Genomic DNA, 57,671 nt, shown 5'->3' with positions numbered 1-57,671 from the left:
GCCGCCCGGGCCTCCACCCATCTGAAGATCATGCTCTGCGGCGGCGAGGCGTTGCCGGCCGGGCTGCGGGATGACTTCCAGAGCGTGCTGGATGTGCCGTTGCTCAATCTCTACGGTCCCACCGAAGCATCGGTCGATGTCACCGCCTGGCGCTGCACCAGGGACGACGGCAGTGCGGTGCCCATCGGCGCACCGATGCCCAACACCCGGGCGTATGTCCTGGACGAGGCGTTGTGCCCGGTCCCGCCGGGGGTGCGGGGTGAGCTGTATCTGGCGGGTGTGCAGCTGGCGCGGGGCTATGTCAACCGTCCCGGACTGACCGCCGAGCGGTTTGTCGCCTGCCCCCTGGGCGCTCCGGGAGAGCGGATGTACCGCACCGGCGACCTGGCCCGCTGGCGGCCCGACGGCAGCCTGGAGTACCTGGGCCGCACCGACGACCAGATCAAACTACGCGGACTGCGTATCGAACCCGGGGAGATCGCAGCCACCTTCACCGCCCGCCCCGACATCGCCCAGGCGGTGGTGGTGGCCCGCGAGGACCGTCCCGGTGACGCAAGGCTGGTGGGCTATGTCGTGCCGGTGGCGGGCCGTGCCGTCGATGTGACCGATGTGCGCCGGTACGCAGCCCGGACATTGCCGGACTACATGGTGCCCACCGCGGTAATGGTCCTGGACGCACTGCCCCTGTCACCCAACGGGAAACTGGATCGCAGGGCGCTGCCGGTGCCGGAGTATGGCGTGGCTGTGGTGGGCAGGGCGCCTCGCACGATGCTGGAAGAGGTGTTGTGCGCGGTGATCGCGGAGGTCGTCGGTGTGCCGGACATCGGGATCGATGACAACTTCTTCGAGCTCGGACTGCAGTCGCTGATGGTGACGCGGGTGGTGGAGCGTCTGCGGGCGCGGGGGGTTGCTGTCGATGTGCGGGCGTTGTTCGCGACGCCGACGGTGGAGAGTCTGGCGCGGTCGGCGGTGGGCCGCGGTGAGGTGGTGGTGCCTGCCAACGGTATTCCGGCCGGGGCGGAGCGGATCACGCCGCAGATGCTGACGCTGGTGGACCTGGATCAGGCGGAGATCGACGGCATCGTGGCCAGGATTCCGGGCGGCGCGCCGAACATCGCGGATGTCTACCCCCTCGCCCCCTTTCAGGAGGGGCTTCTCCTCCACCACCTCCTCGAACCCCAGACCAGCGATGTGTTCGTCCTACCGGTCGTCCTCATGCTGGAGGACCGGGAGCGTCTGAGGGCGTTCTTGCGTGCGCTGCAGTGTGTGGTGGACCGGCATGACATCCTGCGCACGGCGGTGCTGTGGGAGGGCCTGCCCGAGCCGGTGCAGGTCGTACAGCGCGAGGCCCGCATCCACACCGAACACCTGGACATCGATCCCGGTACCGCCTCCCCGCACGCCGGTGGGGATGTCGCTGGGCTGACCTACGCCCTGCTCCGGGCGGGCGATACGCCACTGATGGTGGGCCGTGCGCCGCTGCTGCGTGTCCTGACCGCCGCGGTGCCCGGTACTCAGCGGCACCTGGCCCTGGTCCAGGTGCACCACCTTATCCATGATCACACCGCATCGGAGGTGTTGTTGGGGGAGGTGCGGGCGTTTTTGGAGGGGTGTGAGGCGGGGCTTGGGGTTCCGTTGCCGTTCCGGGACTTTGTGGCTCAGGCGCGGCTGCGTATCTCGCGTCGGGAGCATGAGGAGTTCTTCGCGGGGCTGCTGGCGGGGGTGGATGAGCCGACCGCGCCGTTCGGGCTGGTGGATGTGCATGGCGATGGGCGTCAGGTGCATGAGGCGGTGCGGGTGGTCGATGCCGGTGTGGCCGGGCGGGTACGGCAGCAGGCGCGGCGGCTGGGGGTGAGTCCGGCGGCGTTGTTCCATCTGGTGTGGGCACGGGTGGTCGCGGTGGCCTCGGGCCGCCAGGATGTCGTCTTCGGCACGGTGCTGTTCGGGCGGATGCAGGCGGGGGCGGGTGCCGACCGGGTACCGGGCCCGTTCATCAACACGCTGCCGGTGCGTGTCCGTCTGGGCGCAGGGGGTGTCGCCGATGCGGTCCAGGGGCTGCAGCGGCAGCTTGCCGACCTGCTCGATCACGAGCACGCGCCGCTGAGCCTGGCCCAGCAGGCCACCGGTCGCCCCACCGGGGCCCCCTTGTTCACCTCACTCCTCAACTACCGCCATAGCCCCTTCCTGGAGGAGGGGACCAGCACCGGGCTGGACGAGCCCACCCGCTGGCTTGACGGAATCGACGTGCTCCTCTCCCGCGAACGGAACAATTACCCTCTGACTCTGTCCGTGGATGACACCGGTGAGGGTTTCGAGCTGACCGTCGCCGCGGCCACCCCGGTGGATCCCGGTGTCGTGGCCGGGTGGGTGCACAACGCGCTGGAGTCGTTGGCGTCCCTGCTGGAGACGGCTGCCGATGCCGGGCCGCAGCAGATCTTGCTGCTTGATGCGGGAGAGCGTGACCGGGTGGTGCATGGTTTCAACGACACCGCCCGGGACGTGGTGCCGGGGGTGGTGCCGGGGGTGCTGCCGGGGTTGTTGCAGGCGCGGGTGGCTGCCGCTCCGCAGGCTGTGGCGGTGGTGTGCGGGGATACCGCTGTGAGTTACGCGGAGCTTGATGGGCGGGTGGGGCGGCTGGCGGGTTATCTGGCCGGTCAGGGGGTGGGGCCGGAGTCGGTGGTGGCAGTGGCGCTGGAGCGGTCGGTGGATCTGGTGGTCGCGCTGCTGGCGGTGCACCGGGCCGGAGGCGCCTACCTTCCGCTGGACCCGGACTACCCGCCGGGCCGGCTGGAGTACATGCTGCGCGACGCCCGCCCGGCCCTGGTGATCACCGTGGAGGGGCTGCGGCCGGTGCTGCCGGACACGCATTCCCTGCCGGTGGTCATCCTCGATGACCCGCACACGGTCGCGGACCTGGCGGGGTGTGAACCGGCCCGCGGGATCCCGGAATCCCTCACGCCCGCTCACCCGGCGTATGTGATGTATACCTCCGGGTCGACCGGACAGCCCAAGGGCGTGGTCATCCCGCATGAGGGTGTGGTGAACCGGTTGGCGTGGATGCAGGAGTGGCATCCGATCGGGCCGGGTGACCGGGTGGTGCAGAAGACGCCATACAGCTTTGACGTGTCGGTGTGGGAATTCTTCTGGCCGCTGGCTCAGGGCGGGACGTTGGTGGTGGCGGCCCCGGGCGGACACCGGGATCCGGGTTATCTGGCCGAGCTGATACGGCGGGAGGGGGTCACGGTGGCCCATTTCGTGCCGTCGGTGCTGCAGGTGTTTCTCCGGGAGCCGGATGCCGCGGCGTGTACGGCGCTGCGGGCGGTGTTCTGCAGCGGTGAGGCGTTGCCGGCCGGGCTGCGGGATGACTTCCAGAGCGTGCTGGATGTCCCCTTGCTCAATCTCTACGGTCCCACCGAGGCGTCGGTCGATGTCACCGCCTGGCGCTGCACCAGGGACGACGGCAGTGCGGTGCCGATCGGTGCACCGGTGTGGAACACCCGGGCGTATGTTCTGGACGAGGCGTTGTGCCCGGTCCCGCCGGGGGTGCGGGGTGAGCTGTATCTGGCGGGTGTGCAGCTGGCGCGGGGCTATGTCAACCGTCCCGGACTGACCGCCGAGCGGTTTGTCGCCTGCCCCCTGGGCGCTCCGGGAGAGCGGATGTACCGCACCGGCGACCTGGCCCGCTGGCGGCCCGACGGCAGCCTGGAGTACCTGGGCCGCACCGACGACCAGATCAAACTACGCGGACTGCGTATCGAACCCGGGGAGATCGCAGCCACCTTCACCGCCCGCCCCGACATCGCCCAGGCGGTGGTGGTGGCCCGCGAGGACCGTCCCGGTGACGCAAGGCTGGTGGGCTATGTCGTGCCGGTGGCGGGCCGTGCCGTCGATGTGACCGATGTGCGCCGGTACGCAGCCCGGACATTGCCGGACTACATGGTGCCCACCGCGGTAATGGTCCTGGACGCACTGCCCCTGTCACCCAACGGGAAACTGGATCGCAGGGCGCTGCCGGTGCCGGAGTATGGCGTGGCTGTGGTGGGCAGGGCGCCTCGCACGATGCTGGAAGAGGTGTTGTGCGCGGTGATCGCGGAGGTCGTCGGTGTGCCGGACATCGGGATCGATGACAACTTCTTCGAGCTCGGACTGCAGTCGCTGATGGTGACGCGGGTGGTGGGCCGGATCCGCGCTTTGCTGGAGATTCGTACGGAGGCGCGCACGGTGTTCGAGAATCCCACCGTGGCGGACCTCGCCACGGCCGTGAGGGCGCCGTCTACGGCGGCGGACGGCCTCCGGCGCAGGCTGCTGCGCATCCGAGCTGGAGGGAGCGGGGTCCCCCTCTTCTGCCTGCCTCCTCAATCGGGGCTGAGCTGGAGCTACTTTCCCCTGGCAAGGCACCTGTCGGCGGACTTCCCCGTGTACGGTCTCCAAGCCCGCGGCCTGGACGACGGCGAGAGTCTGCCCGGATCCCTGCGGGACATGGCCACCGACTACCTGGAACAGATCCGGGCTGTGCAGCCGTCCGGGCCGTACCACCTGCTCGGCTGGTCCTTCGGCGGAACCGTAGCCCACGAAATGGCTGTCCGGCTTCAGGCGCAGGGCGAGAAGGTGGCGGCCCTCATCCTTATGGATGCCTTCCCCTCGGCGCCGCCTGACCCGGTCGACGACGCAGCCGACGCGGGAGCCGCCGCGCTCCGCGCTGAGGAGGCGATACGTCCGCAGGTGCCCGACCTCCTGGCATCGACGGGACAGGACATGGACGCAGTCATCCGGGTGTTCCGGAACAAGAGCCGGATTCTCCGGGACCACACCCCTGAGGTGTACGAAGGCAATCTGCTCTTCCTGGCTGCGGCGAAAAGTGTGACGGACGGCGTCTCTCCGGCCGTGAGCTGGGCTCCGTATCACGTGGGTGAACTGAGGGAGATTCGGCTCCCGTGTCATCACCACGACATGACCAGGCCGGACATCCTGGCCGGAGTCGGAGGTGCGATCTCGGAATTCTTGACAGAGATGGGCAATGCACCCTGCCACGACTGACGGAAGGCTCCGTCCGGTACAGCGGTGCAGGTGCGATGCCATACCGGACGCGTCCGAGCCGACAGGCCACCGAAGCGTCAGGGGGTCTGTTTCGTCAAGCCTTGGTCGTCAGGGTCGACTCCACCCAACGGCCTTGCGGTAGCCGGGCGCCCATCGAACCGCTGACCGGCGCATTCCATGTCCGATCTCGCCGAGTCTGCGGTAGCGGTTCACCCACTTTGAGGCACAGGCCCGGGAGATCCCCATCTCAGCGGCGACGTGAGCAATGGGGCGCGTTCGGCAGCGCTCGACGAGGCGGCGGCGCCCTTCAACGGACAACGGTGCGTTGCGGTGAGTCACGCGGCTCACCGCGCTTGTGGGGAGGCGGGGCCCGTGGTGGCCTCCTTCGGCCGTGATACGTGGGCGACGAGGAAGAGCAGCACGCCACAGGTGGCGACCAGGATCCAGCCCGGGCGGGACGCGTGTGCGAGCCCCGTCGGGCTGGTGGCCGTGGCCAGGCCGCCGGCGAGAGCGATGCCGAGCGCGGAGCCGAGTTGCCGTGCGGTGGAGGTGATCGCCCCGGCCACGCCGGCACGGGCGGGTGGCAGTCCATTGACCGCGGTGTTGGTGATCGGGGCGTTGGCGAAGCCGAACCCGACGCCGATGAGCGAGTATGCGGCCAGAAGCAGGAGCACGCTCGTGTGTGGAGTGAGCCGGACCAGGCAGAGCCCGCCGGCCGTGATGAAACCGCCGGCAAGGAGCAGCGGCAGCGGCGGTCCCTTGCGGCCGACCATGCGGCCGGACCAGGGGGCGCAGACGGTCGCTCCGACGGCCAGGGGCAAGGTCGCCACTCCGGCGGCCAGCGGCGTCCATTCGCGGGTGTGCTGCAGGTAGAGGGTGTTCAGCAGCAGTGTCATGGTCAGAGCGACGAAGACCGCCACCGCGCCCACGACGGCACCGCTGAAGACCGGGCTCCTGAAGATCCGCGGATCCATCAGCGGCTCACGTCGGCGGGACTCGACCCACACGAATCCGGCTGTCGCCACAGCAGCCCCTGCGTATCCCGCCAGCGCCGCAGGCGACGTCCAGCCGATGCGAGGCCCTTCGATCAGGACGCCGACCACGACCGCGAGGACCACGGTCAGCAGGACCTGGCCGGGCAGGTCGAGGCGCCGGGCCCGCGGTGCCCGGGACTCCGGCACGAACACCGCACTGAGCAGCAGAGCGGCCGCGATGACCGGTGCGTTGATCCAGAACAGCGCCCGCCAGCCGAGCCCCGCGAGCAGCGCACCGCCCGTGACGGGACCAGCGGCCATGCTCAGCCCGAACACTGACGCCCAGATGCCGATCGCCTGCGCCCGTTCCTTCGGGTCCGGCATCGCGTTCACCACGATCGCGAGCGCCACGGGGCTGAGCATCGAGGCACCGATGCCCTGCAGGGCGCGGGCCGCGATGAGTACGCCCGCCGACGGGGCGAGCGCGCAGACCAGCGAGGCCGCGCCGAACGCGGCCAGCCCGCACTGGAACACCCGGCGGCGTCCGAAGCGATCCGCCAGTGCGCCGGAGGAGATCAGGAGACTGGCCAGGACGAGGGTGTAGGCGTCCACGATCCATTCGAGACCGCGCGTGTCGACATCCAGGCCGCGCCCGATGGCAGGCAGACCCACATTGACGATGGTGGTGTCCAGGCCCACCAGGAACATGCTCAGGCAGCAGACGGCCAGTACCGTCCAGCGTCTACGTGCACTCAGCATGGGTGGAACAGGGTGTGTCGTCGCGGTCACGGTCTACCTCTGATGTCCGGGAACAGTGCCCGGCAAGGCTCAGCCCACACGACAGCCGCAGCCCATCAATTTTGCGAACACTGCAAAAATGAATCCATGAACACAGGAGCCAGGGATGCGGAGCTGGAACAGATTCTCGATGGCATCGGGCCCCGGCTACGCATGCTGCGCCGGGAACGGGGACTCACGCTCGAGGCACTCGCGGCCACGACCGGGATCTCGGTCAGCACACTGTCCCGAGTGGAATCGGGCAAACGGCGCCCGACTCTGGACCTGCTCATCCCGCTGGCACGGGCCCACCACGTCGCACTCGACCAACTGGTGGCGGCGCCCGCCAGCGGTGACCCTCGGGTGCACCTCCGGCCCCTGCACAAGGAGCGCGGCAGCGTCCTCGTACCCCTGACGCAGTACCCGGGCCGAGTGCAGGTCTTCAAGCAGGTACTGGCCCCCCGCCAGCCGGAACTGGTCACCCACGAGGGCTACGAATGGCTCTATGTCCTCGCCGGTCGGCTACGCCTCATCCTCGGCGCGCAGGACTTCACGCTGCGGCCCGGCGAAGTAGCCGAGTTCGACACCACCGAGCCCCACTGGTTCGGCCCCGCGGACACGAGCACCGTGGAGATCCTGCACCTGTTCGGTCCACGGGGAGACCAAGCCATCGTCCGCGCCAGACCGTCCACAACGGATCCCGCCCCGCCGACCGCCCCAAACCCACCGTCAACAACGTCATGACCCGCAACAACTAGCAGGCGTAGAGGTGGTAGACGTCGTCCCAGTCAGCCGTCCAGTCGCTGTACGGAGCCACTGGGGTCGTATAGATCGGGTTCCAGTTGAAGTCATACATCTTTACCCGCTTGGTGCCCTGCTTGAGGTCGTTGACCCACCAACCTTCTCCCCGCAGGTTGACATCGTGCCATCCGCAACCGTAGTTGTTCGGCACAGGGTCGTTGTTCTGGCCTGCGCAGAAGTAGCCTGCCCAGCACCCTGCGGGGAGCGCGGCGCCAGCTGTCTCGCCGCCGGAGGCAGCGACTGCGTTGGGAAGTGAACTGGCGAGCAAGGGGTCTGATGCACGATCGGGTGACATCTGAACAGGCTTGCCTTGTCGGGCGGGTGGAAAGGATGTCGCTGTGCCCAAGCCTTATCCGGAAGAGTTCCGCCAGGACGTCGTGCGGGTCGCGAGGAACCGCGGCCCGGGTGTGACGGTGGAGCAGGTGGCCACCGACTTCGGGGTCCACCCGATGCCGTTGTGGAAGTGGTTGCGCCGGGCGGATGTCGACGACGGGACCAAGCCCGGGGTGACCAGCCAGGAGAGCGCGGAGCTGCGGGAAGCACGTCGGCGGATCAAGCTGCTGGAGCAGGAGAACGAGGTCCTGCGCCGGGCTGCGGCCTATCTGTCGCAGGAGCATCTGCCGGGAAAAGGATCTACCCGCTCGTGAAAGAGCTGGCCGTGGACGGGGTGCCCGTCACGGTGACGTGCCGGGTGCTCAAGCTCGCCAGACAGCCCTACTACCGCTGGCTGGGCAAGCCGGTTGCCGACGCCGTGCTGGAGGAGGCATATCGGGCGAACGCGCTGTTCGACGCCCACCGCGACGACCCGGAGTTCGGCTACCGGCTCCTGGCCGATGAAGCCCGTGGTGCCGGGGCCGGCATGGCCGAGCGCACCGCGTGGCGGATCTGCCGGGACAACCGCTGGTGGAGTGTCTTCGGGAAGAAGCGTGGCCGGGGCAAGCAGGCCGGTCCGCCGGTGCACGACGATCTCGTGAGCCGCAACTTCACCGCGACCGGCCCGAACCGGCTGTGGCTCGCCGACATCACCGAACACGCCACCGGCCAAGGCAAGCTGTACCTCTGCGCGATCAAGGACGTCTTCAGCAACAGGATCGTGGGCAACTCCATCGATGCGCGGATGAAGTCCCGCCTCGCCGTAGCCGCCCTGGACAACGCCGTGGCCCGGCGTGAACACGTCGCCGGGTGCATCCTGCACAGCGATCGCGGATCGCAGTTCCGGTCCCGGAAGTTCGTCCGAGCCCTCGACCACCACCGGATGGCCGGATCGATAGGGAGAGCCGGGGCGGCCGGCGACAACGCGGCCATGGAGTCCTTCTTCAGCTTGCTGCAGAAGAACGCCCTCGACCGCCGGACCTGGTCCACCCGTGAAGAACTGCGGATCGCGATCGTGTCCTGGATCGAGAGGACCTACCACCGGCGTCGCAGACAAGTCGCACTCGGCCGGTTGACACCCGTCGAATTCGAGACCGTCATGACCACACCGGCCCTCCAGGCCGCGTGACCGAACCTGTCACCCGAACCTGCATCAGACCCCACAGCGCTCGACCGGCTTGGGGTTCGGCCTGGTTTCGGCGGTCCCTTGCTGGTCGCGGCCGCCGGCCCGGTCGTCGACGTGAGCATGTCCAACGCGGTGTCGCTGCTGCTGTGCTCGGTGGTGCTGGCGCGGACCTGGCGCGACACGGACTGGCGAAGCGTGCTGACCCTGGCGCTTCCCGCTGTCGCCGTCATTCCGCTCGGCGCGCTCGTGGTCCGCGCAGCGCCCGAGGGACCACTGCCCATCCTCGTCGGCACCATGGTGGTCCTCGCGGTCAGCGCCGCCGCGCTCGCCGGACAGCGCAGGCTGTTGCGGGGGACAACGGGCGCGATCGCTGCCGGAGCGCTGTCGGGATTCATGAGCGTCACCGCGGGCGTCGGCGGGCCCATGGTGTCGGTGTACGCACTGTCGGAGCAGTGGACGCGCCGCGCGCTCATCCCGACCCGCAGCTTACCTGCTCATGGTGAACGTGGCGTCCCTCGTCTCCAAAGGCCTCCCGTCGGTGTCTGGTTCGGCTGGGCATGCAGCGGCATGGCACTCGTGATCGGCGCGGTGGCGGGGGAGTGGTTGGACAGACGGATCGCACCCGACACGGGACGCAGGCTGATCGTGGTGATCGCCCTGGCCGGTGGTGTCGCCGCCGCGTGGTCCGTGGCGTCCTGGCGCTGGTGTGACGCCAACCCGAACGATGAGTGGCGATATAGCCGACGCGACCGGTCAGGGTGCCATCGCATCCGAGTGTTGTCGTACGGGGGTCCCGCCAGCAGGGCCCCATTTCACACCCGCCCTTGCAGCTGCGGCGGCGCAGCACGACCATGCCCGCCGGCCGGGGATCGATTTGTTCCTCGCAGCTACGAACAACTACCGTCATCGAGGACGGTCACTATGCCCCAACCCACTGTGCAGTGCACTCCCTGCGGACACACCCCTGATGGGGAGCCGGTCGAACGCTGGATTCTGACCTCCGCCAGCGGCGTGCGCGCCAACGTTCTCACCTACGGTGCCATCCTCCACACGCTGGATGTCCTCGACTCCTCAAGCTGCCTGGGGCCCGTCGTCCTTGGTACTGCAACGGCCGTTTACGCGTCGTCCCCGCCAGGTGCAGGCGCCGTCGCGCCACGAGGTCGCCCAGGCGTGCCGGGGCCTCGCTCATGCGCCCGGCACCGGACCTCGGAGCACAGGAAACCCGATACAGTACGGTCTTGGGTATGAGCAGGACGAACAGTACACCCGGCCGCCAGCGCCCCGGTGCCTCCTACGGACCCGCCCGCGACACCGCGCGCGACGCGAGCATCATCGAAGCCGTCCTCGACCTGCTCGCCGAACACGGCTACGCCGACCTGACCATGGCCGCCGTCGCCGCACGCGCCGGCGTCGCCAAGGCCACCGTCTACCGCCGCTGGGCCTCGCGCGAAGACCTGGTCGCCGACGCCCTGGAAACGCTGCTGCTGCAAGGTCAGCCCGACGCCGGAGAGAGCGCGGCCACCTTGCGCGAGGATTTGGTCGCCACCCTGATCGGGACCACCGCCTGTGGAGAACCCCGGGGCCGCCGCTTCGCCACCGTACTCGCGGCCACCGCCCCCGCCCACCCGCAGATCGCCGCAACGCTCCGTGAGCGCTACGTCGCCGCCCAGCGCTCCGGCATCGCGGCCTGCCTGCACCGTGCCCAGGCCCGCGGGGAGCTGTCCCTCGAGCGCGTCGAGCACCTGCTCGCCGCCGACCGTCTGGAGATCGCCTCCGCCATCGCCCTGATGCTGGTTCACGATTCCCTCTTCGGCGCTCCTCTCGACGCCGACGGAGTCGCCCGTCTGGTCGACCAGGTGCTCCTGCCTCTCCTCGCGGGTCCCGGCGCCTGACTCACACCCTGCACCGCGGCGCCCCGGCCTGTGGCCGGGGCGCCGCGCATTTCCCCCTCCCGGTGTGCCGGTCCTCACCCTCACAACTCGATACCCGGAAGACTCGATACTATACAGTCTCTAGTTGTGGGGTCGGAAACCGCGCCTCACACGCACCAGCACCCGAGGAGAATCGCATGACCACCACCGTCACCGTTCTGGTCACCGGCGCGGCAGGCGACCAGGGAGTCGCCGCCACCCGCCACCTGCGCGCCGCCGGCCACGCCGTCCGCGCGGTCGACGCCGTCGCCCCCGACTCCCCCCGCGCCGCCTACCTCACAAGGCTCGGCGTCGAGTACCGGCAGGGCGACCTCGCCGACGACTCCTTCGTCGCCGACGCCGTCTCCGGCGCCGACGTCGTCTTCGCCGTCCCCGTCGGCCCCATCGGCGACGAGATCCTCAAGTTCACCCTCGGTGCCAAGCTCATCGAGGCCGCCGAACGCGCCGACGTGAGCCTGTTCCTCCAGACCAGCGTCGCCGCCCTGGAACGCCACCTGCTGGCCGGCGACTACGGCACCGGCCACACCTACGACGCCTACGCCGTCGCCCGCCTCCACCTGGAAGCCCGCCTGCGCAACTCCTCCCTGAACCGCTGGACCGTCCTGCGGCCGGTGCTGCTCATGGAGAACTTCCTCCCGCCCAAGAGCATCCGGATGTTCCCCTGGCTCACCGAAGGCCGCATCGACTCCACCTACGCACCCGACCAGCCCCAGCAGCTCGTTTCCGTGGTCGATGTCGCCCGCTACGCAGTCGCGGCCATCGCCCAGCCCGACCGCTTCCACCGCCACGTCATCGAACTCAACGGCGACGAGATCACCATGGACGCCATCGCCGACGCCATCGGCAGGGCGACCGGCACCACCGTCACCTACAGCCACCTCCCACTGGAGCAGGCCCTCAAGGACGGCGTCGTCACCGGCGTCGCCCACTCCCAGGAATGGGCCGCCCAGGTCGGCTACGCGGCACCCGCCCCCAGCAGCCTCTACCGACAGTGGGGCATCACCCCCACCTCCTTCGAGGACTGGAGCCGCGCCCACGCGGACACTTTCAACAACCCCCGCTGACCCGGCCAGGTGCCCGCCCGACCAAAGGCGGGCACCTGAACAGTTCCAACCCGGCCCGCCGGTGGGTACCGCTCGACCGCCGCAACGTACAAGGACGGCGGGGCGGACGAGAGGCACCACCCGGGCGTGCGGAAGCCGGGACACGCCCCCGCTCCCGCAAATACGCGGAGCCGGGTGTGGCGATGGATCTGGGTTTGGTGATGTCGAGTGGGCTGACGGTGAGGGCGGCGGGCCGCGGGCGAGGGCCTCCCAGCCGGCGAGCAGATCCGCCTGGACCACGTCCGGGTAGTCGAGCGCTGCCATCTCGGAGATATCCGCCCCGGCGGCGAAGGCGCGTTCCGAACCGGTGATCACGATCGCCCCGATCGCGTGGGTGAGTTCGCGCATGACCGTCAGGCTGAGAGCGTTGAGTGCCTTCGGGCGATTCAGTCGGATAAACCCAACTGTGCCGTCGGGGGTGATGGTTTCGATCGTCTCGTAATGGTTCATATCCTTATGTCCGCTCTCTCGTATTCGCCGTGACCATGGCGGGAGTTGGGGGTGCGGTGCGACGGTGACGCGCCGCGCGTGGCGTGTTCACCTGCTCACCGGGTAAGAGCGATCTTCCCGGCCGTCTTGCCGTGTTCCATTGCCCGGAAAGCCTCCTTCGCGTCTGCCATCGGTGCCTCAAGACCGATCTCCGGGACGATGCCGGCGTTTGTCACGAAGGTGAGGAGGTCGAGGAGTTCCTGGCGGGTGCCCATGGTCGATCCCTCGACTCGAACTTCCCTCGCTGACAGCTGTGGACCCGGCTCATGTCTGGAATGACACAAGTACCGCTGAAGTCGGGAAAGTTAGCGATTCAAGAGTCACGAAGACTCCGCTTGGCTGGTCCGCATGGCCAGCTGCTGCTTCAACCCGCATTGCGTCTTTCGGATTCGATGTCTTCACGGGGACGCCCCTACGTGAATTTGTACGTGCTTGCGGCATTTGGTTCACCCAAAGTGCCTGATCCACAAGACACTCGGCTCTTCGACACGCCGCGAATGGCCCGGCTCCTCCTCCTGGCCGGGGACCTGCATGGTGGTCTCCACCAGGCGCACAGGACGTCAGCTGTGACCGTGGAGGACCGTTCGGATGAGGCCGCGTGCGTAGTCCTCCATGGAGAGGTTCGCGGCTGTTGCCTGCTGCATCAGTAACGCGTGTTCCGGCTCTTCCAGTGGGACGCGCAGAAGGCGGGCCCGGATGAGGCGGAGGGTCTGAGGGGTGTGGAGCTGGCCCAGGTGCTCGGTCAGTAGTCCGGCGAGGAGTTCGGGCACGGGCGGGTGGTGATGGCCCCGGGTGCTCGCTTCATGGTCGTTGACAGCGGGGGCGGAACGGTCGACATCACCGCCTACCAGAACGACCAGGACGGCAAGATGATCGAGATCGGGCGGTCCCTGGGCGACCGCCTCGGCTCGGACTTCCTCAACCGCCGCGTCGAGAGCGAATACCTCCTCGACGCCTTCGGCAAGGACGTCATGGCAGACATCCGCGAGGCGTGCCCCGATGCCCTGCTGCACATGATCGACCAGTGGGAACGCGCCAAGGTCGCGGTGAGGCTCGACCAGGAGGATAACGTCAACCTCCTCATCCCCACCGGGATCGACCGGAGGATGGGGGCAGCGGGCCGACGCCGGCTGGCCCGCCGCCAGAACAAGGTCGATGACGCCATCGTCCTCGCCCCTGCCCAGCTGCACGCGCTCTTCGACACCGTCGTCCCGGGCACTCTCGACCTCGTCGAGGCGCAGCTGAACGAGATGGAATCCGCTCAGAGCGACCCCGACGTCCCCAACCCGACGTCCCCAATGTGATCGTCCTTGCTGGCGGCTTCAGCAACTCGCCGTACTCCCAGCAGGCCATCAAGGAACGCTTCGCGACCCGGGCCACCATCGTTGTGCCGCCGAACCCCGACATCGCTGTCCTGGCCGGTGCCGTCCACTTCTGCTACGACCCTCAGACCCGCGCCCGCCGCAGCCGGTTCACCTACGGCATCGACACCGCCATGCGCTTTGAAGAGGGCATCGACCCTGAATCGTCCCGGGTGAGCACAGCGGACGGGGATAGGTGCGTGGACCGGTTCAACGTCTTCGCCACAGCCGGACAGTCAGTGCCGACGGACGCCGAGGTCTGCCACGTGATCTTGCCCTTGTTCGACGACCAGAAGGAGATCGCGTTCGGCGTCTTCGCCACCCGGAACACCGAGCCCCGATACGTCACCGACGACGGCTGCGATCGATTGGCAGAGGTCACCATCGACCTCGGCCCGGTCATGCGCTTCGACCGGAAAGAGCGCGGAGTACGCACCTTCATGAAGTTCGGCGAGACCGAGATCAAGGTCCGCTCCGAACTGGTGCAAGGAGGCGGCGAAGCCGCCACACAGGTCCGCTTCCACTCCAACTACTTGAGCTGTACCGAGATTTGTGGAGTCCCTGATGCCAGGGTTACGGTCCTGGCGAAGGAGAACCACCAGCACCATGCCAGCACCGTGTAAATACCCCGACGAGCTCCGTGAGCGCGCGGTCCGCGAGGTCCGCTCCACCGGCCGGCCGATCGCCCATGTCGCGAAGGACCTGGGCATCCACAAGGAGGCCCTGCGTGGCGGGGTCCGCCAAGCTGAGGCGGATGCCGGAGAACGCGACGACCGGCTGACCACGGCGGAGCACGAGGAGTTGAGGCAACTTCGCAAAGAAATAGCGGAGTTGAGGCGCGCGAACGAGATCCTCAAAGCAGCGAGTGCGCTTTTTGCCCAGGAGCTCGACCGTCCCCGGACGAAGCCGACCAGGTGATCGACAGTCTGGAAGAGGACGGCTTCGGGGTCGGGCCCGTATGCCGGGTGCTCGGCTGGTCCGAGTCCGCCTACTACGCTCGCAAGAAGCGGCCGAAGTCCGCGCGCCGGCTCCGTGACGAGCAGTTCATGCCACTGATCCAGCAGGTTCACGCCGACTCGGGCGGCACCTATGGGGCCCGGCGCATCACCCGCGCGCTGCGACGCAGGGGCGTCGTCGTAGCCCGCTGCACTGTCGAGCGGCTGATGGGCGAGCTGGGTCTGGAGGGTGTGATCCGTGGGCAGCGGCGGCGGACCACCGTGCCGGAGCCGTCGGCACCCCGCCCCGCCGGACCTGGTCGACCGCAACTTCACCGCCTCGCGCCCGGATCAGCTGTGGGTGGCGGACATGAGGTATGTACGTACCTGGTCGGGCTGGGCGTACGTGGCGTTCGTCCTGGACGTGTACTCGCGGATGATCGTCGGCTGGCAGGTCGCGCACCACATACGGACAGAACTGCCCCTGGACGCCCTGGAAATGGCGTTGTGGAGACGGAGGATCAAGAAGGACTCCGGTCTCATTCATCACAGCGACCGCGGGTCGCAATACGTATCAATTCGGTATACCGATCGACTCGCCGATATCGGGGCTTCGGCCTCGGTCGGCTCGGTCGCGGACAGCTATGACAACGCGATGGCCGAGGCCCTGAACGGCACCTTCAAGGCCGAGCTGATCGAGATGCAGGGCCCTTGGAGGGACGTGGACCAGGTCGAGCGGGCGATCTTCCAGTGGGTCACGTGGTACAACGAGGAACGGCTCCACTCCGCCCTCGGCTATGTACCGCCCGCCGAGTACGAACGCGACTGGTGGCGACAACAGGAAGCCACCCCGCAGTCCGCCTGAAACAAGATCACCGGACTCTACGGAATTCGGGGCAGCTCAAGGTGACCAGCGTGGCGTCGAGGTCCAGAACCAGGCCGGAAAGTTCTCGTCCGCCGGCCCGGGCAGCAGGTATGCCCTCGCCGGTCTCGGCGGCCTGCATCCAGGCGACTTCCCGGGCTGAGGCGCGGGCGGCTCGCAGCGAAGCGAGTGCAGCCTCGTCGGTGTCGGCGAGCAACCGCCAAGCGGTGGGTGTGGAGGCGACCGGGCCGACCACCCCTGCCTGGTCCCGCAGCACGGCCAGATCCGCGATCGCCTCACCACCGTCGGCGAGCATCACCGCCAGGTCGGTGGCGACCCGGCCCGGATCATGCCCGGTCCCACGCGGCCGAAGCGACCTGAGAGCGGCGGAGTACGCGGCGGTCAGCCCGGTGGCCTCGGCGAGATCCGCCAGCAACCGTGCCCCGGCATGCCCCACCACCCCCGAACCATCGGCACTGACATGGACCCTGGGACGCAACCCGATACCCTGCACGTAGAAAGTGCCCTCCGCCTGGACCAACAGAACCCCTCAGCAAGGTTCATCGTCCCAGGTCAGGAAGGCACTTTCGCGTTTCCGCCCCAAAGCCAGCCGTACCCAAGCGAAACGGCGAGGCTAGTTGGGGGTTTAGAGACTTCCCAATGCCGTTGTCAAGCCGCTGCGACAGCCGCAGGTGCCTCTTGGTAGCACGTTCCGTCGCGGATCATGGCCCATAGGACGTTGACTCGTCGGCGGGCGAGGGACAGCAGGGCCTGCTGGTGGTTCTTGCCTTCCTTGCGCTTGCGTTCGTAGTACGTCCGCGAGGCCGGACAGACCCTGAGGCTGGCCAGTGAGGAGAGGTAGAAGGCTCTCAGGAGCCCACGGTGGAAACGGCTGGGTCGACGCATGTTGCCGTTGACGCGGCCGGAGTCGCGTGGAACAGGTGCCAGGCCGGCGAAGGTGGCCAGGCGGTCGGCGGTGCCGAAGGGCGCCAGGTCACCGCCGGTGGCGGCGATGAACTCAGCACCGAGCCGGGGCCCCATGCCGGGCAGGTTGTTGATCACCTCTGCGTGCTGGTGCTGGTGAAACCGGGCCTCGATGAGGGCGTCGACTTCGGCGATCTCCGTGTTGAGGGCAATCACCCCCTTCGCCAGGCGGGCCACGAGGCTCCCGGCCACCTTCTCACCGGGCAGGGCGGTGTGCTGGGCCTGGGCCGCTTCGACCGCTGTCCGGGCCAGTTCGGCGGCGCCTCTGACCTTGCGATTCTTCAACCAGGTCTCGATGCGCTTGGCGCCGGTGCGGCGGATCGCCGCCGGAGCCTGATAGCCGGTCAGCAGCATGACCGGCCCATGGTTGGTCAAGGTCAGGGCGCGTTCGAGTGCGGGGAAGATCTCCAGCAGCTGGGCCCGGAGCCGGTTGATCTGCCGGGTGCGGTCGCAGACCAGATCGGTGCGGCGGGCGATGAGGAGCCGCAAGTCAACGGCCACCTCGTCACCGGGCCGCAGGATGCCGAGGTCGCGGCGCATCCGGGCCTGGTCGGCGATGACGTGTGCGTCCTTCGCGTCGGTCTTGCCCTGGCCCCGGTAGGCGGCGGAGGCGTGGTGCACGGCCAGGCCCGGCAGATAGACCATCGGCTGGCCGTGGTCGAGCAGCAGACCGATGACCAAGGCGGCGCCGCCGCGGTTAATGTCGACTGCCCAGAGCACGTCCTCGGAGAGGGACAGGACAGCGATGATCAGCTCCAGGAGCTGGGATTCGTCGTTGAGGACCCGCCGGGAGAGGAGTCGCTCGCCCTTCTCGTCGATCACCACGCAGTGGTGATGTTCCTTGCCGATGTCTAACCCGGCCCAGATCTCGGGCACGGTCACCTCCGCCAGCTCGTCGTCACGTTCACCCTGCAGACGACCTCGCCGGCACTGTCCTACGAAGCGATGGAGTCGCGTATCCCAATCAGCGGTCGAGTCGTCGCGGGCTCCGGGCGGCCAAGTTTCTGAAGCCATCCGACGGCGACACGCACTGAGCCATACCCGGAGCCCCGGGCCCACCGATCCTACGAATGACCGGCCCGAGCCCGCCCCTGAAACGTAGGACACGCACTGATCGGCTTCACGGGACTGTCCGTGCCCGAGTTCCTGCCGGAGGTGATGCCCGCCGTGGCGATCAGCTGGCGGATCGGCTCACAGTTCTGGGGCCAGGGATACGCGTGACGCGACGGTACGGACACCCAGGCGACGGATGTTGTCTTCCTGTCGCTGACCTGTGCTTTCACGGAACTGCGGCCAGAGCCAAAAACGCGGATCCTCATCATTGGCCGGCGTGGAAGATGTGGATGGTGCTGCGCGGGGTGCAGACCATGCACAGGTGGCAGCCCGCTCAGACCGGGGCGCCCTTCACTCTACATCGGCATGCCTTCGACTCGTAGACCTGCCGGCGGACTGGAACGGGGCATCAGCCGCCGCTCCAGTCCCCGATCCTGCTCAGCCGGCGTTCATGGCATCTGTCAGGCTCTTGGGGCGCATGTCGGTCCAGGTCTTCTCGATGAAGTCGAGGCATGCCTGACGCGCCGCCTCTCCGAAGGCCAGCTCCCACCCGTCCGGCACGTCGACGAAGGTGGGCCAGAGCGAGAACTGACCCTCCTCGTTCTTCAGAACGAGGTAGTTGGCGTCCTGGTCCTCAAAAGGAAGTTCGTCATCATTCATTCCTATCTGTCACTCAACGGTGGACGTGTCAGGGTGGCCGACCCCGGCCGATGGTTACTTCGTCGTGGAGAGCCAACCCGCGATTGCATCCCACAGCAGCGAGAGCATAGGGGGATCGGCCATGTCGTCGTGAGAACAAGGCAGACGCGACTCGCTTATGTGACCTGAAGTGAAGGGCTGCCACATGGCACGACCCCAACCGTCCTCGAGCTCGTCCGACGAAATGAAGAGGACATCACCGTGGAACATGCGAGGATAATGCTTCACATAGATGCGGGTGTTGTTCGCGATGATTCTCGCCCTTACTTCAGCCTCTTCTTCCGAGATCTCGCTGCGGAAGTAGTACGGAAGTCCGGCGAGATCACGAAGAGAAGGTGCCTCGTCGAACACTTCCGTTGCCTCTGCGGATTCCCGGCCGGTCCCGTCCGCGTCGGGACCGTCGAGTGGGGCGGGTGCATAGCCTCCCATGATGACGAGTGCCACGTGCTGGCCGTCTTCCTGCAGCTGCACGGCCATCTCCTGCGCCACGCGGCCTCCCATCGACCATCCCAGCAGACGGTACGGACCGGACGGTTGCACGGTGCGCAATTCTTTGACGTACTCTTCCGCCATTTCCCGGATGGATCCCGGCAACTCACCCGCACCGTCGACGTCCCGTGCCTGAAGGCCGTACAAGGGGATGCCAGGAGGCACGAATCCGGCCAGAGGCGCGAAGCACCAACTCAGCCCGGATCGCGGATGAACACAGAAGAGAGGTGGCTGGCTCCCCTGCGTCCTGATGGGAAGAAGTACACGAAGCGAGTCCTTCGTCTCGGGAAAGCTGAGCCGGTGTGCAAGTCCTGCGACGCTGGGCGTTTCCATCAGCATCTGGAGGGAGACCTCGACACCCATGACCGAACGGATCCGACTCACCAGCTTGACCGCCAGGAGTGAGTGTCCACCGTGCTCGAAGAAGTTGTCCTCTACGCCGATGTGAGGCACGTTCAGTTCCTCGGCGAAAATCCTGCAGAGGATTTCCTCCTGGACCGAGGAGGGTTCCCGGCTCGGCGTGGACCACGTGTAGTCCGGCGCCGAAAGTTGCCGTCGATCCAGTTTTCCGGTCACCGTCAGCGGCAGACTCTCCAGGACCACCCACGCGGACGGCACCATGTACTCCGGCAGCATCGCGCCGAGATGGGCGCGCAGGGCCGCCAAATCGATCCCCGCGGTGTTGCCGCCGTTGGGCACGAGGTAGCCGACCAGGCGCTTGTCCCCGGGGCGGTCCTCACGCACCATCACCGCTGCCTGGGCCACGGACGGATGGGCGCTCAGCGCGGCCTCGACCTCACCCAGCTCGATCCGGAACCCACGGACCTTCACCTGGTCGTCCGAACGGCCCAGATACTCCAGTTGCCCCTCGGCGTTCCAGCGGGCCAGGTCGCCGGTGCGGTACATCCGCTCGCCATGGGCGAAGGGGTTTGCGACGAACCTCTGCGCGGTCAGTCCCGGCCGAGCGTGGTAGCCGCGGGCCAGCTGGGCGCCGGAGACGTACAGCTCGCCCGCGACACCCACCGGCGTCGGCCGCAGAGCCGGGTCCAGGACGTACACCCCGGTGTTCCACACCGGACGGCCGATCGGCGCGGTACCCCCGGGCCATGCCGTCCAGTCCGCCGGCGCGGTGTAGGCGGTGACCACATGTGTCTCGGTCGGTCCGTAGTGGTTGTGCAGCACCGTCCCGGCCGCCCCACACAAGTCACGGACCCGGTGACTGAGCACAAGGGCCTCGCCGGCCTGGGAAACATGACGTAGCCACGGCAGCTCCGTACCCTGCTCCGCCACAGCCTCACCGAGCGCGTCCACCATCATGTTGGGGGCGTACAGCTCGGTGGCCTTCTGCTCCCTCAGCCATACGACGAACTCCTCCGGGTTACGCCTGATCTCTTCGTCCGGGACCACAAGAGTCTTGCCGTCCAAGAGGGCCGAGAGGATTTCCTGGGCCGAGACGTCGAAGCTGATCGCGGTGAACTGAGCGACCCGCGAACCGGCCTCGGCGGGGATGGCCGAAGCGTGCCAGGACAGCAGGTTGACCAGCGCGCCGCAGGACATCACCACACCCTTGGGACGCCCGGTCGAGCCGGAGGTGTACATCAGGTACGCGGGGTGCTGCGGCAGCCGCGGACCGGTCCGCTCCTCGTCGCCGGGGACTTCGGCCGGCAGTGCGCCGAGTTCGGCGACGACCGCAGGGTCGTCCAGCAGCAGCGCGGGTCCGGTAGCTGTGCGCCCGGCGACCTCTGTTGTGGTCAGCGTCAGCGAGGGGACGGCATCGGCCAGCATGAAGGCGATGCGCTCGGCCGGGTACTCCGGATCGATGGGCAGGTAACCGGCGCCCGACTTCAGTACCGCCAGCAGACCGACGATCAGGTCCACCGAGCGGGGCATGGCCAGCCCGACGATGCGCTCGGGACCGATACCACGACGGATCAGCAGCCGGGCGAGCCGGTTCGCACGCTCGTCGAGCTCCGCATACGTCACCTCGGCGCCGTCGCAAACCACCGCGACCGCATCAGGATGCTTAGCGACCCGGGCCTGGAACAGTTCCGGCAGCGCCGCCCCAGGCACCTCCCGGGCGGTGTCATTCCACTCCGCCACAAGCCGGTGCCGCTCCTCCTCCGACAGCACCTCCACACCGCTGACCCGCTGGTGCGGTTCCCTGGTGACGGTGTCCAGGACGCGGACGAACCGTTCGGCCAGTGTCTCCACCGTTTCGGCGTCGAACAGGTCGAGGGCGTAGTCGATGGCGCCGTGCAGGCCGGCCGGGCGGTTGCCACTGCCGGCGCCGGAACCGATGGTGGTGTTGGTGTTGTTGGTGCCGAAGGTTTCACTCAAGGTGAAGAAGAGGTCGAATTTGGCGGCCGGTTGGCCGGCAGGCATGGGTTCGGTGTGGATGCCGGGCAGGTCGAGGACGGCCTGCGCGTTGTTCTGCAAAGCGAGCATGACCTGGAAGAGCGGGTGGCGGGCCATCGACCGGGCCGGCGCCAGGTCCTCCACCAGCCGCTCGAACGGCACGTCCTGATGTGCGAACGCGCCCAGCCCGGTTTCACGAACCTGCTCCAGCAGGCCGACGAACGTCGGATCACCAGACAGGTCGGTGCGCATCACCAAGGTGTTGACGAAGAACCCGACCAAGTCGTCCAGCGCCTCATCGGTGCGCCCGGCGACCGGGGTACCCACCGGAATGTCGCTGCCCGCACCCATCCGGGACAGCAGTACCGCCAGCGCCGCCTGAAGCACCATGAACACCGTCACACCCCGGGCACGGGCCAGCCCCGCCACCCGGGCATGCACCTCGGCCGGCACCCAGAGGTCCACCCGGCCACCACGATGCGAGGCCACCACCGGCCGCGACCGGTCGAACGGCAGCACCAGCTCCTGCGGCACCCCGTCCAAAACCTTGCGCCAGTACCCCAGCTGCTTATTCAGCACACTGCCCGGGTCGGACTCCCCACCGAGCAGCCCACGCTGCCACAGGCTGTAGTCGGCGTACTGCACCGACAACGGATCCCACCCCGGCGTCCGGCCGGTGGACCGCGCCGTATAGGCAGCCGACAGATCACGCGCCAGCGGCCCCATAGACCACCCGTCACCCGCAATGTGATGCACCACCAGCACCAGGACGCACTCATCCGGCGCCACCCGCAGCAGCCACGCCCGCAACGGGATCTCGGCACTCAGATCGAACGTATGACCGGCCAGCCCGGCAACCGCCTCGGCCAGACCCTCCCGACCCACCTCGACCACCGGCAGGTCAAAAGTCGCAGGCGGGGCAAGGATCCGCTGACGCGGCCTGCCCTCATCGGTGGCAAACACCGTCCGCAACACCTCGTGCCGGCCCACCACATCGCCCAGCGCCATCCGCAACGCCTCGACGTCCAGATCACCGGTCAGCCGCAGAGCGAGGGGAATGTTGTAGGTGGCCGACGGGCCCTCCAGCTCACCCAGGAACCACAACCGCTGCTGCGCGAACGACAACGGCACCGCCTCCGGCCGTGCCATCGCCACCAGCGCGGGACGTGCCGCGCCTGAGTCCGTCAGCCGCCGCGCGAGTCCGGCCACGGTCGGCGCCTCGAACAGCGCCCGTATCGCGACCTCCACCCCCAGAGCCGTCCGGATCCTGTTGGTCAGCTGCACCGCGAGCAGTGAGTGGCCGCCCAGCTCGAAGAAGTTGTCGTCCACGCCGACCGTGGGCACACCCAGAACCTCGCCGAACACCGAGCACAGCAGCTCCTCCTGCACCGTCGACGGCCCCCGGCCACCGCCGGCCGCCTGGTAGTCCGGAGCAGGCAGAGCCCTGCGGTCCAGCTTGCCGTTCACCGTCAACGGCAGCGCATCCAGCACCACCAGCGCGGACGGCACCATGTACTCCGGCAGCATCGCGCCGAGGTAGGCGCGCAGGGCAGCGGTATCGAGACCGCCTGCGTGACTGGTGGCAGGCACGACGTACCCGACCAGGAGCTTGTCACCGGGGCGGTCCTCACGCACCACCACCGCCGACCGAGCCACGGACGGATGCCCGCTCAGCGTGGCCTCCACCTCACCCAACTCGATACGGAAACCCCGGACCTTCACCTGGTCATCCGTACGCCCCAGGAAGTCCAGAACACCGTCCGGCCGCCATCTCGCCAGATCACCGGTGCGATACATCCGCTCACCCGGACCACCGAACGGGTTAGCCACGAACCGCTCCGCCGTCAACCCCGGCCGGTGGAGATAGCCGCGGGCCAGGCCCGCGCCGGCGAGGTACAGCTCACCCGCGACACCCACCGGAACCGGCCGCAACGCCGCGTCCAGCACATAAACCCGGGTGTTGGAGATGGGCGTGCCGATGTGCGGGGTGTTGTGCTCGTCGGGGGACAAGGGGTCGGTGATGGTGGCGCAGACGGTGGATTCCGTCGGTCCGTAGGCGTTGACGAGACGACGGCCGTCGGCCCACCGGGTGACCAGGTTCTGACTGAGGGCTTCACCGGCGGTGATGAGGGTGGTGATCGACGGCAGACTGTCCGGTTCCAGGAGAGCCAGTACGGCGGGGGGCAGGGTTGAGTGTGTGACCGACCGCTCCGCGACCAGGCGGACGAGCGCCTGGCCAGGCAGCAGGTCGTGCGGCGCGGCCGAGACGAGGCAGGCCCCGTTGCACAAGGCCATCACCGTCTCCCAGACGGCCGCGTCGAAGCTCGCCGAGGCGAACTGCAGCACCCGGCTGCCTGCTGTGACCCCGAATTCCTCCGCCTGCGCGGCGGTCAGGCTCGGCAGTCCCTGGTGGGTGACGGCCACGCCCTTGGGTTGCCCGGTGGAGCCCGAGGTGTAGATGACATACGCGGGGTGGGCGGGCAGCAGGGTGCTGCGGCGCTCGGTGTCGGTGAGGTCGGTGTGCTGGAGGTCTTCGAGTGCGGCGGTGGTCTGCGGGTCGTCGACGGCCAGGTGCGACAGCTGTCCGCCGGTGAGGCGGGAAGCCAGGTCCGTGCTGGTGAGCACCACGACGGGCTGGGCGTCGGTGAGGACGTAAGTGATCCGCTCGGCGGGATAGTTCGGGTCGACGGGTACATACGCGCCGCCGGCTTTGACGACCGCAAGGAGAGCGACGATCAGGTCGACCGAGCGGTGCATCATCACCGCGACCAGCGACTCGGGGCCCACACCGCGATCGATCAGGAGCCGGGCGAGGCGGTTGGCGCGGGCGTTGAGGTCCGCGTAACTCAGTTCCGCGTCCTCGAAGAGGACGGCGGTCGCGTCGGGGGTGCGGGCGGCCTGGGCCTGGAACAGTTGCGGCAGCGTCGCCGCGGGCACCTCCCGGGCGGTGTCGTTCCACTCGACCAGGGCCCGGTGCCGCTGTGCGGGATCGAGGACGTCCACCGTGTCGATCTGCTGGTGCGGTGCTGTTTCCAGGGCGGTGACGACGCCTTCGGCGGCGGTATGGATCATGGCGCACAGTGATTCACCCGAGACGGGTGCGGCGACCTGGACGGTGAGGGTGAATCCGTCACCGGTGTCGTCGACGTTCAGCCCGAGCGGGTAGTTCGTCCGCTCCTGGTCGTACAGCATCGTGATGCCGTCGAGGCCGTTGTCCGTCCCTGGCGCGGCTCTCCTGGAGTGCCGGTAATTGAACAGGGAGGTGAACAGCGGGGTGTCCGCCTTCATACCGCTGGCCTGCCGGGCCAGTGTCAAAGGGGCGTGTTCGTGGACGAGCAGGTCCGCCAGCTGGTTCTGCACCGACCGGACCGTTTCCATCACCTGCGCGCCGTGAGTCCGCACCCGTACCGGCAGGGTGTTGATGAACAGGCCCAGAACGCGGTCGGCGCCACTTCCCGCGGCCATGCGGCCGAACAGGACGGTACCGAAGACGACGTCGTCCCGGCCCGCGGTTGCCGCCAGAACCCGCGCCCACACCACGTGCAGGATCGTGGCCGGGCTCACGCCCAGCCGGCGTGACTGGTCCCGCAGTCGCTGCGCAAGTTCCGCATCCATCACGCGACGGGACTCCGCCACGCCGGTGCCGTCGCCGCGGACGTCGAGCAGACCGAACGGCGCGGTCGGCTCGGTCACGTCTCCCAGCAGGGTGGAGAAGTATCTCCGGTGTTCCTCCTGCGCCACCCGCAGGCGGGCCTGGGCGACGAAGTTCCGGAACGGCAAAGGCGCGGGCAGGGTGTCCTCGCGGTTCGTGATGAACCAGCGCACCTCCTCCAGCAGCACGTCCAGGGTGGTGTGGTCCGAGATCAGGTGATGGGCCTGGACGAGTGCGAGCCACTGACCGTTCACCGGGTCGGTCGCCGTGTACACGCGGATCATCGGCGCCTGGCCGATGTCCATCGATCCAGGACACGCGGCCAGCATCCGGCTGGTCACCTCGTCGTCGGGCCCCTCGGGCAAGTCGACGCTTTCCACCGGGATCGCAGCACGGCGCACCACCACCTGGACCGGTTCGGGGAGTCCTTCCCACAGGACGGCGGTCCGCAGGACGTCATGCCGGTCGACGACCTTCTGCAGTGCGTCCACGAACCCGTCGAGCCGCTGCCGGGAGTCGAACCCCAACAGCACCGGCAGCACGTACACATCGGACCCGTCACCGGAGTCACCCATCAGGTGGTGGAAGAAGATCCCTTCCTGCAGCGGAGCCAGCGGGTACACATCCGCGACGTTGGCCGCTCCGCCGGGAATCCGGGCCACGATCCGGTCGATCTCCTCGCGGGTCAGATCCACCAAGGAGAGCATGTCAGGAGAGATGGTCAGGGCGTTGTCCGGTATCCGGTTCTCCGGCACGGCCACCTCGGCCCGACCGTCCGACGCGGCCAGTCCGGCAGCCGTGGGCGCCGCGAACAACGACCGCGTGTCGACCGACATCCCCCGGGCACGCAGCAGCTCGATCACCCGCACCGCGAGCAGTGAGTGGCCGCCCAGCTCGAAGAAGTTGTCGTCCACGCCGACCTGGGGCACGCCCAGGACCTCGGCGAACACCGAGCACAGGATCTCCTCCTGCACCGTGGCCGGTCCTCGGCCACCGCCGGCCGCCTGGTAGTCCGGAGCGGGCAGAGCCCTGCGGTCCAGCTTGCCGTTCGCCGTCAGCGGCAGCGCGTCCAGCACCACCAGCGCGGACGGCACCATGTACTCCGGCAGCATCGCGCCGAGGTGGGCGCGCAGGGCAGCGGTATCGAGACCGCCTGCGTGACTGGTGGCGGGCACGAGGTAGCCGACCAGGCGCTTGTCTCCGGGGCGGTCCTCACGCACCACCACCGCCGACTGGGCCACGGACGGGTGCGCGCTCAGCGCGGCCTCCACCTCACCCAGCTCGATCCGGAAACCCCGGACCTTCACCTGGTCATCGGCCCGCCCGAGGTATTCGAGTTGGCCCTCGGCGTTCCACCGGGCCAGGTCGCCGGTTCGGTACATCCGCTCACCCGGACCACCGAACGGGTTTGCGACGAACCGCTGCGCGGTCAGCCCCGGCCGGTCGAGGTAGCCGCGGGCCAGGCCCGCGCCGGCGAGGTACAGCTCACCCGCGACACCCACCGGAACCGGCCGCAACGCCGCGTCCAGCACGTAGGCCCGGGTGTTGGGGACGGGCGTGCCGATGGGCGGGGTGTTGTGTGCGTCGGCGGACAGGGGGTCGGTGATGGTCGCGCAGACGGTGGATTCCGTCGGTCCGTAGGCGTTGATGAGACGTCGGCCGTCGGCCCATTGGACGACGAGGTTCCGGTTGAGGGCTTCGCCGCCGGTGATGAGGGTGGTGATCGACGGCAGAGAGTCCGGTTCCAGGAGAGCCAGTGCGGCGGGCGGCAGGAGTGCGTGAGTGACCGACTGCTCCGCGACCAGGCTAACGAGCGCCTGGCCAGGCAGCAGGTCGTGCGGCGCGGCCGAGACGAGGCAGGCCCCGTTGCACAAGGCCATCACCATCTCCCAGACGGCCGCGTCGAAGCTCGCCGAGGCGAACTGCAGCACCCGGCTGCCTGCTGTGATCGCCAATCCCTCCGCCTGCGCGGCGGCCAGGCTCGGCAGTCCCTGGTGAGTGACGGCCACGCCCTTGGGTTGCCCGGTGGAGCCCGAGGTGTAGATGACATACGCGGGGTGGGCGGGCAGCAGGGTGCTGCGGCGCTCGGCGTCGGTGAGGTCGGTGTCCCGGACGCCCTCGAGTGCGGCGGTGGTCTGCGGGTCGTCGACGACCAGGTGCGACAGCTGTCCGCCGGTGAGGCGGGAAGCCAGGCCCGTGCTGGTGAGCACCACGACGGGCCGGGCGTCGGTGAGGACGTAAGTGATCCGCTCGGCGGGGTAGTCGGGGTCGATGGGCAGGTAGGCGCCGCCGGCCTTGGTCACCGAGAGGCAAGCGACGATCAGGTCGATGGAGCGCTCCAACATGACGGCGACCAGCGACTCGGGTCCTACTCCGCGATCGATCAGCAGGCGGGCGAGGCGGTTCGCGCGGGCGTTGAGCTCGGCGTAGGTCACCTCGATGCCGGCGAAGACCACGGCGGTCGCGTCGGGGGTGCGGGCGGCCTGGGCCTGGAACATTACCGGCAGTGTCGCCGCGGGCACCTCCCGGGCGGTGTCGTTCCATTCGACCAGGACCCGCTCCTGCTCCGCCGGGTCCAGTACCTCGACGGCGTTGATGTGCTGGTGGGGGTCGGCGGTGACGGTGTCCAGGACGCGGACGAACCGTTCGGCCAGTGTCTCCACCGTTTCGGCGTCGAACAGGTCGAGGGCGTAGTCGATGGCGCCGCGCAGGCCGGCCGGGCGATTACCGGAGCCGGGGCCGTTGCCGGTGCTGGTGTCGGTGTCGGTGTCGGTGTGGAAGGTCTCGGCCAGGGCGAAGGACAGGTCGAATTTGGCGGCCGGTTGGCCGGCAGGCATGGGTTCGGTGTGGATGCCGGGCAGGTCGAGGACGGCCTGCGCGTTGTTCTGCAAAGCGAGCATGACCTGGAAGAGCGGGTGGCGGGCCATCGACCGGGCCGGCGCCAGGTCCTCCACCAGCCGCTCGAACGGCACGTCCTGATGTGCGAACGCGCCCAGCCCGGTTTCACGAACCTGCTCCAGCAGGCCGACGAACGTCGGATCACCAGACAGGTCGGTGCGCATCACCAAGGTGTTGACGAAGAACCCGACCAAGTCGTCCAGCGCCTCATCGGTGCGCCCGGCGACCGGGGTACCCACCGGAATGTCGCTGCCCGCACCCATCCGGGACAGCAGTACCGCCAGCGCCGCCTGAAGCACCATGAACACCGTCACACCCCGGGCACGGGCCAGCCCCGCCACCCGGGCATGCACCTCGGCCGGCACCCAGAGGTCCACCCGGCCACCACGATGCGAGGCCACCACCGGCCGCGACCGGTCGAACGGCAGCACCAGCTCCTGCGGCACCCCGTCCAAAACCTTGCGCCAGTACCCCAGCTGCTTATTCAGCACACTGCCCGGGTCGGACTCCCCACCGAGCAGCCCACGCTGCCACAGGCTGTAGTCGGCGTACTGCACCGACAACGGATCCCACCCCGGCGTCCGGCCGGTGGACCGCGCCGTATAGGCAGCCGACAGATCACGCGCCAGCGGCCCCATAGACCACCCGTCACCCGCAATGTGATGCACCACCAGCACCAGGACATGCTCGTGGGGACCGACCTCGAACAACCGGGCCCGCAACGGGACCTCGGCGGCGAGATCGAAACGATGACCCGCGACCTCGCTGATCGCGGACTCGAGGTCGCTCACCTGCTCGACCACAAGGGCCACCGAGGCCTCTTCGGCCGAGAGGATCTGCTGGTAGGGCTGTCCGTCCTCCATGGCGACAACCGTCCGCAACACCTCGTGCCGGCCCACCAGATCACACAGGGCGGTCTTCAGGGCGTCGACATCCAGCGACCCGGTCAGCCGCAGAGCGAGGGGAATGTTGTAGGTGGCCGACGGGCCCTCCAGCTCGCCCAGGAACCACAACCGCTGCTGCGCGAACGACAACGGCACCCGCTCCGGCCGCTCCACCCGCACCAGAGGCCGCCGCCTCACACCGGAGGACGTCAACCGGCCCGCCAGACCAGCCGGAGTGGGCGCCTCGAACAGCGTCCGGATCGGCACCTCGGCCCCGAAGACCGACCGGATACGGCTCACCAACCGGGTCGCCAGCAGTGAGTGGCCGCCCAGCTCGAAGAAGTTGTCGTCCACGCCGACCTGGGGCACACCCAGAACCTCGCCGAACACCGAGCACAGCAGCTCCTCCTGCACCGTCGACGGCCCCCGGCCACCGTCGGCCGCCTGGTAGTCCGGAGCAGGCAGAGCCCTGCGGTCCAGCTTGCCGTTCACCGTCAACGGCAGCGCATCCAGCACCACCAGCGCGGACGGCACCATGTACTCCGGCAGCACACCCTGCAGATGCCTCCGCATCACGGCGGTGTCCGCACCCTCCGGACCGCTCGCCGGAACGAGGTAGCCGACCAAGCGCTTGTCGCCTGGGTGGTCCTCACGCACCACCACCGCCGACTGGGCAACGGACGGATGCACAGTCAGCGCGGCCTCGATCTCACCCAGCTCGATCCGGAAACCCCGGATCTTCACCTGGTCATCCGTTCGGCCCAGATACTCCAGTTGCCCCTCGGCGTTCCAACGTGCGAGGTCACCGGTGCGATACATCCGCTCACCCGGGGTGAACGGGTTCGCCACGAACCGCAGCGCGGTCAGCCCCGGCCGCTCGAGGTAGCCGCGGGCCAGTTGGACGCCGGCGAGGTACAGCTCACCCGCGACCCCCGGCGGCACCGGCCGCAAGGCCGCGTCCAGCACATAGACCTGGGTGTTCCAGACCGGGCGTCCGATGGGGACACTGCTTCTGCTGGTGTCGCTGTCACACGTCCAGGCGGTGACCTCGACCGACGCCTCGGTGGGACCGTAGAGATTGTGCAGCGGGACGTCCAGGACGTTCCGGAACTGCCCGGCGACGTCGCTGGGGAGCGCTTCGCCGCTGCAGAAGACAGCTCGCAGCCCGGTGCAGGCGCCGGCGGCCGGTTCGCGGAGGAAGACCTGCAGCAGGGACGGAACGAAGTGCGCGATCGTGACACGTTCGCGCTGGATCAACTCGGCCAGATACCCGGGGTCCCGGTGGCCTGAGGGCTTGGCGACCACCACCGTCGCACCCTGGAGCAGCGGCCAGAAGAACTCCCGTACCGACACGTCGAAACCGAGGGGGGTCTTCTGCAACACCCGGTCCGCGGCGGTCAAGTTGTAGGCGCCCTGCAACCACGTCAGCCAGTTGACGATTCCCGCGTGGGGTACGACCACGCCCTTCGGCCGTCCGGTGGAGCCGGAGGTGTAGATGACGTAGGCGGGGTGGGCGGGCAGCAGGGTGGTGCGGCGCTCCGTGTCGGTGAGGTCGGTGTGCTGGAGGCCCTCGAGTGCGGTGGTGGTTCGGGGGGCATCGACGGCCACGTACGGCGGGTGGCTGTCGGTGAGGCGGGAGACCAGGTCCGTGCTGGTGAGCACCAGGAGGGGCCGGGCGTCGTCGAGGACGTACGTGATGCGGTCGGCGGGGTAGTCCGGGTCGACGGGTACGTACGCACCGCCGGCCTTGACCACCGCGAGGAGGGCGACCACCAGGTCGAAGGAGCGGTGCATCATCACCGCGACCCGCGACTCGGGTCCCACACCCCGGTCGATCAGGAACCTGGCGAGGCGGTTAGTCCGCGCGTCGAGGTCCGCATAGCTCACCTCGACACCCTCGAAGACCACCGCGACCGCGTCGGGGGTGCGGGCGGCCTGAGCCCGCAACAACTCCGGCAGCGTGGCCGCGGGCACCTCGTGGGCGCTGTCGTTCCACTCGTCGAGAACCAGACGCTGCTCGGAGCGGCTCATCAACGTGACCTGGTGTACGCGTTCCTCCGCGGTGGAACGTGCCATCCAGTTCATCACGTCGAGGAATTTCGCAGCATGCCGGTGGACTGCTTCCCGGCTGTAGAGATCCGGGTTGGCCTCCACGACGACGGACATGCTTCCGTCGGACGACCTGTCGTACACCGAGATCGACAGGTCGTTGAAATTGATGCCACCGAGCCCGTGCGCGCTGCTGGGGGCGTCACCGAATCTCAGGTCGTAGTCGAAGGAGACGATGTTGACCAGTAGTGGGTAAAGTCCGTCGCGCCCGACGAGTTTCAGATCCCTGAGGATGTCCTCGTAGCGGTATCGCTGGTGCCGCAAGGCATCCCGCACTCCGCGGGACACCTGCTTCACGAGTTCCCCCACCGTGGCCTTCGGCTCCACCGTGAGACGCAGAGGAACGATATTCGCCGTCATTCCCGGAATGTCCCGCAGTGCAGTTTTTCTGCCCATGACGGGGACCCCGAGAATGATGTCCTCCTGGCCCGTTGCGCGATGCAGGTAGGCAGCGCTCGCGGCTACGGCCAGACCCGAGAGGCTCGTTCCCAGCCGGCGTGCGGAGCTTCTGAGTTCCGCGGCGGCGTCGGGAGGGATGTGGAGCGTATGACGTGTCAGCTGATGGGGCGTGGTGGAGGGTTCCCGGCCGCTCAAGCTGACCGTTTCCGGGCGGTCGGAAAGACGCTCCGTCCAGTACGTGCGGTCCAGTTCGAATTCTGCGGACGCCCGGTAATCGGCATCGGCGTCCATCAGTACGGAAACCGAGGGAAACGCAGGGTCGGTGAGGGATTCGCCGGCCAGCAGCGCCGTGTAGACCGCGGCCACTCGGGCGGCTACCCGGGATCCCGCGAGTCCGTCCGCGGCGATGTGGTGCATCCGGTGATACCAGAAGAAGAGATCTTCTTGCACCTTGAATATGGCCTGGGTGAAAAGTTCACCGCCCTGGAGATCCACCGGACGTCGCATGTCCGCCCACATCCAGCTCTCCGCGCTGGAACGGGGATCTTCCTCGCCGCTCACGTCGATCACATGAAACGGCCAATCGCTGCGCAGGTCGAAGTATTGCCGCGGAGCTTCGCCGGCGGTTCCCTCGAAGCGCAGGCCAAAGAAGTCGACTTCCAGGACGACTCTTCGCACGGCCGCCTCGAACAGGCCTGTGTCCACCTTTCCGTGAATCTCCAGGTATTCACCCATGTTGTAGATCGGATTATCCGGATGCAATTGCTGCGCATGCCATACGCCGAGCTGCCCGGCCATCAGTTCACGACGACCACCATGCGATCCAGACATTTCCACACCTCGGTCAAGGCTCGCGCTCCGCACCAGGAGCATTTAAGCAATGCGATAGCAACGTTGATCCACTTCAGCCTCTCGCGCCGAACTGGACACTGTCAATCCGTTGGTTGAAGTGTGAATTAACAGGCGTTTGGTGTTGATTTGCGATGGCCACTTCGAGCCACTTTGCCGCATTTGCCGCCAGTCCTCGCAGACTGAGACGCCTGAAATCTCCACACTGGCGGGATTTTTTTCGCCTACTAATTAATGCCGCTGCGCACCGGCATGCCCTGGCGCACATACACCCAGTAATTTGGCATGCACCTGACCTACGGGGGCTTCTGAATCGATTACCGGTAGTTCGTTAAATCCGGCGGTAGAGGTCAATGCCGTGTCCGGTGGTGACCGCGTCGATCAGGGCCTGGAGCTCTGAGGGTGGGTCTGTGTCCGTCCAGGCTCGCCACCACCGGGTGAGGGTGATGGCGGGGGTGAGCCAGGACCGGATGGCCCGTAAGGCCCTGGGCCAGCAGGGCTGTTGGGGCTGGTGGGGTTCGGTTGATCCCCCTCTCTGGCCCGTCGTCGGGGCATGGGTCCGGCGCGGTGGCATCCAGGGGTCCCGGTGGGGCGAACCACTGGTCCCAGCAGAAGGAGAAGGCGCAGTTGACCAGGGTCTGGTGGCGGCGGATGGCGCGGTCGGAGCGGACTTGGAAGTCGGCCCAGCCGAGTTCGTCCTTGATCTGTTTGTAGCTCTGCTCGATCCAGGGCCGCAGTCCGTAGAGGTGGACGATCTCGGCGAGGCCCGCCGGCGGGTGCGGGCCGGTGGCAGCGTGGGGTGTGTCGGGGTGGGGCAGGCTGGTGGCCAGGTACCAGGTGGCCTTCTCCGGCAGGCTGCCCGGATCGGTGGTGGCCACGACCAGCCGGCAGGGAGAGTCGGGGCCGTAGCCGCCCAGGCGGGCATCAGCCGCCCACCAGGTCTCGGTGTGCCCGTCACGGAAGTGACGTTCCACGGGCATCCAGTCGCCTGGATGCCTGGCATCGCGCCAGGCCAGTGAGTGTGCGGCTTCGATGGGGGTGTGCGGCTGGTCGGCCGGAGCCCAGGTGCCGCGGTGCGGCTTGAGCGCGACCACGTAGGCCAGGCCGGCCTCGCGCAGTGCGAGGTACCAGTCGTCGCTGACCGAGTAGGCGCAGTCGGCGACCACCGCCCGGCAGCCGAAGCCGGCCTCCTTCCCTCGGGCCGCGAGGGCAGCGGCCAGCTGTGGTTTCGTGCGGAAGTCCGGGTCGGAGCGGCTGCGGGTGAAGTGGTGGGCGGGGGTGTAGGGAGCCGCGTGCAGCGGGTAGTACACACGGCCGTCGGTCCACACCGTGGTCACCGTGACGATGCCGTTGTCCGTCTTGCCGTACCGGCCCAGCCACTGTCGGCCCACGTGCGCGGTGGCCGTGCCGTCCTTACGGTCCCCGGAATCGTCGATCACGATGACCCCGCCGTCGTGCGGAGCCGTCGCCGACTGCTCACGCAGCAGCTCAAGCCGCCGGTCGTTGACCTGCTCGGCCTCCCAAGGGGACTCGGACAGGAAGAACTGCAGCCGCTGCACCCCCGCCGTCCCCGCACCCGCCACCGGCTCCGCCCCTGCCAGGCATGTGATCGTCTTGTTCCGCTCCCGTGGTGCCAGCAGTCCCGTCAGGTACTCGCGAAACCCCCGCCGCTGAGCCAGACTGAAGAAGAGGTCGTCGAACCGCGCCGCATAGTCCTCCAACGGCCCCGGCGCAGGCGGACACGGACGGCGAGCGGTCATCTTCAGCCCCCAGCCAGGTAGTTGACTCCTACCACCGGCCTACGACCAACCCGGCCTGCCGTCAACCCGCACCACCGCCGGATTTAACGAACTACCGTTACTGAGGTTGAACTCGTGATGTCGCTGGGGTGCTCAGGCGGGTCGGATGGTCAGGCCGGTCTCGGCGAGGCAGCCGTCTATGAGGTCGCTGCGGTACTGGATGTGCCGTAAGCCGCGTCGGATGCGGTGGACGAGGTGTTCGGGAGTGCTGAAGGCGACGTTGGAAAGCCAACCGCGCCGCAGCAGTGACCAGATCCCTTCGACGGGGTTGAGGTCGGGTGCGTAGGGCGGCAGGTAGTAAATGGTCAGCCAGTCCCGGACTGCCGCCCATTCCCGCAGGTCGGCGGCTTTGTGGACGTTCAGGTTGTCCCAGACGAGAACGATCGGGCCGCCGAGCTGCTGGTGGGCGGCGATCAGCAGGTCCCGGTAGTCGCGCCAGGAGAAGCTTTTGCGTCCGTCGCGCGGGCCGTCGTCCCGGCGCGGCCGGTAGATCAGCCGGGACCGGTGGCCGGGTTTGTAGCAGGTCAGCGCAGCGATCGATATCCGTCTGCGCGAACGGCCGCGGACCCGCACCACCGGGGTCCGGCCGCGCTGGGACCAGGTTTTCGCCTGCGGCGGCGTCATGGAGAATCCGGCTTCGTCCTCAAAGACCAGCCAGGCTCCACTCACCGCCGCGAGCCTTCCGCGCAGGGCCACACCTCCTTGACCCACCCGGCCACCGCATCGTCGTCCCGCTCCATCGCCCGTCGGGCCGGGACCTGGCAGGACCATCCGTTACGGACCAGCAGCTTGCGCACGCCCTGGACCGTGTAGGTCAGGTGGAAGCGGCGGCCGATCACCGTCTTCACGCGGCTCAGGGTCCACCGCTGGTCTTCCCAGCCGTGAGCGGCCGCCCCTTTGGCCAGCTCTGCCTCCAACTGGGCGAACTGCTTATCGCTCAGTCGCGGCAGCGACGCCGGCCCCTGCGACCGCAGAGCCCGCGGACCGCCCTCGTCCCACACCTGCCGCCACCGCTGTACCGAGCGGACGCTGACGCGCAAGTCCTTGGCGATCACCGAGCTCGCCTCACCCTGGGCGAACCTCTCAGCCGCCTTCAGCCGTAACTCCTCGCGGAACTGCTGCCGTTCGGCGGTCAGCCCGCCCCCTTGTGGATACCGCATGTCCTGGTGATACCGCACAGACGACGAGCCGTCAGCCCCTACGACACCACGAGTTCAACCTCAGTACCGGTAGTTCGTTAAATCCGGCGGTGGTGCGGGTTGACGGCAGGCCGGGTTGGTCGTAGGCCGGTGGTAGGAGTCAACTACCTGGCTGGGGGCTGAAGATGACCGCTCGCCGTCCGTGTCCGCCTGCGCCGGGGCCGTTGGAGGACTATGCGGCGCGGTTCGACGACCTCTTCTTCAGTCTGGCTCAGCGGCGGGGGTTTCGCGAGTACCTGACGGGACTGCTGGCACCACGGGAGCGGAACAAGACGATCACATGCCTGGCAGGGGCGGAGCCGGTGGCGGGTGCGGGGACGGCGGGGGTGCAGCGGCTGCAGTTCTTCCTGTCCGAGTCCCCTTGGGAGGCCGAGCAGGTCAACGACCGGCGGCTTGAGCTGCTGCGTGAGCAGTCGGCGACGGCTCCGCACGACGGCGGGGTCATCGTGATCGACGATTCCGGGGACCGTAAGGACGGCACGGCCACCGCGCACGTGGGCCGACAGTGGCTGGGCCGGTACGGCAAGACGGACAACGGCATCGTCACGGTGACCACGGTGTGGACCGACGGCCGTGTGTACTACCCGCTGCACGCGGCTCCCTACACCCCCGCCCACCACTTCACCCGCAGCCGCTCCGACCCGGACTTCCGCACGAAACCACAGCTGGCCGCTGCCCTCGCGGCCCGAGGGAAGGAGGCCGGCTTCGGCTGCCGGGCGGTGGTCGCCGACTGCGCCTACTCGGTCAGCGACGACTGGTACCTCGCACTGCGCGAGGCCGGCCTGGCCTACGTGGTCGCGCTCAAGCCGCACCGCGGCACCTGGGCTCCGGCCGACCAGCCGCACACCCCCATCGAAGCCGCACACTCACTGGCCTGGCGCGATGCCAGGCATCCAGGCGACTGGATGCCCGTGGAACGTCACTTCCGTGACGGGCACACCGAGACCTGGTGGGCGGCTGATGCCCGCCTGGGCGGCTACGGCCCCGACTCTCCCTGCCGGCTGGTCGTGGCCACCACCGATCCGGGCAGCCTGCCGGAGAAGGCCACCTGGTACCTGGCCACCAGCCTGCCCCACCCCGACACACCCCACGCTGCCACCGGCCCGCACCCGCCGGCGGGCCTCGCCGAGATCGTCCACCTCTACGGACTGCGGCCCTGGATCGAGCAGAGCTACAAACAGATCAAGGACGAACTCGGCTGGGCCGACTTCCAAGTCCGCTCCGACCGCGCCATCCGCCGCCACCAGACCCTGGTCAACTGCGCCTTCTCCTTCTGCTGGGACCAGTGGTTCGCCCCACCGGGACCCCTGGATGCCACCGCGCCGGACCCATGCCCCGACGACGGGCCAGAGAGGGGGATCAACCGAACCCCACCAGCCCCAACAGCCCTGCTGGCCCAGGGCCTTACGGGCCATCCGGTCCTGGCTCACCCCCGCCATCACCCTCACCCGGTGGTGGCGAGCCTGGACGGACACAGACCCACCCTCAGAGCTCCAGGCCCTGATCGACGCGGTCACCACCGGACACGGCATTGACCTCTACCGCCGGATTTAACGAACTACCGGTACCAGTAGTTCGTTAAATCCGGCGGTGGTGCGGGTTGACGGCAGGCCGGGTTGGTCGTAGGCCGGTGGTAGGAGTCAACTACCTGGCTGGGGGCTGAAGATGACCGCTCGCCGTCCGTGTCCGCCTGCGCCGGGGCCGTTGGAGGACTATGCGGCGCGGTTCGACGACCTCTTCTTCAGTCTGGCTCAGCGGCGGGGGTTTCGCGAGTACCTGACGGGACTGCTGGCACCACGGGAGCGGAACAAGACGATCACATGCCTGGCAGGGGCGGAGCCGGTGGCGGGTGCGGGGACGGCGGGGGTGCAGCGGCTGCAGTTCTTCCTGTCCGAGTCCCCTTGGGAGGCCGAGCAGGTCAACGACCGGCGGCTTGAGCTGCTGCGTGAGCAGTCGGCGACGGCTCCGCACGACGGCGGGGTCATCGTGATCGACGATTCCGGGGACCGTAAGGACGGCACGGCCACCGCGCACGTGGGCCGACAGTGGCTGGGCCGGTACGGCAAGACGGACAACGGCATCGTCACGGTGACCACGGTGTGGACCGACGGCCGTGTGTACTACCCGCTGCACGCGGCTCCCTACACCCCCGCCCACCACTTCACCCGCAGCCGCTCCGACCCGGACTTCCGCACGAAACCACAGCTGGCCGCTGCCCTCGCGGCCCGAGGGAAGGAGGCCGGCTTCGGCTGCCGGGCGGTGGTCGCCGACTGCGCCTACTCGGTCAGCGACGACTGGTACCTCGCACTGCGCGAGGCCGGCCTGGCCTACGTGGTCGCGCTCAAGCCGCACCGCGGCACCTGGGCTCCGGCCGACCAGCCGCACACCCCCATCGAAGCCGCACACTCACTGGCCTGGCGCGATGCCAGGCATCCAGGCGACTGGATGCCCGTGGAACGTCACTTCCGTGACGGGCACACCGAGACCTGGTGGGCGGCTGATGCCCGCCTGGGCGGCTACGGCCCCGACTCTCCCTGCCGGCTGGTCGTGGCCACCACCGATCCGGGCAGCCTGCCGGAGAAGGCCACCTGGTACCTGGCCACCAGCCTGCCCCACCCCGACACACCCCACGCTGCCACCGGCCCGCACCCGCCGGCGGGCCTCGCCGAGATCGTCCACCTCTACGGACTGCGGCCCTGGATCGAGCAGAGCTACAAACAGATCAAGGACGAACTCGGCTGGGCCGACTTCCAAGTCCGCTCCGACCGCGCCATCCGCCGCCACCAGACCCTGGTCAACTGCGCCTTCTCCTTCTGCTGGGACCAGTGGTTCGCCCCACCGGGACCCCTGGATGCCACCGCGCCGGACCCATGCCCCGACGACGGGCCAGAGAGGGGGATCAACCGAACCCCACCAGCCCCAACAGCCCTGCTGGCCCAGGGCCTTACGGGCCATCCGGTCCTGGCTCACCCCCGCCATCACCCTCACCCGGTGGTGGCGAGCCTGGACGGACACAGACCCACCCTCAGAGCTCCAGGCCCTGATCGACGCGGTCACCACCGGACACGGCATTGACCTCTACCGCCGGATTTAACGAACTACCGGTACCTGCTGGTAGCGCCACCTGCCAGAGATTGCCGGCCCAGGACACCGCCGAACACCGCAAAGGCACGCCCTGCCACGACACAAAGACGCCCCGCCGGAACAAGCCGACGGGGCCCCTCACCGCTCAGACCGCCGTGGCCGCCGTCGGTTCCTCGAACTGCGTGCGGTACAGCTCCGCGTACCGCCCGCCGCCAGCAGCCCTTCGTGCGTGCCCCGTTCGACGACGCGTCCGGCTTCGAGGACCAGGATGAGATCGGCGGCGCGCACGGAGCCGACCGTGGCCCGCAGGGAGTCCGCGGTGAGGTCGCGCACGTCGACCCCGTCGACGCGGACGGCGCCCGCGTCGACGTCGTACAGCCGGGGCAGCAGTTGCGCGATCGTGGACTTGTCCACGCCAAAGGAGCCGACGAGGGCGACGGTCCGGCCGGGTTCGGCGCGGAAGGAGACGCCGTGCAGGACCTCGGCGCCGCCCCGGGTGTCCAGGGCCGCCACCTCCTCCAGGGAGGCCAGGGAGACCTTGTCGGCCGCGGGGTAGCCGAAGCGGACGTCGTCGAACTCGACCGCCACCGGCCCTTCGGGCACCTCGACGGCGTCGGGCTTCTCCTCGATGAGCGGCCTGAGGTCCAGCACCTCTTGGCCTCGATCCACCGACGTGGCTTGAGAGTGATCTTCTGAGGGGCTGGTGAGCCGGGGGTGGCGGTGGTGGCCTTGGCGTGGAAGGCCGAGGTCAGGCCGCCGGCGGCCCGCAGCAGGTTGTAGGCCATGCGTGCGTTGACCGACACCTCTGATCCAAGAGGGGGTGCTGCTCGCGATCACGACTCACGGGAGATGGCTCGCTGCACCAGGTCCTGGAGCACGTCTTGCTCCTGCTGAGTCAGTGTCAAAAGGGGTTCCTCGCAAAGGAATTTCAGCAGCCCTTCCCGGCGCTCGGCGCCCTGGGGGGTGAGGGTCAGCTGCTTGGCCCGGCGGTCGGTGGGGTGGGGACGCCGTTCGACCAGCCGCAGTTCCTCCAGCTTGTCGAGCGGGAGGATGGCGTTCGACGGTTCGCAGCCCATCCGCACGGCCAACTCGCTCAAGGTCATCGGGCCCGTCAGTTCGCGCAGCGCGGAGGCCTGCGCGACGGTGAAACCGATCTTGGCCACGCGTTCACGGACACGCGCATTGTTCTGCATGTCCAGCTCATGCACCAGCTTCATCAGCTGCCACTGCGCTTCCGCCTGCGATTCCGATGTCGTCGTCATGCCCTCCAGGCTAGCAAGCTCCTTCAACCTATTATAGTTATGACTCATAGCCTTTTCGTGCATAATCTTTCAGTGCACAATCACATGGAGGTCAGACCCATGACGGACACCACAACCCCCGTAGACGAGCGGCTCCGGCGTCCCCCGGGCATCCGGACCCTCACCCTCGGCGACACCAAGCTGACCTACGTCCCGGACGGCCAAACCGTGACCGACGGCGAGGAGGTCTTCCCCGGCGTCCGCGTCATGCTCGCCCCCGGCCACAGTGCCGGCCACACCGCCTACGTCATCGAGGAAGGCGGACAGCGGGTCATCGCCTTCGGCGACGCCTTCCACTCCCCCCTCCAGATCACCCACCCGCTGTGGGAGAACCCCTTTGACCACGACCACGCACAGGCCACCAGTCTCCGCCACCGCCTCGTCCTGGACATGGCCAACAAGCCCGACACGATCGGCTTCGGCATCCACTTCGCCGACGTGCCCTTCGGCCGCGTCCGGATCGAGGACAACCAGGCGTCCTGGCAGCCCATCGACGCCTGAGAAGCCGTATCCCTATCGATCATGGGGACGGTTCTGGTCGAGCACGGTCCCTGGTCGGGTGATCTTGGCCGGGTGGGTGCATGAGAACAGGGCCCCTTGGTAGCTCGGAGTTGCGACGCTCGAGCACGAAGGAGACCCTGTTGCTGCAGTCTTGCGTGATCACCCCGGTGCCGTCCAACTCCCGTGTGCTGGAGTGTGATTGCCTCGCTCACCGGTTCGGGAACGCGGCCGACCATCCGAACAGGGTGCGGAGGTATCCGTCGGACATGACGGACGCGGAGTGGGCGGTGGTGCGGGACGCGATGCCTGTTCCGGCGTGGCTGGAGGGCCGGGGCGGACAGCCGGAGGGTTACTGCCACCGGCAGATGCTGGATGCGATCTTCTACGTCACCGACAACGGCATCAAGTGGCGCTCCATGCCCGTCGATTTCCCTGTCTGGGACCGCGTGTATGCCTACTTTCGCAGGTGGCGCCAGGCGGGCCTGGTCAAGGAGTTCCACGACCGGCTGCGCGCTCGGACCCGTGAGGCCGAGGGCCGGGATACGGAGCCGACAGCGGCGATCATCGACTCGCAGTCGGTCAAGGGCGCCGCCTCGGTGCCCGCCGCCTCACGCGGCTACGACGGCGGCAAAAAGATCAACGGCAGGCGCCGGCACGTCATCACGGACAGCCTCGGCCTGCTGCTGATGGTGCTGGTGTGTGCCGCCGACATCACCGACCGCCAGGCCGCCCGCGTCATGCTGCCGGGGCTGCGGGCACGGTTCCGCAAGATCAGCCTGGTGTGGGCCGACGGCGGCTACCGCGGCCGCCTCGTCGACTGGGCGAGAGAAAAACTCCAGCTCACCCTGGAGATCGTCAAGCGCAGTGACGACATGGCGGGGTTCGTGGTGTTGCCTCGTCTTCTGTGGAATCTGATTTGTCAAGTAGTTCAGTTTTTGCCCTGGTTGACGGCGACGATGGGCAACAGTGTCGCGGTCGCCGGAACGCCGATCTGGCGAGGCGTCGCGCCAGCTGGCGTGGGGACGTCGACCAGCCGTTCCAGTAGCTGGTCGAGTGCGGCCTGGCCGTCGTCGACGGCGGCGCGTTCTTCGTCGTTGAGCGGGACGCTCGCCAACATGCGCTGGAGGTTGTCCTTGGCCTCCAGGAGCTGGCCCTTGCTGGAGTCTTTCGGCGTGTAGAAGTCGCAGCGAGCGCAGGCCATGCGGTGTGGGCACTGCTCGAAGACGTATAGGTGCAGAACCCGTGACCGAGGTCGTAGTACTGCCACGGCTCGCCCGACGCGGCTGCTCCGGAGGTGACCGCATCCCGGTCGACCAGAACCTCGATGGTGCGCACGTTGCGCTCGAAATACCCGGCGTCGTTGTAGGCCCTGGCCAGGGTGTTCGGGGTGATCTTCGCGTAGTGCTGAGTCGACTCCGGGCTCCGGTGACCGAGCCAGGCTTGCAACTCGAACAGCGTCATCGGCTCCTTGGCGTTGTAGAGCTGACTCGCGATGGTCGAGCGGGCCCGGTGGCTGGTGATGTTGCCCCGGACATCGGCGGTCGGGACGCCGGCCTTCTGGCAGAGCGACGGGATGATCGTCCCGTTGACGTAGGTCTTGGCGACCCGGCGAGCCCTCATCGCGAAGAGGAGGTCGACGTGCTCACCGGTCTTGCGGTCCAGCATCTTCGGCTGTTGCGGCCGCAGTTCCTGCCGTGCCTCGATCGCCTTGCCCAGCAGAGGATCGACGGGCTTGGTGAACGAAGTACCGGTCTTGTGGGTGGGGACGTCCAGCAGGCAGACGGCATCCCGTGCCAGTACCTCGTCAGAGTCACCGGGGATCGGGAAGCCCTCGTGCTGCCAGCGGACGCAGCCCACGCGAAGTCGCGCGATCTCGTCACTGCGCAGGCCGCTGAACAGCCAAGTCAGGGATAGCACCCGCAGGAGCTCGAACGGATAGCGCAGGCTGTTGAGTCTGGTCGGCAGATCATCGGGGCCGATGTTGAGCCCGGGCCACAGCAGTTTGGCCCAGATGTCGTCGGCTATCACCCGCGGGTCGGGGCCGAGCATCGCCGCGATCGTCCTGGGCGTGGACAGCGCGCGCACGGGGTCGAACCGTCGGGGTATCCACTCCCATTCCTGCAGGTCGCGGAAGAACGCCCGGGTCGTGGTGAGGTAGCCCGACTTGGTGTGTGGTGTGACTGGTTGACCTGTCCGCGTCTCGTGGCTGGCGAGTCTCTGGGAGTAGTCGCCGACCCGGAGCTTGTCCACCGCAGCGACCCAGGACGCGCAGGTCTGACGGGTCCACTGGTCCGGCTCCGTGATCTCCGGATGTTCGGCCGCGAGCCAGCGTCCGATCTTCGACAGCAGGGAGCGGTTGTTGTCGCGGACCTTGCGCGACAGCGTGGAGGTGGAGTGCCAGCGTTCGATCCATTCAGCCCACGAACGCGAGGTCCCCTCGATCTCGGGCATCCGCCCGCGATACGGAGTCGGAGGCTAGGAACAGTGCCCGAGCTCGGCCACGGCCCGCTGGATCCCATAGAGGGCTCCGATATAGCGGTCCGGCAGGTCAGGATGCTGACGGATCCGATCGAATGCGGGCCTTGACCCTTGATCCTGGACACACGAGACACTGGATCCTGAGGATCTGGGAACGGACATCTCGTGGTCATGAAGAACTATCCGCCGGAGTTCAAGGCGGACGCGGTCGCGCTGTACGAGTCGCGGCCCGAGGCGACGATCAGGCAGGTTGCTGCCGATCTGGGGATCAACCCCGAGACCTTGCGGAACTGGGTCCGGGCAGCTGGTGCGAGCCGACCGCGGGGACGCCGGGCGGAAGTGCCGGCCGAACCGCCGACGCCGTTGGAGGCGGAGAACGCGGCCCTGCGCAAGAAGGTCCGCGAGCTGGAGGAGGAACGCGAGATCCTGCGCAAGGCGGCGAAGTATTTCGCCGGGGAGACGCGCTGGTGAACCGCTTCCAGTTCGTCGCCGACCACCACCGCCGCTACGGCGTGAAGCGGCTGTGCACCATCCTGGGCATTGCCCGCTCCAGCTTCTACTACTGGCGTCGGACGGCCGCGGACCGGGCCGCCCGGCAGGCGGCCGACGCCCGCCTCGCCGCCCGGATACGGGCCGTGCACCGCGAGTCGGACGGCACCTACGGTGTCCCTCGGATCACCGCCGAGCTCCGCGAGGCGGGCGAGCGCGTCAACCACAAGCGGATCGCGCGTGTGATGTGGGGTGCCGGTCTGGCGGGCGTGCGCTTGCGCCGCAGACACCGCACCACTGTTGCGGACCCGGCCGCGGCGAAGGCCCCGGACCTGATCGGCCGCGACTTCACGGCAAGCGAGCCGAACACGAAGTACGTCGGCGACATCACCTATCTCCCCCTGGACGGCGGGAAGTTCCTCTACCTTGCCACCGTCATCGACCTTGCCTCACGCCGCCTCGCCGGCTGGGCGATCGCAGATCACATGCGCACCGAGCTCGTCACCGACGCCCTGGCCGCCGCCGAGCGGACCCGCGGCAGTCTCACCGGGGCGGTCATGCACACCGACCACGGGGCCCAGTACACCAGCCGGGCCTTCGCCGATGCCTGCCGGAGAGCCGGCGTCCGCCAATCCATGAGCACGATCGGCTCCAGCGCGGACAACGCGCTTGCCGAGTCCTTCAACGCAACGTTCAAACGCGAGACGCTCCAGGGCCGCAAGACCTGGTCCAGCGAGCGCGAGGCCCGCCTCGACGCTTTCCGCTGGCTCAACCGCTACAACACCCGACGCCGTCACTCCCGCCTCGAGCACAGCAGCCCGATCGCCTTCGAAACAGCGTCCCGAAGCACATCAACTACGCTGACACCCGCCGCATAACCCGTGTCCAGGATTCCGGGTCAAGGCCCCCCGGTAAGACCACCCGCGAGATGTACAACCTCAAGCCGGTCATCCCTCTGTCCGGCACCGCAGCCGACGACTGGTGGATCCGCCAGGCTCAGCAGAGCGGTCTCACCGTTCACACGGTTCTCAGCACGCCCCTGGACGCCGCACGCGGCGAACATGCCCAGGGAAAGCACCGCATCCGCCATGCCCGCACCCGCTTCGACGGCACCGCCGCCATCGCCGATCCAGGCCTGTTCCAACGCCGACTCATCGAAGGAACTGGGCGCGGAAAGGCCTACGGATGCGGTCTGCTCAGCCTGGCCCCCGCATGACCCCGCCCCACCGCGCACCACACAACACCGCCGCGGCACGCCGACGACTGGCCGCACCGACCGTCGCCATGCTGCCCCGCATCGGCGACAGCCTGTCCTTCCTCTACCTGGACATCGTGCGCGTCCACCAAGACGACACCGGCGTATGCGCCACCATCACCACCGAGCAACGCGGCACCGAACTCATCTACCTCCCCACAGCAGCCCTGTCCTGCCTCCTGCTCGGCCCCGGGCACCTCCATCACCGCCCGCGCACTGACCACCCTGGCCCGCCACGGCACCACCGTCCTCTGCACCGGCTCCGGCGGGGTGCGCTGCTACACCGCCACCACCCCCAGCTCCCTCACCACACGCTGGCTCGAGCACCAAGCCCGCGCCTGGGCCGACAACACCCAACGCCTCACCGTCGCCGTCCGCATGTACGAACAACGCTTCGGGTCCGACAGCACACCTCACAACCCCACACTCGCCCAACTGCGCGGCCTCGAAGGCCAGCGCATGAAGGCGTTGTACCGACTCCTCGCCCAGCAACACCGCATCGGCCGCTTCCGCAGAAGCTACGACCCCGACCAGTGGGAATATTGTGGAGCACCGTCTCCGCCTCTACTGAAGAGGGCGTTGCCGTGCTCATCTACCCCACCAGCAACGAGCAGGGCTTCGAGCTACGCACCGCAGGCCAACAACGAAGGCGACCAATCAACTTCGACGGACTAACCCTCGTGGCCTTTGGAGCGCTCCAGGCGAACCATGGAGAAGGCCAAGAAATGGCAAACCGCTTATAACTGTGCAGGTCGCGAAGGGTGCTCTCCGCGCAGGCGGAGGTGAGCCGAGCGCTGAGCAGGAGACTGCCCCGCCGTGCTCTCCGCGCACTCGAGGGTTCCGATGTCCGGGATCCGGGACGACCTCACAGGTCCATCTGCCGTTCTCTCACCGAGGCGGGGGTGCTCTGCACGAACAGCCGGAGAGCGTGCCCCGCTGTCGCCATCCCCGCCGACGCGGGGGTGTTCCGGCGGCTGAGGGGGCCGCGGTCGCGCCCCCGCGGTGCTCCGCCGACAGCAATCGTGTTCGGCGCTGCGGCGGGCCCGCGCTCAGCGAGACAGCTCCGCGGCTGTCTTCGGCGTGATCGGGGTTGGTGAAGGCTAGGGCGAAGGCGCGTTGTGCCTGGGAAGTGGCGCGTTCGCCAGCGATGCCGTGCTGCTCGGCCTCGGCGCGGGCTGCGGCGTATGCCGTGGCGGCGCGGTCCATTTCGCCGTGGGGCCACCACACACGGTGCCGGGCAGAAGCAGCGCCTGGGCGACGTCGCCCATGGCCGACTGCATGTGCTGCGGCATCGACCTGCCGAACCGCGCAACGGCACCGCGGCACAGATACTCCTCCAGCGGTTCACCGGGGTGACTGCGTCCCAGTAGCGCCGCAGCACCACGTCAAAGGCCGAAAGGGGCCGGCCGAGCGGACTGAGCGCGGCCCGGATGGTGAGCACGATCTGTTCGAAGTCGGTGTTCGCCGATCGGGAGAGATCGATCCGTACCGGCAGGATCTGTTCAGCGGGCCAGAGGGGTTCGCCCCATTGGGCGGGCCTGTGGTCGGCTGGCGAGCGCGGCCTCCAGCTTCCGTGACAGCGTCGTCTTACCGATGCCCCCGGCCCTGTGGAACACCAGGATGTTGGTCCGCGGGGGCTTCCAGATCTTCCACGTCGAAGGCCGGATCGGCGGTACGTCGCAGGTGCTCGGTGATGAGGGCCGCGACCAGGTCCCACTGCCCCTGACGGTTCGTGAACGCCTCCGCGGCCGCCACGTTGCGGTCGTTCGTGCTGAACAGCGCCGACGAGTTCATCACCACCCTGCGCGGCCTGTGGATTGCCTCCGCTTCAATAGTAGTTATCTGGGGTGTTTAGTTTCTTTTTTCATCACAATGTGGGGACATGTATCTGGATCCACGTCCTCGAACAGCACCGGGTGCGTCCTATCTCCCCCCACAATCAGAAAGCTGACTGGATCTGGAGATCCGGGAGCGGGACCTTTAGCGAAATTTAGTTTTATCTCCATTCCGTCGATTCCGCTGCGTGGTTGGTACTCCCAACTGCCGTTGCCGTTGAAGGTTCCCTGACCGTCGCCGTGGCCATAGTTGCTATAGCGCCAGTTCTTCACCTGGAAGTGTGCTTCTCCAGTATCGGAAGTGGAGTTTTCAATCCAGAGCTTGATCGCCATGTCGTCAGCCCCGGTGAACCAGCCGCGCAACGCGGTTTCCTCCATATCGGAGGCGGCTTGCGGGCAGCCATATGAGGGTGCCCCGTCGAGCGCGTTCATCAGTCGGAGATATCCTAGCGCCAGCAACAGGAGAAATGCGCATGTGAAGAATACCCCACGTGCCACAGTGCGATACATCCATCGCACTGTGCGACTGACTATCCTAGCTGTTTCCTTAATAAGCATCGGGAGAGATCCGCTCGACCCACGTGACATTCTGGCTGACGGTATGCCCTGGGCCTGAGCTCGGATTTAATTTTTCCAACCAGTCGTGATATCCGACATAGTGAAGGAGCGATGAAACGCTAGTTTCGTTGTCGAGACTGTACTTCACGATGATCGTTCCGTCTGGTTCGACACCATTGACTTCATAATGAACCTGGTAAGAACCGGTGAATCCTTGCCCAAGCCCGTCTTCGTCGCCAGTGATGATAGCGGGGAGGTCCTCCGACAACAGCTTCTTCGCTGCGCCCTTGTAGCCGTCCTTGGCAATTGAGTATCCAGCAGTTCCTGTGCCGTGTCCTTGCCGCCACTTATCCATGGTTTGCTTCCGGACGTCTTCCATGCTGTCGCTGCGCTGGATCAATTCGGTAAATTTGTCTCCGTAAGTGAAATCCTGATGCTCTGGGCCACTGTTTCCGAGCCAGTCCAGACCCATATCATACGGGTCGGCATTATTGCGCTTCGGGTGAGCCTCTTTACCGTCCAGAGCCAAATTCGCGGCATTGAACTGAGGAATGCTGAGCGACAAGTTATGGTTGACATCTGTCAAACGCGGTTTCGTGTTAAACCATTCATCGATCCCGACGTCGTACATGAGCGCGATCGATAGGTTCTCGTCGACCAGGTAGGCCTTACGCAGGATGTCAATAATCTCATCCTGAGCGTCGTCAACGTCTCTGGTCGTCACATCGCTTGACCCACCGACCTTACCCGACACCTGACCATCACCGTCGACGTGAAGCCCCTTCTTCTTCGCCCTAGCGACAGCTTCGCGCAATTCTTTTCGAGCCGTCCTAAGTTCCCCGGCCCCGTCTTTCAGGACTTTCGCGACGGCGCTAGCCACCTTCACCGCACCAGCCACCTGACGCTGAATATCGTCAATTTGAGTCCAGGCGTAGGGGGCTGCAGCCCCCTCCCAGTAGCCTTTATCTTTAAGAGGCTTTAGTACTTCGTCTCGTATGCGGTTCGGTAACTTCTCTATCTTGCCGTGAACCACTTCCCACTTCGTGGCGATCTTGTCCAATGTGGAAAGGTCGGCAGACATGAATTCACGATAGAAGGACGGCATCACTCTTTCCCGTCCTGCGGGTAATACAAAAAAATGGAGGAACGTGGTGTCGTATCCGACGAATCGGTAGGCGCAGCCTGTTTCAAATACGGGCCAAGACTGTCTTTTACGCCATGGTCCGTTTCGTTGTACGCGTTAGCCGCTGCTCGCAGGCTCGTGGCAATATTGGTGAGCCACGCAGTCACAAGCCCCGCGTGTTCCTCCCACTTCGCGTGTGACCTCTTCAGTGCATTGGCGGTCTGGAGGCCCCCGAGAGCCTCTACTCCCAGGTTTGTCACGCCTTCCAGCGAAGCTGCAGGTGTGTAGAAAGCATCGTGAACTTCGTCCGCCTTCCCTGCAGCCCCTTTCAACACCTTGTCCGCTATCTTCAGATTCGGCGCTTCCGGCCCTTGAACTCCAAGCCCGAGAGACCGCTTCGGTGGAGGAGCTGAAGGATCGTAGATATTCGGCTGGTTGGGATACTGGGTGCGTAGGGGGGCAGGAGCGGCGATTCCCTTCTCCCCAGGGAGGAGTGGCAGCCAACCTTCCGGAGGCGCCGGGAGCTTGTCGTCGCCCTTGCCTGCCGAATCGCCCACGTGAGTATTCCCCCCTCTTGTGCCCGCTAGAGGCAGCCATCGTCGTCAACCGACCCTCAAGGCTACCTGCGTCCACCTTGGGAGTCATGGTGGGGGCATCGTAGATTCGAAGGCTGGCGGTTGGTCATCGACATGTGCCCAACAGCCACATCCTGGAGGGGACTTAGTACTGCAACGGTGTTTTTTCTGATTGCTGGGCAGTTCAGGGGCTGTGTCCGCGCCGTTTGTAGTGACTGATACGGGCTTGGTGCTGGCGTCTGCGGCGCCAGGCCGACCAGTGCAGGATGTGGTCGACGGGTGTGGGCCTGCGGTCGGTGAGACGGGTGATCAGGCGTCTGATCTCGGGGAGGCTGAGGTGGATGAACTGGGAGGATCCGTTTCTGCTTTCCCGGCACCGAGATCCCGGGCCCGCAGGACGGTCAGGCAGGCGTGGGCGGCCATGGCCAGGGTTCTCACCGTGTCCGACCGATCCACGGTCGGGCCGAAGGCGAGGGGGCTCGGGTTGGCGGCGCTGGCAGTCGTACGGGATCTGCGCGAGCACTGGGCGCCCGCGTCGGCGGAGGAACTGGAGCAGTTCGAGACCGACGCTCTGTCCGGGTTCGTTCTCGCTCGGGCCTCGGCAGGGCTGGCGGACGGCACCATTCGCGGGGACGTCGGACACCTGGACCAGATCAGGGCCTGGTTCGGTCGACCGCTGTGGGAGATGGAGCCAGCCGATGCTGACGCGTACTTCGGGAAGGTGCTGCGGGGTTCGCCAAGTGGCACCCGGCTGGGCCGGTCACAGGCACTGACCACGTACTTCATGTTCCTGGAGCTGCGGCACAAGGTCGAGCTCCATCGGATGACGGGCCGGGTCGTCGAGTGCCCGATCGACGAGATGAACAAGCCGCGAGGGGCCAAGGACGCACAGCTGCGGATCCCGCCCAGCGAGCCGGAGGTCGGGACACTGTTCACCGGCTGGGGCGGCGAACTGGCGACCTGCCGCAAGTTCGCCCCTACCGCCAGGAACTACACCGCCTCGAAGCTGCTGTCCCAGGTCGGCCTGCGGGTGAGCGAGGCATGCGGGCTCGACCTGGACGACATCAAGTGGGACCTGGGCCGATTCGGCAAACTCCACGTCCGCCACGGCAAGGGCGCCCGCGGCTCGGGCCCGCGCGAGCGGATGGTGCCGCTGATCAACGGCGCCGACCGGACGCTTCGGTGGTTCATCGAGGACGTCTGGGGCCAGTTCGACGATGACACACCCGCCCTGGCGCCCCGCTCTTTCCCTCCGAGCGCAAGAACACCGACGGCTCCTCGCGCCGGGTCGGGGACGACGCACTGAGCCACGGCCTGAAGAAGGCGGCCAAGGCTCATCTGCCGGGGTGGGGCGAGAAGCTGACGCCGCACGTCCTTCGGCACTACTGCGCGTCTCAACTCTACGGAACTGGACTGGACTTGCTCGCGATTCAGGAGGTCTTGGGACACTCCTGGATCGCCACGACGATGCGGTATATCCACGTTCAGCAGACCCGGGTCGAGGACGCCTGGGTTGCCGGGATGGAACGAGCCGCGAAGCGGCTGGAAGGACTGGTCCGATGAGGTGGAACCTGCGGCTGACCGCCGCGAACAAGGGCATCTGGAAGGCGTCCGAGCTTCAGCGCAATCTCGCGGAGCACGGCCTGGTGATCTCGGCCGGGAAGATGTCCGGGCTGTGGTCGGGCCAGCCGGTCTCGCTCAAGCTGGAGGACCTGGATGTCATCTGCGTCGTCCTCGGCTGCGAGATCGGCGACCTGCTGATCCCCGAGCCGGGCAAAGTCAACCGTCCCAGTCAGGAAGAGACAGGTCGAGTCGCGGTTGGCTCCGGCACCGCTGCCCCCGGCGGTGGTGCCCAAGCGCCGCGATGGCCGGTCGCTGCCTCCGGCATGAGCCGGTATCCGAAGGGCTATCGCAAGCCCCCCGACTCCTGCGACAGCTGCCTGGCCTGGGGCGACTTCAGCGGACGCCTCTGCCAGACCTGCTACATGTTCGGCCGCAGTCACGAGGCGGCCGCCTGCGTCGGCTGCCGACGAGTCCAGCCGCTGAAGGGGGAGTACTGCCGTCTGTGCTGGTGCCAGGCCCGACTCAACGCCAAGATGGCCACCGGCATGCCGACCGTCAATGGCGAGGTGATGGCCCCATGGCTCAAGGGCGTCCGCCATCACCAGCTCTTCTTCGTGGGACTGCACTACCGCAGAGGATCGGCTCTCACGGCTCTGCACCGCATCAGGGTGCGAGAAGCATCCCGCAGACCGCCACCGGTGTCGCGCTCACGGCCGAGCAGTGATTGGAAGCAACTGCCGTTGTTCGAGCAGGTTCCGCGTGACTACTGCCGCCTCGACCCGGCCGCCGCTGACCTGACCAACCCCTGGCTGGCCTGGGCAAAGTACCTCGCCCAGCGACTTGCCGAGACGCGGGGCTGGGGGTGGGGCATCCGCTTCGCCGTCAACCGCGGCCTGGCCATCGTGCTCACCGGATACACCGAGGGCGACGTCATTCGCCACAGCGAGATCTTCACCCCGCTCCGTGCCCTGGACCTGCGGGTCGGCCACACCATCACGGACCTGGAGGAGATGGGGATCTTCCTGGATGACGAGGAACCCTTCTTCGAGTGCTGGCTCGCCGAGCGCTTGGAGGGGCTCGCCCCGGGCATCGCTGCGGAAGCCGAGGGCTGGACCCGGGTTCTGCGCGACGGAAGTTCCCGCAGCCGCCCCCGGCAGCAAGCGACGGTCCGCCTCTACCTCAACCAGGTCCTCCCAGCACTCCTGGAATGGTCGAACCGCTACGACCACCTGCGGGAAGTGGCCCGCGAGGACGTCCTGGCTCATCTCAAGACCCTGCACGGCCGTCATCGCCACGACCGGCTCGTCGGACTGCGATCTCTGTTCAGTTGGGCCAAGCGGTCGGGCGTGATCTTCCGAAACCCGACCAGCCGCATCACGGTCGGCCAGAACAACTACGCCGTGCTCCAGCCTCTGCTGCCGGCCCAGGTCGATCGTTCTGTCGCCGTCGCCACCACGCCGGCCGTCCGGCTCGTCCTCGCTCTCGCGGCCGTCCACGCAGCCCGGGTCGCCCAGATCGCCACCATCATGCTCGACGACGCCGACGTCGGGAACCGCCGCCTGACCATCGCCGGGCGAGCCCGGCCACTCGACGATCTCACCCTGAAACTCCTGTTGGAGTGGCTGGAACACCGGCGCGAGCGTTGGCCGAACACGGCCAACCTCCACCTGCTTATCAACAACCAGACCGCCACGGGCACCGGTCGCGCCAGCAACCGCTGGGTCCGCGGGCCCCTGCGCGGCCAGGAGGCGACTCTGGAGAGACTCCGCGTCGACCGACAGCTCGAAGAGGCCATGGTCCAAGGCCCTGATCCCCTTCACCTCGCCGAGGTGTTCGGGCTTCACGAGAAGACGGCCATGCGCTACGCGGACTCCGCACGGGCACTGCTGGAGCAGGCTGCCGAGGCCGACCCCTGAGTCGACCGCGAACCCACGGGTCCATCCCCCAGAATCAAGGCAACACACCCCCGGGTTCGCGTTGAAGAACCTTCAGTTTCCGTGAACTCACGGGCCTCCACGGCCTCGGGAACCAACGGAACAGCCAGTATCGGTGAGATTGTCCTTGGACGCTGTGGGGTGATTCTCTAGCACAGGTCGCCCGCTTCCAGTGGGCGTTCACTGGAAGATCCGCGCTTGCTCGTCGAGGGTTGGTTACGTCCGCTGTATGCCAGTCGAGTTTCTGACCGATGAGCAGGCCGTTATCTGGACCTCTTGCGCTCGTTAGGCGTGATGAGCTGGTCTTGGCCCTCGGGGAGTATCGGAACGGAAATTAGCGGTAGCCACTGACGTGGTTCGATGTCACCGTGCGGGCTCGGTCTTCGTACGCGGGCCGGGGACTTCACCGGCCTGGAGGGCGGCGAAGTCGGCGTGCGCTGCCTTGATGGCCTCGGGGTACGCCTCGCGCCTGGCGTGCTCGGCGAGTGCCCGGTAGACGCTGGCGACCGAGGGGTTCTGGCCCTTGCGCCTGCCGGTGGGGATGATTAGGTCGGGCTGGATCTGCTCGACGGACTCGCCGTTCGCACGGCGGCGCAGCACGGTGTGCAGCATGTCGTCGGTGATGACCGGCGGCCGGCCGCCGTGCTTGCCCTTGCGGGCCGCGGTGTCGAGCCCCTCCAGCGTCGCCTCCCGGATGTTCTCCCGCTCGGTCTCCGCCATCGCCGCGAAGAACGCGAACAGCAGCTTCCCCGGCCCTGTGGGGTCGTAGATGCCGGGCAGGGGACCGGCGAGCATCTCCAGGACCAGGCCGTGGGCGGTGAGGTGGTCGGCGAGCGCGGTCAGTTCGGCAGCGTCACGGCCCAGCCGCTTCATCTCATACACGGTGACGATCACCCGGCAGTGCGGGGCGTGCGCCTTGATCTTCCGCGCCGTACGCAGTGCCTGATCGAACTGGGGGCGCGCCCGGACCCGGGTGCTGATCTTCTCGCTGAACACCTTGTCACGGGGGATGCCGTGGGCGGTGAGCGCGTCGAGCTGGGAGTCGAGTTCCTGACTCAGGTGCGAGCAACGGGCGTAGCCGATACGGATGTCCGCGCCCGGGGTGTCCGCCGCGGCCGGGGCCGGAGGCGGGGTGCCGGGCCGCCAGGGCTGCCCCGGCCCGCGGTCGGCAGGCGTCTGCACCCGCAGCAGCTTCGCGAGCCGGGGCACCTTCGTGAACCGGCCCGTGTGGTAGGCGCTGGCGACTGCGCCGCCGCGCGAGCGACACGGCGAGCCGGGTTGAACATCACAGCGGGGGCAGGGGTGGCGCTCGACGTCGTCCGCGTCGCGCGTCGCGGGGTCCTGAGCGCCCGTCACGGCCCCGGATTCTCGCACAACACAAGTCTCAGAAGGGGATCCGGCCCATGTTTGAGTGAGAACGGGTTCTGAGAACCGATCGGAGATCAGCAAGGGTTCGGCGGGCCGTTTTAGATCTTGCTCGGGCAAAGGGTCGTTTATGAGAATCCTTGAGGTGGGGGGTGGCCGCGGGCCGGACAGAGGTCGGGGTGACGCCGCCCACCCGGCCGCCCCATGCGGGGTTCCCCGTGGGCGGCGGGTGGGTGCGCGGTAGCCGACTGGACGTCAGGAGGTGACGTCCACTAGGACTTTGCCGACCGCGCGGCTCTCGACCGCTCGGTGCGCGTCGGCGGTGCGGTCGAGGGGAAAGCGGATCAGCGGCAGGCCGTGCTCCTCGCCGACCGGCAGCGCGCCGTCGCGCACTGCGGCGGCGACGTCCTGGACGGCCGCGGCGCGTGCCTCCGGACCGGCCGTGTAGAGCACCAGGAACTGGAAGCGTGTGTTCAGCACCATGTTCTGCAGCACGTCCAGTTCGACTGGCTTGCCACCGTCGTTGGCGTAGGTCGAGATCGTGCCGCGGGTTCGCAGCACGGCCAGGTCCAGTGCGAGGTTCGCGCCCAGCGCCACCTCGGCGACGATGTCGACGCCGTCCGGGGCGATCTTGCGGATCTCGGCGGCCGGGTCGCCCTCGCGATAGTTGATCACATGGTGGGCCCCGGCGGCGGTGGCCAGCCGGGCTTTCTCCGGGCTGCTGACCGTGCTGATCACGGTGGCGCCGGCCCATCGGGCGAGCTGGATCACCGCGTGCCCGACCGCTCCGGCCCCGCCCGCGGCGAGCACCACCCTCCCGCCGAGTGCCCCGGGCCGCAGTCGGCGCGGACCGTCCTCGGCGACGGTGAGCGCGCGGTGCGCGGTCAGCGCGGGGACGCCGAGTGAGGCGCCGACGTCGAAGCCAGCCTCGTCGGGCAGCTGCAGGGCCTGTTCGGCGGGCACGACGGTGAACTCGGCGGCGGTGCCGGTGGGCCGCCCGGCGGCGGCCATGAACAGCCAGACCCGCTGACCGACCCGGCTCTGGTCGACACCCTCACCGACAGCGTCGACCGTGCCGGCGCCGTCGAGGTGCGGGGTGACCTCCGAGAAGTGCTTGGGGTGGCCGACGCCGGAGCGTGCCTGCCCGTCGGTCGGGTTGACCCCGGACACGGCGACCCGGACGCGAACCTCGCCGGGGCCGGGCGCTGGCAGGTCACGGTCGATGAACTGCAGAACGTCGGGGGCGCCGTTGTCGCGGTAGATGATGGCCTTCATGATCCGTCCTTGGAGCCTGGTAGAGCGGGGTTTCCTGGCGTGGCCTGGCGGTGCGTCAGGGTGTCCGACGTGTGGTGCGGTCGCGAGCCGGGTCGCGTTGGTTGCGGTCAGCCGATTGGGACGTCGTTGGAGCGGGACTCGATGGCATCGAGGGTGGCGAGGGTCGCGGCGTCGAGGGTGATCTCGCTGGCGGCGATGTTGGCCTCCAAGTGGGCGGCGTTGGCGGTGCCGGGGATGAGCAGCACGTTCGGGGCGTGGTGCAGCAGCCAGGCGAGGCCGACCTGGGAGGGCGTGGCGCCCAGGGACTCGGCCACGGCGTGCACCGCTGGCTCGTCGGTCGCTTTGGGCAGGCCGGGGAAGACCCCGCCGAGCGGGAAGAACGGCACCCAGGCGATGCCCTCGGCCGCGCACAACCGCAGCATGTCCTCGTCGTCGCGGGAGACGAGACTGTACGCGTTCTGCACGCAGACGATGCCGGCCGGCAGGGCGCGGCGCAGGCCGTCGAGGGTGACGCTGCTCAGGCCGATCGCACCGATCTTGCCCTCGTCGCGCAGGGCAGTCATCACCGCGAGCTGGTCGTCGAGGTCGATGACCTGATCGCCCTCAGGACGCAGCCCGGGGCCGGTGTCCAGGCGGCGGAGGTTGACGACCGCGAGCCGGTCGACGCCGAGGCTGCGCAGGTTGTCCTCGACGCTGGCGCGCAGCTGCTCGGGCCGCTGCGCCAGACGCAACGGCACGCGCCCGCCCGGGTTGGGGTCAGCCCCCACCTTAGTGACCACCAGGACGTCGTCCTCGGGGCGCAGTGCCTCGCGGATCACGGCGTTGGCGAAACCGAAGCCATAGAACTCGGCGGTGTCCACGTGGTCGACGCCCAACTCGACCGCTCGGCGCAGCAGCGCGACGGCTTCGCCGCGGCGGTCGTGCAGCCGCTCAAGCTGCAAGGCACCGTAGCCGACGCGCAAAACGATGCGGCCGGCGAACGAAGCGGTCGCGGTGGTCATGACGCTGTCTCCTCAGTCGGTGATTGCAAGGCGGTGTACAGCAGTTCGGCCTGGTAGAGCGCCATGACCCGGTGGGCGATCGGAGTGGCGCGCTCCCGGGCTTGGGTCGGCTCATGGTGCTCGACCTTGACGAGCCAGGCTGTGACGCAGTCGTGCAGCATCGCGCGCATCCGGTCAGTCATGTCGACGACGATGTCGCGGATGGCCGGGTTGGTGGTCGACTCTCCCCAGGTCTGCACGCCGACCCGAGCCTCGGCCGGGTCGATCGAGGCGATCAAGCGGGAGAGCAGTTCGTAGGGGCCGGGTGGGGCGTCGGCCGCGGCGTACTCGCCGAGGACAGCGGCGCGCTTGGCGAGCACCTCGCGGGCGGCGACCCGGACCAGGTCGGCCTTGTTGCGGTAGTGCGCATAGATCGAGCCAGCCGAGAGGCCGGACTCGGCGGTGATGTCGGCGATCGAGGTCCGCTCCAGGCCGTTGCGGCTGAAGCAGCGGACGGCGGCCTCGGCGATCTGAGTACGCCGAAGTTCCTTGCGCGCGTCGGTGAGCCGAGGCACAACACCCCCCACAAAAAGAACTCATATTCTGCTTATGGAGACACTAGCAGAACAATGATTCTGTTTGTGATGCGTGAGTGTCATACGAGTAGGCCCGGTCGTGACGACCGGGCCTACTCGCGATGGGTTCGTCAGATGGACCGCAGCCGGTCGGTGCGCGTCGGCTCGGACGTCGAACTTTCCGGGTCCCGTTCCGCGGCGGCGCCCCGCTCCGCCCCCTGCGTTGACTCAGCCCAGGACAGCCCGCACCTGCGTATCCTGCCCACCGGCTGAACCTAACTCGCACCAAGCGGTCCGGCCCGGAGGCGTAGGTGTCACTCCGGGCCGGACCGCTGTTCGCCGGTACGGGCCCGCGGCTACCCGTCCTCGCCGTCGTCCGTCTCGTCGTCGCTGTGCGGGTCGTGTAGCTGCCGCAGGCCCGGCGCCGACGGCTGGGTGAAGGCGTAGCGGCCCAGGAAGTTGATGTGGTCGTACTGGAGCGGGGAGAGGCGGGCGAGCAGCTCGTCGGTGACCGGGAAGCCGCCGGCGGCCAGTTGCTTGACGGCGGCGTCGATGTAGAGGCTGTTGAACAGCACCACGGCGTTCAGGGCCAGGCCGAGCGCGCCGAGCTGGTCCTCCATGCCTGGCGGTAGTGCTGGCGCAGTTCGCCGCGCTGCCCGAAGAAGATCTTCCGGGCGAGCCGGTGACGGGCTTCGGTGACGTTGAGCTGGGCACCGATCATCCGCCGGTATCCCTCATCGGAGACGAACTGAAGCAGGTGCAGCGTTTTGAAGATCCGCCCGTAGTGGGCGAACGCGTCGCCCAGCCCAGTCGGCTTGCCGTCCCGGGAGAGCATGCGGATCAGGTCGTGGCCGCGGACCTCGCCCAGGGTGAGGGACTCGGCCACGCGGAGCATGTCGCCCCAGTGGGCGCGTATCCGGTCCAGGCGCATAGACCACGGCGAAGGCGGTCACCAACTGCCCGGCCGCTGCGACACCGACCCCCAGATCATCGGCGACGGACGGCAGAACTCCGGCGATGATGAACTCGTCCGTGGCCGTGGCCAGCAAGGTCAAGAACAGGACATACAGCCAGCCCGGCGGGCCGGGCCTCTTTCCAGCAACAGTATCCATAGGCCCGCACGGTAGGTAGTGACACCAGTGTCACCTTCAAGCCGCTGAGCCCGCCTCCGCCTGGCGCAGCAGCTCACCGAAGTCCCCGTCCGGCCGTCCGGCGCGCAACAGCGCGATCCGCTCGACCAGCTCGGCCCGGTAGCGGGCCAGCTCCGCGGCCTTTGCTTCCACTGCGGCCAGGCGTTGCTCGTACATCGCCAGTACCTCGGCCGGACTGTCCTGGCAGGCCAGGAAGTCCGCCGTCTTCATGTCCAGACACGGCGCCACCTGGCGGATGTCGTCCATCCGCAATCCTGCCTTGAGCAGCTCCCGCACGTTCAGCACGCGGTGCACCGCACGCTCGTCATAGGCCCGCCACCCCCGGCCGGTGCGCTGAGCCTCCAGCAGCCCGTGCTGCTCGTAGTAGCGAATCGAGCGTCGGCTCGCCCCCGTGCGCTGGGCCAGTTCCCCGATCTGCATCAGCCCCCCTTTTTCCGCTGCTGCAGCCACCCTACGGACCCGGGCGCCTGGCAGCCTGTGCTGTCGTCAAGG

At 67.8% G+C, this 57,671-nt stretch carries 38 protein-coding genes and 11 pseudogenes (1 of these 49 only partly in view); 22 read left to right on the top strand and 27 right to left on the bottom strand.

Going from position 1 to position 57,671, the window contains the following annotated elements; genetic code table 11:
* Positions 1–5,037, top strand: the end of a protein-coding gene (locus HUT19_RS00790; RefSeq protein WP_176178591.1) for a non-ribosomal peptide synthetase. It extends 5,421 nt beyond the left edge of the window; 5,037 of the gene's 10,458 nt are visible here — the last part of the coding sequence; the start codon falls outside the window, past its left edge; the stop codon is at positions 5,035–5,037.
* Between the two features lie 180 nt (positions 5,038–5,217).
* On the opposite strand, the pseudogene HUT19_RS00785 reads toward HUT19_RS00790, so the two are convergent.
* Both HUT19_RS00785 and HUT19_RS00780 read right to left on the bottom strand, forming a co-directional pair.
* Positions 5,218–5,376, bottom strand: a pseudogene (locus HUT19_RS00785) (leucine zipper domain-containing protein); the annotation flags it as partial.
* Positions 5,377–5,381: 5 nt separating this feature from the next.
* Positions 5,382–6,770, bottom strand: a complete 1,389-nt coding sequence (locus HUT19_RS00780) for an MFS transporter (RefSeq protein ID WP_176178590.1) — start codon at positions 6,768–6,770, stop codon at positions 5,382–5,384.
* 126 nt (positions 6,771–6,896) lie between these two features.
* Between HUT19_RS00780 and HUT19_RS00775 the strand changes: the two genes are divergently transcribed.
* Entirely contained in the window at positions 6,897–7,532 is a 636-nt protein-coding gene (locus HUT19_RS00775) for a helix-turn-helix domain-containing protein (protein ID WP_176178589.1), read from the top strand.
* 10 nt (positions 7,533–7,542) lie between these two features.
* On the opposite strand, the gene HUT19_RS00770 is transcribed toward HUT19_RS00775, so the two are convergent.
* Entirely contained in the window at positions 7,543–7,884 is a 342-nt protein-coding gene (locus HUT19_RS00770) for a hypothetical protein (protein ID WP_176178588.1), read from the bottom strand.
* 43 nt (positions 7,885–7,927) lie between these two features.
* Between HUT19_RS00770 and HUT19_RS00765 the strand changes: the two genes are divergently transcribed.
* From HUT19_RS00765 to HUT19_RS00750, 4 genes are all read left to right on the top strand, one after another.
* Positions 7,928–9,090, top strand: a protein-coding gene (locus HUT19_RS00765) for an IS3 family transposase (protein ID WP_176178587.1) whose coding sequence is annotated in 2 segments (ribosomal slippage) — positions 7,928–8,212 and positions 8,215–9,090 — 1,161 coding nt in all. Because the reading frame shifts where the segments join, the coding sequence is not laid out codon by codon here.
* A 78-nt stretch (positions 9,091–9,168) separates the two neighbouring features.
* Positions 9,169–10,335: a sulfite exporter TauE/SafE family protein gene (locus tag HUT19_RS44145; RefSeq protein ID WP_176178586.1), complete on the top strand. Its 1,167-nt coding sequence runs from the start codon at positions 9,169–9,171 to the stop codon at positions 10,333–10,335.
* A complete protein-coding gene (locus HUT19_RS00755) occupies positions 10,332–10,979 on the top strand; it encodes a TetR-like C-terminal domain-containing protein (protein ID WP_176178585.1) in 648 nt (215 codons plus the stop codon). The genes HUT19_RS44145 and HUT19_RS00755 overlap by 4 nt, the downstream gene beginning before the upstream one ends.
* A 176-nt stretch (positions 10,980–11,155) precedes the next feature.
* A complete protein-coding gene (locus HUT19_RS00750; protein ID WP_176178584.1) occupies positions 11,156–12,082 on the top strand; it encodes an SDR family oxidoreductase in 927 nt (308 codons plus the stop codon).
* A 240-nt stretch (positions 12,083–12,322) separates the two neighbouring features.
* Here HUT19_RS00750 and HUT19_RS00745 read toward each other — a convergent pair.
* The 3 genes and pseudogenes from HUT19_RS00745 to HUT19_RS00735 all read right to left on the bottom strand — a co-directional run.
* Positions 12,323–12,571: pseudogene (locus HUT19_RS00745) on the bottom strand (enoyl-CoA hydratase-related protein); the annotation flags it as partial.
* A gap of 95 nt (positions 12,572–12,666) precedes the next feature.
* Positions 12,667–12,894, bottom strand: coding sequence for a zinc-binding dehydrogenase (locus HUT19_RS00740; protein WP_368661671.1), 228 nt, complete (start codon positions 12,892–12,894; stop codon positions 12,667–12,669).
* Between the two features lie 276 nt (positions 12,895–13,170).
* Positions 13,171–13,380: a hypothetical protein gene (locus tag HUT19_RS00735; RefSeq protein WP_176178582.1), complete on the bottom strand. Its 210-nt coding sequence runs from the start codon at positions 13,378–13,380 to the stop codon at positions 13,171–13,173.
* Positions 13,381–13,413: 33 nt separating this feature from the next.
* On the opposite strand from HUT19_RS00735, the gene HUT19_RS00730 reads away from it, so the two are divergent.
* From HUT19_RS00730 to HUT19_RS00720, 3 genes and pseudogenes are all read left to right on the top strand, one after another.
* Positions 13,414–13,914, top strand: coding sequence for a hypothetical protein (locus HUT19_RS00730; RefSeq protein WP_176178581.1), 501 nt, complete (start codon positions 13,414–13,416; stop codon positions 13,912–13,914).
* Positions 13,911–14,594, top strand: a complete 684-nt coding sequence (locus HUT19_RS00725) for a hypothetical protein (RefSeq protein ID WP_176178580.1) — start codon at positions 13,911–13,913, stop codon at positions 14,592–14,594. The genes HUT19_RS00730 and HUT19_RS00725 overlap by 4 nt, the downstream gene beginning before the upstream one ends.
* A pseudogene (locus HUT19_RS00720) lies at positions 14,578–15,771 on the top strand (IS3 family transposase). The gene HUT19_RS00725 and the pseudogene HUT19_RS00720 overlap by 17 nt, the downstream one beginning before the upstream one ends.
* A gap of 43 nt (positions 15,772–15,814) precedes the next feature.
* Here HUT19_RS00720 and HUT19_RS00715 read toward each other — a convergent pair.
* A pseudogene (locus HUT19_RS00715) lies at positions 15,815–16,282 on the bottom strand (transposase); the annotation flags it as partial.
* Between the two features lie 155 nt (positions 16,283–16,437).
* Positions 16,438–17,634: an IS110 family transposase gene (locus HUT19_RS00710; protein ID WP_217712216.1), complete on the bottom strand. Its 1,197-nt coding sequence runs from the start codon at positions 17,632–17,634 to the stop codon at positions 16,438–16,440.
* Between the two features lie 228 nt (positions 17,635–17,862).
* On the opposite strand from HUT19_RS00710, the pseudogene HUT19_RS42540 reads away from it, so the two are divergent.
* Positions 17,863–17,970, top strand: a pseudogene (locus HUT19_RS42540) (GNAT family N-acetyltransferase); the annotation flags it as partial.
* Positions 17,971–18,243: 273 nt separating this feature from the next.
* Here the strand turns inward: HUT19_RS42540 and HUT19_RS00705 are convergent.
* The 5 genes from HUT19_RS00705 to HUT19_RS00685 all read right to left on the bottom strand — a co-directional run bounded on the left by HUT19_RS00705 (position 18,244) and on the right by HUT19_RS00685 (position 35,098).
* The gene (locus tag HUT19_RS00705) at positions 18,244–18,465 is read right to left on the bottom strand and encodes an MbtH family protein (RefSeq protein WP_176178578.1); all 222 of its coding nucleotides are present in this window, start codon (positions 18,463–18,465) and stop codon (positions 18,244–18,246) included.
* A 54-nt stretch (positions 18,466–18,519) separates the two neighbouring features.
* Positions 18,520–32,088 (bottom strand): non-ribosomal peptide synthetase, encoded by a 13,569-nt coding sequence (locus HUT19_RS00700; protein WP_254886101.1) that lies wholly within the window; start codon positions 32,086–32,088, stop codon positions 18,520–18,522.
* 401 nt (positions 32,089–32,489) lie between these two features.
* Positions 32,490–33,860, bottom strand: coding sequence for an IS701 family transposase (locus HUT19_RS00695; protein ID WP_254885339.1), 1,371 nt, complete (start codon positions 33,858–33,860; stop codon positions 32,490–32,492).
* Positions 33,861–34,031: 171 nt separating this feature from the next.
* Positions 34,032–34,562 carry a transposase gene (locus HUT19_RS00690; protein WP_254886098.1) on the bottom strand — a complete coding sequence of 177 codons (531 nt, stop codon included), beginning with the start codon at positions 34,560–34,562 and terminating at the stop codon, positions 34,032–34,034.
* Positions 34,563–34,603: 41 nt separating this feature from the next.
* Entirely contained in the window at positions 34,604–35,098 is a 495-nt protein-coding gene (locus tag HUT19_RS00685; protein WP_176178559.1) for a winged helix-turn-helix domain-containing protein, read from the bottom strand.
* A 203-nt stretch (positions 35,099–35,301) separates the two neighbouring features.
* Between HUT19_RS00685 and HUT19_RS00680 the strand changes: the two genes are divergently transcribed.
* The gene (locus HUT19_RS00680; RefSeq protein ID WP_254885339.1) at positions 35,302–36,672 is read left to right on the top strand and encodes an IS701 family transposase; all 1,371 of its coding nucleotides are present in this window, start codon (positions 35,302–35,304) and stop codon (positions 36,670–36,672) included.
* Between the two features lie 169 nt (positions 36,673–36,841).
* Positions 36,842–38,212 (top strand): IS701 family transposase, encoded by a 1,371-nt coding sequence (locus HUT19_RS00675; protein ID WP_254885339.1) that lies wholly within the window; start codon positions 36,842–36,844, stop codon positions 38,210–38,212.
* Between the two features lie 154 nt (positions 38,213–38,366).
* On the opposite strand, the pseudogene HUT19_RS00670 reads toward HUT19_RS00675, so the two are convergent.
* Positions 38,367–38,875: pseudogene (locus tag HUT19_RS00670) on the bottom strand (ATP-binding cassette domain-containing protein); the annotation flags it as partial.
* 179 nt (positions 38,876–39,054) lie between these two features.
* Complete coding sequence (locus HUT19_RS00665) at positions 39,055–39,483, bottom strand: MarR family winged helix-turn-helix transcriptional regulator (protein ID WP_176178576.1); 429 nt, start codon at positions 39,481–39,483, stop codon at positions 39,055–39,057.
* A gap of 99 nt (positions 39,484–39,582) precedes the next feature.
* Here HUT19_RS00665 and HUT19_RS00660 point away from each other — a divergent pair, with 99 nt between their 5' ends.
* Positions 39,583–40,023, top strand: a complete 441-nt coding sequence (locus tag HUT19_RS00660; RefSeq protein ID WP_176178575.1) for an MBL fold metallo-hydrolase — start codon at positions 39,583–39,585, stop codon at positions 40,021–40,023.
* Positions 40,024–40,103: 80 nt separating this feature from the next.
* Positions 40,104–40,847 (top strand): annotated as a pseudogene (locus HUT19_RS00655) (IS5 family transposase); the annotation flags it as partial.
* A gap of 31 nt (positions 40,848–40,878) precedes the next feature.
* On the opposite strand, the gene HUT19_RS00650 reads toward HUT19_RS00655, so the two are convergent.
* Positions 40,879–42,474: a tyrosine-type recombinase/integrase gene (locus HUT19_RS00650; protein WP_254885343.1), complete on the bottom strand. Its 1,596-nt coding sequence runs from the start codon at positions 42,472–42,474 to the stop codon at positions 40,879–40,881.
* A gap of 192 nt (positions 42,475–42,666) precedes the next feature.
* On the opposite strand from HUT19_RS00650, the gene HUT19_RS00645 reads away from it, so the two are divergent.
* The 4 genes and pseudogenes from HUT19_RS00645 (at position 42,667) to HUT19_RS00635 (ending at position 44,988) form a co-directional block, all read left to right on the top strand.
* A protein-coding gene (locus HUT19_RS00645) for an IS3 family transposase (protein WP_254885342.1) occupies positions 42,667–43,868 on the top strand; the annotation gives its coding sequence in 2 pieces (ribosomal slippage) (positions 42,667–42,958 and positions 42,958–43,868; 1,203 coding nt in all).
* A complete protein-coding gene (locus HUT19_RS00640) occupies positions 43,754–44,206 on the top strand; it encodes a type I-E CRISPR-associated protein Cas6/Cse3/CasE (RefSeq protein WP_254886100.1) in 453 nt (150 codons plus the stop codon). The genes HUT19_RS00645 and HUT19_RS00640 overlap by 115 nt, the downstream gene beginning before the upstream one ends.
* A 68-nt stretch (positions 44,207–44,274) precedes the next feature.
* Positions 44,275–44,785: pseudogene (locus HUT19_RS42535) on the top strand (CRISPR-associated endonuclease Cas1); the annotation flags it as partial.
* The gene (locus tag HUT19_RS00635; protein ID WP_176178573.1) at positions 44,779–44,988 is read left to right on the top strand and encodes a type I-E CRISPR-associated endoribonuclease Cas2; all 210 of its coding nucleotides are present in this window, start codon (positions 44,779–44,781) and stop codon (positions 44,986–44,988) included. The pseudogene HUT19_RS42535 and the gene HUT19_RS00635, both read left to right, overlap by 7 nt.
* 844 nt (positions 44,989–45,832) lie before the next feature.
* Here the strand turns inward: HUT19_RS00635 and HUT19_RS44140 are convergent.
* The 5 genes and pseudogenes from HUT19_RS44140 to HUT19_RS00610 all read right to left on the bottom strand — a co-directional run.
* Positions 45,833–46,039: a hypothetical protein gene (locus tag HUT19_RS44140; RefSeq protein WP_368661670.1), complete on the bottom strand. Its 207-nt coding sequence runs from the start codon at positions 46,037–46,039 to the stop codon at positions 45,833–45,835.
* A 44-nt stretch (positions 46,040–46,083) separates the two neighbouring features.
* The gene (locus HUT19_RS00625) at positions 46,084–46,512 is read right to left on the bottom strand and encodes a hypothetical protein (protein ID WP_176178572.1); all 429 of its coding nucleotides are present in this window, start codon (positions 46,510–46,512) and stop codon (positions 46,084–46,086) included.
* A gap of 115 nt (positions 46,513–46,627) precedes the next feature.
* The gene (locus HUT19_RS00620; protein ID WP_176178571.1) at positions 46,628–47,719 is read right to left on the bottom strand and encodes a hypothetical protein; all 1,092 of its coding nucleotides are present in this window, start codon (positions 47,717–47,719) and stop codon (positions 46,628–46,630) included.
* A gap of 23 nt (positions 47,720–47,742) precedes the next feature.
* Positions 47,743–48,318: a hypothetical protein gene (locus HUT19_RS00615; RefSeq protein ID WP_176178570.1), complete on the bottom strand. Its 576-nt coding sequence runs from the start codon at positions 48,316–48,318 to the stop codon at positions 47,743–47,745.
* A 327-nt stretch (positions 48,319–48,645) separates the two neighbouring features.
* Positions 48,646–48,768, bottom strand: a pseudogene (locus tag HUT19_RS00610) (IS701 family transposase); the annotation flags it as partial.
* Between the two features lie 7 nt (positions 48,769–48,775).
* Between HUT19_RS00610 and HUT19_RS00605 the strand changes: the two are divergent.
* The 4 genes and pseudogenes from HUT19_RS00605 to HUT19_RS00595 all read left to right on the top strand — a co-directional run bounded on the left by HUT19_RS00605 (position 48,776) and on the right by HUT19_RS00595 (position 51,815).
* Positions 48,776–49,642 carry a site-specific integrase gene (locus HUT19_RS00605; protein WP_254885340.1) on the top strand — a complete coding sequence of 289 codons (867 nt, stop codon included), beginning with the start codon at positions 48,776–48,778 and terminating at the stop codon, positions 49,640–49,642.
* On the top strand, positions 49,639–49,899 hold the full coding sequence (locus HUT19_RS42530) for a tyrosine-type recombinase/integrase (protein ID WP_368661739.1): 261 nt from the start codon (positions 49,639–49,641) through the stop codon (positions 49,897–49,899). Before HUT19_RS00605 ends, HUT19_RS42530 begins: the two co-directional genes overlap by 4 nt.
* Positions 49,896–50,226, top strand: a pseudogene (locus HUT19_RS00600) (helix-turn-helix domain-containing protein). The gene HUT19_RS42530 and the pseudogene HUT19_RS00600 overlap by 4 nt, the downstream one beginning before the upstream one ends.
* Positions 50,223–51,815 carry a hypothetical protein gene (locus HUT19_RS00595; RefSeq protein ID WP_176178569.1) on the top strand — a complete coding sequence of 531 codons (1,593 nt, stop codon included), beginning with the start codon at positions 50,223–50,225 and terminating at the stop codon, positions 51,813–51,815. The pseudogene HUT19_RS00600 and the gene HUT19_RS00595 overlap by 4 nt, the downstream one beginning before the upstream one ends.
* 381 nt (positions 51,816–52,196) lie before the next feature.
* On the opposite strand, the gene HUT19_RS00590 is transcribed toward HUT19_RS00595, so the two are convergent.
* The 6 genes and pseudogenes from HUT19_RS00590 to HUT19_RS00560 form a co-directional block, all read right to left on the bottom strand.
* The gene (locus HUT19_RS00590; protein WP_176178568.1) at positions 52,197–53,189 is read right to left on the bottom strand and encodes a recombinase family protein; all 993 of its coding nucleotides are present in this window, start codon (positions 53,187–53,189) and stop codon (positions 52,197–52,199) included.
* 264 nt (positions 53,190–53,453) lie between these two features.
* Positions 53,454–54,473 (bottom strand): NADPH:quinone reductase, encoded by a 1,020-nt coding sequence (locus tag HUT19_RS00585; protein ID WP_176178567.1) that lies wholly within the window; start codon positions 54,471–54,473, stop codon positions 53,454–53,456.
* A 107-nt stretch (positions 54,474–54,580) separates the two neighbouring features.
* Positions 54,581–55,474 (bottom strand): aldo/keto reductase, encoded by an 894-nt coding sequence (locus HUT19_RS00580; protein WP_176178566.1) that lies wholly within the window; start codon positions 55,472–55,474, stop codon positions 54,581–54,583.
* Positions 55,471–56,028 (bottom strand): TetR/AcrR family transcriptional regulator, encoded by a 558-nt coding sequence (locus tag HUT19_RS00575; RefSeq protein WP_176178565.1) that lies wholly within the window; start codon positions 56,026–56,028, stop codon positions 55,471–55,473. The genes HUT19_RS00580 and HUT19_RS00575 overlap by 4 nt, the downstream gene beginning before the upstream one ends.
* A gap of 356 nt (positions 56,029–56,384) precedes the next feature.
* Positions 56,385–56,923: pseudogene (locus HUT19_RS42525) on the bottom strand (Tn3 family transposase).
* 253 nt (positions 56,924–57,176) lie between these two features.
* Entirely contained in the window at positions 57,177–57,599 is a 423-nt protein-coding gene (locus HUT19_RS00560; protein ID WP_176178562.1) for a MerR family transcriptional regulator, read from the bottom strand.
* Positions 57,600–57,671: the final 72 nt, after the last annotated feature.

It is taken from the genome of Streptomyces sp. NA02950, assembly GCF_013364155.1.
In the GTDB taxonomy this organism is placed as follows: Bacteria; Actinomycetota; Actinomycetes; order Streptomycetales; family Streptomycetaceae; genus Streptomyces.
Note: the sequence above shows the minus strand (reverse complement) of the source record. Positions and strands in the feature narration are given on the sequence as shown.

Coding starts and splice junctions, on each gene's coding strand:
- HUT19_RS00780 (WP_176178590.1), bottom strand. CDS start 6,770: ATGCTGAGTGCACGTAGACGCTGGACGGTACTGGCCGTCTGCTGCCTG.
- HUT19_RS00775 (WP_176178589.1), top strand. CDS start 6,897: ATGAACACAGGAGCCAGGGATGCGGAGCTGGAACAGATTCTCGATGGC.
- HUT19_RS00770 (WP_176178588.1), bottom strand. CDS start 7,884: ATGTCACCCGATCGTGCATCAGACCCCTTGCTCGCCAGTTCACTTCCC.
- HUT19_RS00755 (WP_176178585.1), top strand. CDS start 10,332: ATGAGCAGGACGAACAGTACACCCGGCCGCCAGCGCCCCGGTGCCTCC.
- HUT19_RS00750 (WP_176178584.1), top strand. CDS start 11,156: ATGACCACCACCGTCACCGTTCTGGTCACCGGCGCGGCAGGCGACCAG.
- HUT19_RS00730 (WP_176178581.1), top strand. CDS start 13,414: ATGGTCGTTGACAGCGGGGGCGGAACGGTCGACATCACCGCCTACCAG.
- HUT19_RS00705 (WP_176178578.1), bottom strand. CDS start 18,465: ATGAATGATGACGAACTTCCTTTTGAGGACCAGGACGCCAACTACCTC.
- HUT19_RS00700 (WP_254886101.1), bottom strand. CDS start 32,088: ATGGCCGGGCAGCTCGGCGTATGGCATGCGCAGCAATTGCATCCGGAT.
- HUT19_RS00690 (WP_254886098.1), bottom strand. CDS start 34,562: ATGACGCCGCCGCAGGCGAAAACCTGGTCCCAGCGCGGCCGGACCCCG.
- HUT19_RS00685 (WP_176178559.1), bottom strand. CDS start 35,098: ATGCGGTATCCACAAGGGGGCGGGCTGACCGCCGAACGGCAGCAGTTC.
- HUT19_RS00665 (WP_176178576.1), bottom strand. CDS start 39,483: ATGACGACGACATCGGAATCGCAGGCGGAAGCGCAGTGGCAGCTGATG.
- HUT19_RS00660 (WP_176178575.1), top strand. CDS start 39,583: ATGACGGACACCACAACCCCCGTAGACGAGCGGCTCCGGCGTCCCCCG.
- HUT19_RS00650 (WP_254885343.1), bottom strand. CDS start 42,474: ATGCCCGAGATCGAGGGGACCTCGCGTTCGTGGGCTGAATGGATCGAA.
- HUT19_RS44140 (WP_368661670.1), bottom strand. CDS start 46,039: ATGAACTCGTCGGCGCTGTTCAGCACGAACGACCGCAACGTGGCGGCC.
- HUT19_RS00625 (WP_176178572.1), bottom strand. CDS start 46,512: ATGAACGCGCTCGACGGGGCACCCTCATATGGCTGCCCGCAAGCCGCC.
- HUT19_RS00620 (WP_176178571.1), bottom strand. CDS start 47,719: ATGTCTGCCGACCTTTCCACATTGGACAAGATCGCCACGAAGTGGGAA.
- HUT19_RS00595 (WP_176178569.1), top strand. CDS start 50,223: ATGAGCCGGTATCCGAAGGGCTATCGCAAGCCCCCCGACTCCTGCGAC.
- HUT19_RS00585 (WP_176178567.1), bottom strand. CDS start 54,473: ATGAAGGCCATCATCTACCGCGACAACGGCGCCCCCGACGTTCTGCAG.
- HUT19_RS00580 (WP_176178566.1), bottom strand. CDS start 55,474: ATGACCACCGCGACCGCTTCGTTCGCCGGCCGCATCGTTTTGCGCGTC.
- HUT19_RS00560 (WP_176178562.1), bottom strand. CDS start 57,599: ATGCAGATCGGGGAACTGGCCCAGCGCACGGGGGCGAGCCGACGCTCG.